At 58.0% G+C, this 57,671-nt stretch carries 45 protein-coding genes and 2 pseudogenes (1 of these 47 running past the window's edge); 16 read left to right on the plus strand and 31 right to left on the minus strand.

Annotated features, from left to right (window positions below; genetic code table 11):
* A protein-coding gene (locus tag AC4LF3_RS05660) for a TIGR03862 family flavoprotein (RefSeq protein ID WP_491834916.1) crosses the window boundary here: on the minus strand, positions 1–576 show its 5' portion. 660 nt of this gene lie to the left of the window's left edge; 576 of the gene's 1,236 nt are visible here — the first part of the coding sequence; its start codon is at positions 574–576; its stop codon lies off the left edge, out of view.
* Between the two features lie 93 nt (positions 577–669).
* Between AC4LF3_RS05660 and AC4LF3_RS05665 the strand changes: the two genes are divergently transcribed.
* Positions 670–2,031, plus strand: coding sequence for an NAD(P)/FAD-dependent oxidoreductase (locus AC4LF3_RS05665; protein WP_491834917.1), 1,362 nt, complete (start codon positions 670–672; stop codon positions 2,029–2,031).
* On the opposite strand, the gene AC4LF3_RS05670 is transcribed toward AC4LF3_RS05665, so the two are convergent.
* Genes AC4LF3_RS05670 through AC4LF3_RS05680 form a run of 3 tightly spaced genes read right to left on the minus strand, consistent with a single transcriptional unit; the run spans position 2,028 to position 5,223 of the window.
* Complete coding sequence (locus AC4LF3_RS05670) at positions 2,028–2,954, minus strand: histone deacetylase family protein (protein WP_491834918.1); 927 nt, start codon at positions 2,952–2,954, stop codon at positions 2,028–2,030. The genes AC4LF3_RS05665 and AC4LF3_RS05670 overlap by 4 nt on opposite strands.
* Before the next feature lie 14 nt (positions 2,955–2,968).
* Positions 2,969–3,607: an exopolysaccharide biosynthesis protein gene (locus AC4LF3_RS05675; protein WP_233432208.1), complete on the minus strand. Its 639-nt coding sequence runs from the start codon at positions 3,605–3,607 to the stop codon at positions 2,969–2,971.
* A complete protein-coding gene (locus AC4LF3_RS05680; RefSeq protein WP_074827851.1) occupies positions 3,604–5,223 on the minus strand; it encodes a histidine kinase famiy protein in 1,620 nt (539 codons plus the stop codon). The genes AC4LF3_RS05675 and AC4LF3_RS05680 overlap by 4 nt, the downstream gene beginning before the upstream one ends.
* A gap of 287 nt (positions 5,224–5,510) precedes the next feature.
* Between AC4LF3_RS05680 and AC4LF3_RS05685 the strand changes: the two genes are divergently transcribed.
* From AC4LF3_RS05685 to AC4LF3_RS05705, 5 genes are all read left to right on the plus strand, one after another.
* On the plus strand, positions 5,511–6,107 hold the full coding sequence (locus AC4LF3_RS05685) for a GNAT family N-acetyltransferase (protein WP_010797479.1): 597 nt from the start codon (positions 5,511–5,513) through the stop codon (positions 6,105–6,107).
* A 16-nt stretch (positions 6,108–6,123) separates the two neighbouring features.
* The gene (locus tag AC4LF3_RS05690; protein ID WP_150347840.1) at positions 6,124–7,731 is read left to right on the plus strand and encodes a nitroreductase family protein; all 1,608 of its coding nucleotides are present in this window, start codon (positions 6,124–6,126) and stop codon (positions 7,729–7,731) included.
* A 118-nt stretch (positions 7,732–7,849) separates the two neighbouring features.
* On the plus strand, positions 7,850–8,710 hold the full coding sequence (gene tesB / locus AC4LF3_RS05695) for an acyl-CoA thioesterase II (protein ID WP_010797481.1): 861 nt from the start codon (positions 7,850–7,852) through the stop codon (positions 8,708–8,710).
* A 161-nt stretch (positions 8,711–8,871) separates the two neighbouring features.
* Entirely contained in the window at positions 8,872–9,066 is a 195-nt protein-coding gene (locus tag AC4LF3_RS05700; RefSeq protein ID WP_010797482.1) for a hypothetical protein, read from the plus strand.
* Entirely contained in the window at positions 9,063–9,515 is a 453-nt protein-coding gene (locus AC4LF3_RS05705; protein ID WP_074827761.1) for an NUDIX hydrolase, read from the plus strand. The genes AC4LF3_RS05700 and AC4LF3_RS05705 overlap by 4 nt, the downstream gene beginning before the upstream one ends.
* A 45-nt stretch (positions 9,516–9,560) precedes the next feature.
* On the opposite strand, the gene AC4LF3_RS05710 is transcribed toward AC4LF3_RS05705, so the two are convergent.
* Both AC4LF3_RS05710 and AC4LF3_RS05715 read right to left on the minus strand, forming a co-directional pair.
* Positions 9,561–10,265 (minus strand): methyl-accepting chemotaxis protein, encoded by a 705-nt coding sequence (locus tag AC4LF3_RS05710; protein WP_371106382.1) that lies wholly within the window; start codon positions 10,263–10,265, stop codon positions 9,561–9,563.
* A gap of 150 nt (positions 10,266–10,415) precedes the next feature.
* Positions 10,416–11,444, minus strand: a pseudogene (locus AC4LF3_RS05715) (HAMP domain-containing protein); the annotation flags it as partial.
* Positions 11,445–11,800: 356 nt separating this feature from the next.
* On the opposite strand from AC4LF3_RS05715, the gene AC4LF3_RS05720 reads away from it, so the two are divergent.
* Positions 11,801–12,190, plus strand: coding sequence for a hypothetical protein (locus tag AC4LF3_RS05720; protein WP_074827758.1), 390 nt, complete (start codon positions 11,801–11,803; stop codon positions 12,188–12,190).
* 622 nt (positions 12,191–12,812) lie between these two features.
* On the opposite strand, the gene AC4LF3_RS05725 is transcribed toward AC4LF3_RS05720, so the two are convergent.
* From AC4LF3_RS05725 to AC4LF3_RS05780, 12 genes and pseudogenes are all read right to left on the minus strand, one after another.
* Entirely contained in the window at positions 12,813–13,685 is an 873-nt protein-coding gene (locus AC4LF3_RS05725) for a DMT family transporter (protein WP_491834919.1), read from the minus strand.
* A gap of 107 nt (positions 13,686–13,792) precedes the next feature.
* Entirely contained in the window at positions 13,793–13,921 is a 129-nt protein-coding gene (locus AC4LF3_RS05730) for a hypothetical protein (protein WP_258019876.1), read from the minus strand.
* 72 nt (positions 13,922–13,993) lie between these two features.
* Positions 13,994–15,931: an ATP-binding protein gene (locus tag AC4LF3_RS05735; RefSeq protein ID WP_239382924.1), complete on the minus strand. Its 1,938-nt coding sequence runs from the start codon at positions 15,929–15,931 to the stop codon at positions 13,994–13,996.
* A 274-nt stretch (positions 15,932–16,205) separates the two neighbouring features.
* A complete protein-coding gene (locus AC4LF3_RS05740; protein ID WP_491834920.1) occupies positions 16,206–19,058 on the minus strand; it encodes a PAS domain-containing hybrid sensor histidine kinase/response regulator in 2,853 nt (950 codons plus the stop codon).
* On the minus strand, positions 19,010–19,489 hold the full coding sequence (locus AC4LF3_RS05745; protein ID WP_491834921.1) for a PAS domain S-box protein: 480 nt from the start codon (positions 19,487–19,489) through the stop codon (positions 19,010–19,012). Before AC4LF3_RS05745 ends, AC4LF3_RS05740 begins: the two co-directional genes overlap by 49 nt.
* A 209-nt stretch (positions 19,490–19,698) precedes the next feature.
* Complete coding sequence (locus AC4LF3_RS05750; RefSeq protein ID WP_219652842.1) at positions 19,699–20,358, minus strand: ion channel; 660 nt, start codon at positions 20,356–20,358, stop codon at positions 19,699–19,701.
* 90 nt (positions 20,359–20,448) lie between these two features.
* On the minus strand, positions 20,449–21,372 hold the full coding sequence (locus AC4LF3_RS05755; protein ID WP_258019875.1) for an SdiA-regulated domain-containing protein: 924 nt from the start codon (positions 21,370–21,372) through the stop codon (positions 20,449–20,451).
* A 117-nt stretch (positions 21,373–21,489) separates the two neighbouring features.
* Positions 21,490–22,368 (minus strand): lipid kinase, encoded by an 879-nt coding sequence (locus AC4LF3_RS05760; RefSeq protein ID WP_219652841.1) that lies wholly within the window; start codon positions 22,366–22,368, stop codon positions 21,490–21,492.
* 201 nt (positions 22,369–22,569) lie between these two features.
* Positions 22,570–22,986: a hypothetical protein gene (locus AC4LF3_RS05765; RefSeq protein ID WP_491834922.1), complete on the minus strand. Its 417-nt coding sequence runs from the start codon at positions 22,984–22,986 to the stop codon at positions 22,570–22,572.
* Between the two features lie 76 nt (positions 22,987–23,062).
* Positions 23,063–24,067: an alpha/beta fold hydrolase gene (locus AC4LF3_RS05770; RefSeq protein ID WP_074827744.1), complete on the minus strand. Its 1,005-nt coding sequence runs from the start codon at positions 24,065–24,067 to the stop codon at positions 23,063–23,065.
* A 130-nt stretch (positions 24,068–24,197) separates the two neighbouring features.
* Positions 24,198–24,968 (minus strand): methyl-accepting chemotaxis protein, encoded by a 771-nt coding sequence (locus tag AC4LF3_RS05775; protein ID WP_404627792.1) that lies wholly within the window; start codon positions 24,966–24,968, stop codon positions 24,198–24,200.
* Between the two features lie 117 nt (positions 24,969–25,085).
* Positions 25,086–25,823, minus strand: a pseudogene (locus AC4LF3_RS05780) (HAMP domain-containing protein); the annotation flags it as partial.
* A gap of 190 nt (positions 25,824–26,013) precedes the next feature.
* Between AC4LF3_RS05780 and AC4LF3_RS05785 the strand changes: the two are divergent.
* Positions 26,014–26,196 carry a hypothetical protein gene (locus AC4LF3_RS05785; protein ID WP_010797496.1) on the plus strand — a complete coding sequence of 61 codons (183 nt, stop codon included), beginning with the start codon at positions 26,014–26,016 and terminating at the stop codon, positions 26,194–26,196.
* A 54-nt stretch (positions 26,197–26,250) separates the two neighbouring features.
* Here AC4LF3_RS05785 and AC4LF3_RS05790 read toward each other — a convergent pair whose 3' ends face one another.
* The 10 genes from AC4LF3_RS05790 to AC4LF3_RS05835 form a co-directional block, all read right to left on the minus strand.
* Positions 26,251–26,958 (minus strand): DUF3053 family protein, encoded by a 708-nt coding sequence (locus AC4LF3_RS05790; protein WP_491834923.1) that lies wholly within the window; start codon positions 26,956–26,958, stop codon positions 26,251–26,253.
* A 156-nt stretch (positions 26,959–27,114) separates the two neighbouring features.
* Positions 27,115–27,849, minus strand: coding sequence for a hypothetical protein (locus AC4LF3_RS05795; protein WP_491834924.1), 735 nt, complete (start codon positions 27,847–27,849; stop codon positions 27,115–27,117).
* Positions 27,850–28,047: 198 nt separating this feature from the next.
* Positions 28,048–29,289: an L-fucose:H+ symporter permease gene (fucP, locus tag AC4LF3_RS05800; protein ID WP_491834925.1), complete on the minus strand. Its 1,242-nt coding sequence runs from the start codon at positions 29,287–29,289 to the stop codon at positions 28,048–28,050.
* A gap of 18 nt (positions 29,290–29,307) precedes the next feature.
* The gene (locus tag AC4LF3_RS05805) at positions 29,308–30,642 is read right to left on the minus strand and encodes an MFS transporter (RefSeq protein WP_286787001.1); all 1,335 of its coding nucleotides are present in this window, start codon (positions 30,640–30,642) and stop codon (positions 29,308–29,310) included.
* A gap of 56 nt (positions 30,643–30,698) precedes the next feature.
* On the minus strand, positions 30,699–31,052 hold the full coding sequence (locus tag AC4LF3_RS05810) for an L-rhamnose mutarotase (protein WP_286787002.1): 354 nt from the start codon (positions 31,050–31,052) through the stop codon (positions 30,699–30,701).
* The gene (locus AC4LF3_RS05815) at positions 31,049–31,825 is read right to left on the minus strand and encodes an L-fucose dehydrogenase (protein WP_286787003.1); all 777 of its coding nucleotides are present in this window, start codon (positions 31,823–31,825) and stop codon (positions 31,049–31,051) included. The genes AC4LF3_RS05810 and AC4LF3_RS05815 overlap by 4 nt, the downstream gene beginning before the upstream one ends.
* Positions 31,822–32,697 (minus strand): amidohydrolase family protein, encoded by an 876-nt coding sequence (locus AC4LF3_RS05820; RefSeq protein ID WP_491834926.1) that lies wholly within the window; start codon positions 32,695–32,697, stop codon positions 31,822–31,824. Before AC4LF3_RS05820 ends, AC4LF3_RS05815 begins: the two co-directional genes overlap by 4 nt.
* Positions 32,698–32,797: 100 nt before the next feature.
* Positions 32,798–34,084 (minus strand): L-fuconate dehydratase, encoded by a 1,287-nt coding sequence (locus tag AC4LF3_RS05825; RefSeq protein WP_491834927.1) that lies wholly within the window; start codon positions 34,082–34,084, stop codon positions 32,798–32,800.
* Positions 34,085–34,234: 150 nt separating this feature from the next.
* On the minus strand, positions 34,235–35,083 hold the full coding sequence (locus tag AC4LF3_RS05830) for an ureidoglycolate lyase (RefSeq protein ID WP_289923534.1): 849 nt from the start codon (positions 35,081–35,083) through the stop codon (positions 34,235–34,237).
* A 39-nt stretch (positions 35,084–35,122) separates the two neighbouring features.
* Positions 35,123–35,863 (minus strand): SDR family oxidoreductase, encoded by a 741-nt coding sequence (locus tag AC4LF3_RS05835; RefSeq protein ID WP_491834928.1) that lies wholly within the window; start codon positions 35,861–35,863, stop codon positions 35,123–35,125.
* Positions 35,864–36,042: 179 nt separating this feature from the next.
* Here AC4LF3_RS05835 and AC4LF3_RS05840 point away from each other — a divergent pair, with 179 nt between their 5' ends.
* A complete protein-coding gene (locus AC4LF3_RS05840) occupies positions 36,043–36,810 on the plus strand; it encodes a FadR/GntR family transcriptional regulator (protein ID WP_122043185.1) in 768 nt (255 codons plus the stop codon).
* Between the two features lie 6 nt (positions 36,811–36,816).
* Here AC4LF3_RS05840 and AC4LF3_RS05845 read toward each other — a convergent pair whose 3' ends face one another.
* Positions 36,817–37,554, minus strand: coding sequence for an SDR family oxidoreductase (locus AC4LF3_RS05845; protein WP_491834929.1), 738 nt, complete (start codon positions 37,552–37,554; stop codon positions 36,817–36,819).
* 200 nt (positions 37,555–37,754) lie between these two features.
* Between AC4LF3_RS05845 and AC4LF3_RS05850 the strand changes: the two genes are divergently transcribed.
* The 6 genes from AC4LF3_RS05850 (at position 37,755) to AC4LF3_RS05875 (ending at position 52,319) form a co-directional block, all read left to right on the plus strand.
* Positions 37,755–38,819 carry a glycosyltransferase family 4 protein gene (locus AC4LF3_RS05850; RefSeq protein WP_010797509.1) on the plus strand — a complete coding sequence of 355 codons (1,065 nt, stop codon included), beginning with the start codon at positions 37,755–37,757 and terminating at the stop codon, positions 38,817–38,819.
* Between the two features lie 20 nt (positions 38,820–38,839).
* Positions 38,840–40,984, plus strand: coding sequence for an amylo-alpha-1,6-glucosidase (locus tag AC4LF3_RS05855; protein WP_491834930.1), 2,145 nt, complete (start codon positions 38,840–38,842; stop codon positions 40,982–40,984).
* Between the two features lie 205 nt (positions 40,985–41,189).
* Positions 41,190–44,681 carry an exodeoxyribonuclease V subunit gamma gene (recC, locus tag AC4LF3_RS05860; protein ID WP_491834931.1) on the plus strand — a complete coding sequence of 1,164 codons (3,492 nt, stop codon included), beginning with the start codon at positions 41,190–41,192 and terminating at the stop codon, positions 44,679–44,681.
* Positions 44,678–48,379, plus strand: coding sequence for an exodeoxyribonuclease V subunit beta (gene recB / locus AC4LF3_RS05865; RefSeq protein ID WP_491834932.1), 3,702 nt, complete (start codon positions 44,678–44,680; stop codon positions 48,377–48,379). Before recC ends, recB begins: the two co-directional genes overlap by 4 nt.
* Positions 48,380–48,498: 119 nt before the next feature.
* Positions 48,499–50,493 carry an exodeoxyribonuclease V subunit alpha gene (gene recD, locus AC4LF3_RS05870; protein ID WP_491836252.1) on the plus strand — a complete coding sequence of 665 codons (1,995 nt, stop codon included), beginning with the start codon at positions 48,499–48,501 and terminating at the stop codon, positions 50,491–50,493.
* Positions 50,494–50,732: 239 nt separating this feature from the next.
* Positions 50,733–52,319 carry a DNA recombination protein RmuC gene (locus AC4LF3_RS05875; RefSeq protein ID WP_491834933.1) on the plus strand — a complete coding sequence of 529 codons (1,587 nt, stop codon included), beginning with the start codon at positions 50,733–50,735 and terminating at the stop codon, positions 52,317–52,319.
* Positions 52,320–52,360: 41 nt separating this feature from the next.
* Here AC4LF3_RS05875 and AC4LF3_RS05880 read toward each other — a convergent pair whose 3' ends face one another.
* Together AC4LF3_RS05880 and AC4LF3_RS05885 are read right to left on the minus strand one after the other, a co-directional pair.
* Positions 52,361–53,674, minus strand: a complete 1,314-nt coding sequence (locus AC4LF3_RS05880) for an MFS transporter (RefSeq protein ID WP_258019872.1) — start codon at positions 53,672–53,674, stop codon at positions 52,361–52,363.
* Positions 53,675–54,294: 620 nt separating this feature from the next.
* Positions 54,295–56,217: an AAA family ATPase gene (locus AC4LF3_RS05885; protein WP_491834934.1), complete on the minus strand. Its 1,923-nt coding sequence runs from the start codon at positions 56,215–56,217 to the stop codon at positions 54,295–54,297.
* A gap of 432 nt (positions 56,218–56,649) precedes the next feature.
* On the opposite strand from AC4LF3_RS05885, the gene AC4LF3_RS05890 reads away from it, so the two are divergent.
* Complete coding sequence (locus tag AC4LF3_RS05890) at positions 56,650–57,435, plus strand: SIR2 family NAD-dependent protein deacylase (protein ID WP_491834935.1); 786 nt, start codon at positions 56,650–56,652, stop codon at positions 57,433–57,435.
* The last annotated feature ends 236 nt before the right edge of the window (positions 57,436–57,671 follow it).

Consider the following 57,671-nt stretch of genomic DNA (forward strand, 5'->3'; position numbering starts at 1 on the left):
AATACCCTCTTTCTCAAGATATCCTGTCCACACCCCATCGGAGCCCAGTCGCGGCCAGCTGGCTCCACCCAGGGCCAAGACTGTCGCGTCGGCGCGCAGGCAGGTTTCCCCCGCCGGAGTGGAAAAACGCAGGGCGCCGTGCTCGTCCCAGCCCAACCAGCGGTGCCGCGTATGAATGCGAACGCCTGCTTCCCGCAGGCGATGCAGCCAGGCTCGGAGCAGAGGAGCGGCCTTCATGTCTGTGGGAAAGACGCGGCCTGAGCTGCCGACAAACGTCTCGATGCCCAGCCCATGAATCCAATCTCGCAAGCTATGACTGTCGAATCCGTCGAGGCAGCGGGAAAGGGCGGTTTCACGCTCGCGGTAACGGGAGCGAAAGGCGGGTTGGTCTTCGGCGTGGGTAATGTTCATGCCGCCTACCCCGGCCAGAAGAAACTTGCGTCCGACTGAGGGCATACCGTCATATACGTCTACTGTTACACCAGTACCGGCCAGAACTTCGGCAGCCATAAGGCCGGCAGGCCCACCGCCGATAATGGCGGCGGTACGGGAATGAGTAGGCACGTGTGGGGACATGACAGCCATCGCAGGTAGAGAAAGCCCGCCAGTTTACCGCGAAGTACCAGCAGAATCCCGCTGGTGTACGATTGAACAGGGCATGGCTCTTGCGTGACTAACCGATTATCGATGAACGGAGCGTGGTGGATGGGACCCGAGGTTGATCTAGTCAAGGCGGATAAGGCGCTACCAGCCAAGGTTCAGGTCGTTGTGATCGGCGGAGGCATTGCCGGGACCAGCGCGGCATTGGCGCTGGCGCGGGAAGGCATTTCCGTGGTGCTTTGCGAGAAGGGTTATATCGCTGGAGAACAGTCCAGCCGCAACTGGGGGTGGGTGCGCAAGCTGTACCGTGACCCCCGCGAGATTCCGCTGGCAGTTGAAAGCCTGAGGCTCTGGGAGGGTCTCAATGAGGTTGTACAGGGTGAAACCGGTTTTCGCCGCTCCGGCATTCTGTTTTCGTCCGAATCCGAACAGGAGGAGGTCGACTATGAAAAATGGATCAGTGTGGCGCGTCAGCATGATATAGACGTGCGCATGGTGTCTGGCAGCGAGCTCAAGCAGTTGCTGCCAGCCGGCGAAGTCAGCTGGAAAAGCGGTATCTATTGCCCCACCGATGGGCGCGCCGAGCCCCAGAAAGCAGCACCTGCGATCGCAACGGCGGCCCAGCGGTTCGGAGCTGTCATTCTGACCGACTGCGCCGTGCGGGGGCTGGAGCTGTCGGCGGGGCGGGTCAGTGCAGCCATTACCGAGCGAGGCCGAATTGCCTGCGAGTCCGTAATTCTGGCAGGTGGGGCCTGGTCGAGCCGTTTTCTGAAGGACCTTGGCGTACGACTGCCACAGCTCAAGGTACGCAATAGCGTACTGCGGACGGCGCCACTGGAGGAGGGGCCTGACTGTACGCTCTGGACACGCGACGTGGCATTTCGCAAACGCCTGGATGGTGGCTATACCATTGCCAATGGCAGCGTGAATATCGCTTCGCTGGTACCCGACAGCTTCCGCTTCTTTCTAGACTTCTTACCAACCTTGAAATCGGAATGGTCGAGCCTGCGGATCCGGTTTGACGAGCGCTTCCGCCAGGAATGGCATGAAGGCAAACCTGTCCCGCTGGATCGCCCGTCTCCCTACGAATACATGCGCGTGCTGGATCCTTACCCGGACCCTCAGCAGAACCTGAACGCCATGAATCAACTGGTTCGTCAGTTTCCAGTGTTTGCCAAGGCACAGATCGCCCAGCAGTGGGCGGGGCTGATCGACGTAACCCCGGATGCCGTTCCTGTTATCTCCGAGATTGATGCAGTGCCTGGATTGGTTGTGGCGACAGGGCTTTCCGGTCATGGGTTTGGCGTGGGGCCTGCGGTTGGGCAGCTGGCAGCAGACCTGGTAACAGGCGCCAGGCCGATCGTTGACCCTTATGAGTTCCGGTTTACCCGCTTTTCCGATGGCTCCAAGCCCAGACCCATGAAGCTCTAGCCCGGCGCAAGCCCACTGGCCCAGACCCTGGCGGCGCTGTGATGCAGGATGCCGTGCCGTCTGGCTAGCAGAGCTCGGTCCCGGTCGTAGCCGCCGCCAATCACGCCGACGACCGGGATGTCCCGGCTCAGGCAATGGCGGATGACGTATTCGTCCCGTGCAGCGATGCCTTCGTCCGTCAGCATGAGATAGCCCAGGGCATCGCTGGCATGCACGTCGACACCGGCGTCATAGAGCACAATGTCAGGCTGGTAGAGAGGTAACAGGTAATTCAGTGCTTCCTCAACGGTATGCAAATACCCTGCATCACCCATGCCCTTGGGTAATGGAATGTCCCAATCGCTCTGTGCCTTACGCGCCGGGTAGTTGGTCTGGCAATGCAGCGACACCGTGACGGCATCAGGAACATGTTCAAGAATTCGGGCAGTGCCGTCCCCCTGGTGAACATCGCAGTCAAAGATCAGAACGCGTCCCGCCTTGCCGCTTTCCAAGAGATACAGCGCCATGATGGCCAAGTCGTTGAAGATACAAAACCCGGCCGGATAATCACGGTGTGCATGGTGTGTGCCTCCGGCCATATGACAGGCCAGCCCGTGTTGTAATGCCAGCTCCAGCGTCAATAGCGAGCCGCCCACGGCGCGAATGGTTCGTCGTGCCAGCGCCTCGCTCCAGGGTAGACCCAGCTGGCGCTGCTCGGCATGGGACAGCTCGCCGCCCATGTAGCGCTCGACATAGACCGGATCGTGAGCCAGGGCCAGCACTTCTGGCGCAGGTAATTCCGGGCGGTACAGGTTGTCAGCCGTCACCAGTCCGCTTTCGCTCAAGTACTCATAGAGCAGGCGAAACTTCTCCATCGGAAACCGATGCTCGGGTGGAAAGGGTGGGCTGTAATCGTCGTGGTAAACCAGAGGAAGTGCTGTCATGAAAAGGCTGATGGCTAGAGCAGGAGACTGATGAGCAGCCAGACGATACCGCAACAGAATCCGCTGGCCAGCAGGAATATAAGTCCATCACGGGCGATGAGCGAGATGGCGAACGCCGTCATGGCGGCTCCGGCCGTGGTATTGGCGAAGGGCACCAGATCCAGAACCGGCATGCATACCGCGACCCCAATGCAGAGCAGCGCCGTGATGTGCTGGAAGATACCCTTGGTCAGGAAGGTCAGACGTGGTTTCAAAAAGCGATCCACGAAACGTGCGGTAGGGTGCAGCATGCGCAGTGATTTTCGTAGCTTGCCACGCGGAACCTGACGCTTCAGTGCCCAGCGCGGCAGCCAGAAATGCTTGCGGCCAATGAGCAGTTGTACACTAACCAGAACGACATAGATCGAGATGACGGTGGCAACGCCAGGAATGCCCGTCAGGGGAGACAGGGCAATGATGCCTGCAAGCAGAAGAAGTGGACCGTAGGAGCGACTCCCGATGGCATCGATCAAGTGGCCCACGGAAACCTTTTCCGGGCTGCGCCCGACCTCTTCGAGGCAACTGAGAAAGGCTTCCAGACTGGCTGGTGAGTCACTTTCGGCGCTGCACTCGTAGTGGTCGTCTTCCTCCATCACACCCTCATTGTCATTCATCCTGCTCCGTCCAGTATCTTCCTGACTCGACGCGCGAGTTCCAGGCGACCGTAGGGCTTGCTCAGCACTTCGAACTCAGAGGTATCCGTCTGCCCACGCTCCAGCGTGGTATCGGCATAGCCGGTCGTGAGCAGGACGCGGATATGAGGCCAGCGTCGGCGGGCTTCCTGGGCGAGCATTACGCCATTCATGCCGCCGGGCATGATCAGGTCGCTAAAGAGCATCTGGATATCGCCATGCTGCTCCAGGGTAGCCAGCGCTTCCTTGCCATTGTAGGCGACCCGAACCGAATAGCCGAACTCCTCAAGAATGGCCTGCGCCAGCGCTGCCACTTCTTCTCGATCATCCACAACCAGGATAGTCTCGTTACCGGGCTCCTCGCTGGTGCCATTGGATTCGGCAGGCTGCTGGATGATTTCACTTTGTGTCGTCGGGAAATACAGGCGGACCGTCGTACCCATACCGGCCTCGGAGTACACACGAACCGCGCCGCCGGACTGCTTCATGAAGCCATACACCATGGATAGACCAAGACCGGTCCCTTTGCCTTCTTCCTTGGTTGTGAAGAACGGATCGAGGACCCGTCCAAGCACTTCTGTTGGAATGCCCTCTCCGGTATCGGTAATGGCGATGCAGGCATAGCGGCCAGGAGTCAGGCCTCCGTAGGCCATATCCTCTGGCGTCACTTCAATGTTGCGGGTTTCGATCGTGACACGACCTTCGCCCCGCGATTCCATGGCGTCACGTGCGTTCGCCAGGATATTGATGAGCGCCATTTCGGCCTGGGTCGGGTCTATCTTGCAATTCCAGAGGTCAGGCGCCAGCCGAGTCGTTAGCTGATAGGGCTCTCCCAGCGTTCGATACAGCAGGTCGAGTCGCTCTTCAATCAGCTCGTTGATGTTCAATGTTCGACCGGTCAGGCGCTGCTTGCGGGCAAACGCCAAAAGTTGTTGCGTCAGTGTGGCCGCGCGATTGACGGCTTCCCGGGTGTTGTCGACATGGCGCTTGGCCTTTTCCCTGTCCATTTCCGGACGATCCAGGTTGATCCGAAGAATGTCCAGATAACCCACCATGACTTGCAACAGATTGTTGAAATCATGGGCAATGCCGCCGGTGAGCTGACCCAACGCCTCCATTTTCTGGGATTGCCGCAAGGCCTCTTCGGCGTCATGGCGACGGCTGACATCCAGTTGCGAGGCAAAGAAATACACCAGCTCGCCTGCTTGGTTGTAGACCGGAGAAATATACAAGGCATTCCAGAAGGTCGAGCCATCTTTGCGGTAATTCAATAACTCGGTATTGCATTCATGACGGGACTCGACGCTTTCGCGGATCTGCCGGATGGTCTCCCGGTCCGTTTCCGGGCCTTGAAGAAAACGGCAGTTGCGTCCCAGTACTTCATGCTCTTCATAGCCCGTCGTTTTCAGGAAGGCGTCGTTGGCAAAAATAATGGGATTATCGTCCTGCCGTGGGTCGGTCACGATCATGGGCATGCGGGTCATTCTAACCGCAGCGAAAAAGATATCGCCTTGCTGGCTACGGACTTCTTCTGGCATACCCTTTACCACTTTATTGCGGTCGGCAGAATTGAGATTGTCCGAATTCTTGGAAGTCATGTGTGTGCAGCAGCCTGAAAAGAACGCATTAATGATGTAGGACCATTCGCCGGCCATATTGCTCAGTGAAGGTCAATACATTGGTCGAATTTAGAGATGTAGTTGTTAGGATTCGGCTAAATGCCAAGTTTCGGCAGATACAGGCGATGCTGCCGACGGGCGCTCATGATGACGATTCCTGCCGATCTCGCCAAGCGGTAGCCATTATCAAAAAACCGAACCGGCTTTACGGAATACTCTGGCTTCACAACAGTCCCAACATCAAAGGACCTTAAAAGAGGGTGGAGATGAGCCAGGCCTATCCCAAGGTGTTACGTACCGAACGTTTGATTTTGCGCCCCTGGCGCAATGAAGACTATACGCCTTTCGCTGCACAAAGCGCTGATCCTCGAGTAATGGAATTTTTCCCCAAATGCCTGAGTGAGGCTGAAACGCAGGCGCTGACCGAGCGTATCCAGGCACACTTCCATGATCATGGCTATGGCTGGTGGGCCGTAGAGGTCAGAAATGGCCCGCCTTTCATTGGGTATGTAGGGCTTGAGCATTCCAATTTCGACGCACCTTTTACGCCGGCGGTCGAGATCGGCTGGCGGCTGGGTGCCGAATATTGGGACGAAGGCTATGCCCATGAAGCTGCCGAAGCCGCGCTTGCCTTTGGCTTCGAGCAGGTAGGCCTGGAAGAGATCGTGGCGTTTACCGTGCCTGAAAACGAACGCTCCCGCGGCCTGATGGCACGATTGGGTATGCAGTACGATCCGGCCGACGACTTTGAACATCCAAACCTGCCGGAAGGCCACCCCTTGCGCCACCATGTTCTGTATCGACTCAGCCGCCATCAATGGATTAGTAGACTGGAAACTGGCGACAGCATGAATGCCTGTTAATGACAAAGAGGACTGCATGACCCCAGAAGACATCGTCAGAGCCTATCATTCGCTCAGCATGCACCGTCGTGAGGGCTATGCCCGCGGACCCGATGCGCTCGATTGGGCTAACCAGCCTGCGCCATTCCGCCGTTATCGGGGATGCGAAGTCATTCCGTTACTGCGCCGCATGCTGGAGGATTCGCCTCTGTACGATGAGGTTTTTGCAGGTCCTGTAGGCGAGCCGGCCCCGTTGGATCCTGCCAATATCTCTCGGCTGTTTTATGACAGTTTGGCCATTTCTGCCTGGAAAGAGTCGGGCAGCAGCCGCTGGGCGCTGCGAGTGAATCCCTCCTCCGGCAATCTGCATCCCACCGAAGCCTATGCCTTGCTGCCACCGGGTGTACTGAACGATCGTGCCTTGATGACACATTACACGGCCGATCTGCATGCCCTGGAAGTACGCGCCGAGCTCCCCGAAGTGCTGGATGAAGACATCATTGGCGCCTTGCCGCCGGGGAGCTTTTTGGTCGCACTGTCCAGTATCTATTGGCGTGAGGCCTGGAAATATGGCGAGCGAGCCTGGCGCTACTGTCAGCATGATATAGGCCACGCCTTGGCCGCCATTGCCATTGCTGCCGCCGCGCAAGGTTGGGAAACACGACTGATTCACGACGTGGCGGATGAAACGCTCGATGCGGCGTTTGGAGTTGATCGAGACGGCTTTGGTGAGCAGGAGCAAATGGAGGCGCTGCTCTGGATCGGTCCGCCGCAATCGGCCGAGCCTTCCTTGCCCGATAGTCTGTTCAAGCTGCTGAGTCAGTTGCAGCTCGCCGGCACGCCTAATCGACTTTCGCGAGAGTACGTAGAATGGCCCGAGGTTGGGCGGATCGCTGCCGCATGCCGTGCGCCCAAGCGCTTGCCCTACGACATGCCTATTTCCCGGGGCGTAGTTACCCAGGAAAACGACCAGCTACTGCTGCGGCCATTGCTGCATCAACGGCGTAGCGCGCAGTCCATGGATGGTCGGACGGGCATTCTGTCTGATCTTTTCTTTGCCTGGCTAAGGCGTACATTGCCGGAGCAGGCACCGGTGCCTTTCCTGACGTTGGGCAAGCCTGCTCAGGTCGATCTTCTGATCTTTGTAAATCGCGTAGTGGGGCTGGAACCGGGGTTGTACTGGCTGGCGCGCAGTGAGGGAGAGCTCAATATCACCGCCCGAGCGGACTTACTCTGGGAGCGGGTAGAGGAGGCGGAGGGGCTCAGGTTGTTCCGGTTGCTCAAAGGGGATGCTAGTGAGCTGGCTGGCTTGCTTTCCTGCGGCCAGGACATTGCGTCTGACGGTTGTATCAGTATCGCAATGATGGCTCGTTTCGATGATGCCCTTGCCCAGGGGGCTTGGTGCTATCCGCAGCTATTCTGGGAGACCGGACAGATTGGGCAGGTGCTTTACCTGGAGGCAGAAGCGGCAGGGCTTTCAGGCACCGGTATCGGTTGCTATTTCGACCCGCTGGTACATGACTTGATAGGGCTTGCGGATACAACCTGGCAAAGCCTTTATCACTTCACCATGGGACGCGCGACCGTAGACATGCGCCTGACCTCGCTGCCAGCTTATCCCGCGCCTGAGAACGACTTTGCCTGATGGGTGGCGGAGTCTTGGAGGGACGTCCTGCCGCTGCCGTTTCCTCATCATGGGGCTACGGCTTCACGACTGACTTGCGTATGATTTGGCCATTATCAAAACGACCACGGAAAACGTGATGAGCACAGTGCTGGATGATCTTGTTGCCTTGTTAAGCCTTGAGTCCATCGAGGAAAACCTCTACCGCGGTCGTAGTCAGGACCTGGGCTTTCCGCAATTATTCGGTGGGCATGTGCTCGGTCAGGCCCTGTCAGCGGCGAGCCAGACGGTGGATGCGTCGCGTCAGGTGCACTCGCTGCATGGCTACTTCTTGCGGCCTGGCGACGTGACGATTCCGGTGGTGTATGAGGTGGATCGCGTCCGGGATGGCGGCAGCTTTACGACCCGTCGCGTCACGGCCATCCAGAAAGGCAAACCGATTTTCTTCTGCAGTGCCTCGTTCCAGGGTCTGGAACCCGGTTTTGAACACCAGAGCGAAATGCCGGACGTGCCCGATCCAGACTCGCTGGCGTCCGAGCTGGACTATATCCAACAGTTTGCCCAGTTCATCCCGGAGCCTACGCGGGAAAAGCTGCTGGCGCCAAAGCCCATCGAGATTCGTCCGGTCAAGGTGACCCATCCATTTGATCCAGAGCCAACAGCGCCTGCACGCCATGTCTGGTTCAGGGCCAACGGGCAGCTGCCGGACAACCCTGCGCTGCATCGATACCTGCTGGCCTATGCCTCGGACTTCAACCTGCTCCCGACGTCCTTGTTGCCCCATGGCATCAGCTACTGGAACAAGGAGATGCAGGTTGCCAGCCTTGATCACGCGATCTGGTTCCATCAGCCGCTACGGGTGGACGAGTGGCTGCTGTATTCCATGGATAGCCCATGGGCCGGGGGGGCGCGTGGATTGTGCCGTGGCAGCATATACAACCGAGCGGGTCAGCTTGTCGCCTCGGTTGCCCAGGAAGGGTTGATCCGCAAGCGCGGCTGAGACTGTTGATATCTTGAAAAGGGCGGACGGGTTCCGCCCTTTTTTATGACACATCAATGAAATTTTCTATACGACCATTCTTTTGGCGTCAGAAAAGGTTGTCATTTTGCGCTCCGCTGACTACTGTATAAATAAACAGTAAACAAGAGGAGGGCGTACCGATGTCTCCAGCAGACGATCTTTCCCAATCCCTGGCTATGGCAGACTCAGGCACACTGATGCAGCGCTACCGAGCGCTGGAGCTTGAGCACCGCTATCACCTGAGTGTCATCAAGGATTTGCGCTACCACATCACAGCGTTACAGAGGGAAAACGATCGGCTGAGGCGTCAGCTGAACCAGGTCGACGTGCGATGACAAGGCTGCCCTTGGCAAATAACGATGCTTCAGCAAGTCCGGTTAAGGCATGTCCGGTCGTACTGCGTCATAAAAGCGAACTGCAGATACTGGCGTTCGAGCACCCCTTGGCAGGGCTTCAGTTGATCAAAGGGTCTATCGAGCCGGGTGAACTACCTGCTGAGGCTGCGTTGCGGGAGCTATGGGAAGAGTCAGGTATCCAAGTGTCCGAATGGCCTGTGGATCTAGGAACATGGGTCTCTGGCTATCAGGAACAGGTATGGTCGATGCACCTGTGCGAAAGCGCGTACGAGTTACCTGAGGGCTGGGTCCATCGCACCATCGACGGAGGCGGATTGGAGTTTCGCTTTTTTTGGTACCCGCTTGGTCGAGCCGCATCGTCCCAGTGGCACTGGGTATTTCGGGAAGCCCTGAAGGTCATTCACGACCGTGTTAGACGGATGGGTTGAGAAGAGGGTCCACTCCCTGGCAAGGGAGTGGACAGCAAGGCAGGGTTACAGAATGAAGCGGGACACGCGTTCGTTCAAATCACCGGCGTGGCTTTGCAGTGAGCGGGATTGATGCTCCGCCTGCACTGAGCTTTCAGCCAGGGTATCACCCAAAGATTTAATGGTTACCACGTTACGGGTAATTTCTTCCGTCACGGAGGTCTGTTCCTCAGCCGCCGCTGCAATCTGCATCGACATGTCCGAGATCAGCGAGGCCGACTGGGTGATCTGCTCCAGCGCCACGTACGCCTGATCGGCATCCGCTACGCTGCGTTCAGCGAGATGACGGCTGTTGTCCATCCGGCTGACTGCATCCTGTGTTACACGCAACAGATTGCTGATAGTCGTCTGGATTTCCTGGGTAGACGCCTGGGTGCGTTGCGACAGAGTCCGCACCTCGTCAGCCACCACCGCAAAGCCGCGACCCTGCTCGCCTGCCCGCGCCGCCTCAATCGCTGCGTTCAAGGCCAGAAGGTTGGTCTGCTCAGCGATACTCTGGATGCTGGTCAAGACGCTGGAAATGGACTGGGAGTGCTGGCTGAGCTCAGTGATGACCTGGGTTGTTTCCGCCACTTCCTGGGCAAGATCGGTAATGGAGGTCTGGGTCTTGCGAACCAGCTCCAGACCTTGCTGACTGCTTTCGGTAGACTGCTGCGCCGATTGCGCCGTACGTTCGGCATTGCCCGCAATTTCCTGGGTAGCCGAAGCCATTTCGGTGACTGCTGTTGCGACCAGTGTCAGCTCCTGCTGGAGACGCCCCAGATCAGCGACCGACAATGTGCTGTTGTTTAGCACCGTCGTGGACTCCTGGCCGATTTCCACCGCCTGATGGCGAATATGCGTAACCAGTTCATGCAGACTGGCCACGAACTGGTTGAAGTGCAGGGCCAGATGGCCCACCTCGTCCTGGCTCTGTTGAGGGATGCGCTTGGTCAGGTCGCCATTGCCATGGGCGATTACCTGAAGTCCCTGGGAGACCACGCCCAGCGGGCGTAGCAGCCAGGCGCACAGCATGTTGATGGCGATCAGCGACAGAACCAGGATAGCGCCGAATGCGCCCAGGCTCACCCACAGTTGCTGATAGAGCGGGGCGGTCAGAACAGCGTCGTCCAGCGTCATGATGAGAATCTCTCCATCATGATCGATCGGGACAGCGTACAAACGCTCACCGTTATGGTCCAGCAAGTGCTGCGTACCCTTGCTGGCAGCCAATGACGCCAGGGTGGCAGGGGTGAGCTCCGTCATCAGGTCGCTGACCTTCTTGTCGAGCAGGGCCGTGTCCGTGTGGCCCAGAATGGTGCCGTCCTTGTCTACAAAGAAGGCCGAGCCATTGCCAGGAAGCTTGATCTGTTTCAGCTGCTCAAGGATCTCGGTCATGCTGACGTCAGCGCCTACCACCCCAAGCGCGTTTCCGCTCTGCTGCAGGGAGCGGCCTAAGGACAGCACGTGGCTGCCAGTAGCCGCCGCAATAGTCGGCGTCGAGATGTAGACCTTGTTTGGCGCGACCAGCGCCTGCTGGTACCACTTCCATTTGCGAGGGTCATTATTGTCTGGCGGCAGGGTTACACCGTTGGCGTTCACCTGGCTGCCATCGGCCCGAGCAAAAAAGACGTTGTCGAAACCGCCGGAAATCTTGGCCTGATTAAGAATCGACAGCATGGCAGACGGGTCGTCAGTGGCCTTCACAGCCTGGAGCACCACCTCCTTGCTTTGTAGCCAGTAACGCACGTTGGCGCTGAACGTCCTGCTGGCATTGCTGACCTGTTCTGCAATGTGGATTTCCAGGCTTTTCTGACTGTTCCAGAAGTTCATACCGGTCAGGCTGGCGCCCACCAGCAGTACCGCAGTGCTGGAGGATAGAGCAATCTTTTTACGCAAAGACCATTTCATAAAGACATCAAACCGACAGAGACAAATACGACACGGCAATCAATTGCCGCGGACTGATAGGAGGCTATCGGCCCGGCTTGATAAATCTGGAGCGCTATGCTCGTCTAGGTATCAATGGCCGATGATCGGTTGTACAGAGAGGCGCGGACATGGCAGGGCACTGCCAGCAGTGCGGGCTGGATATGGCGACTCGCTCGTCTTTTTGGCTCACGAGAATGCTGGATCTGCTTGAGGATTCGACGTTGCCAAATGTCTGTGTCGCAGGCGGAGCCGACAGCTTATCTGCCAAGTTCAGCCTGTTTGAAGCAGCCAGCTATGCTTTAAGTAGTACAGCATTGCCCTGATGGAGTAACAGTATGGCTTTAGAAACCGACAGCGATCCGTTTGATCAACGCCAGCAATTGACTCTGGCGGCCGAAGCCCTAGGTTGGAAGGTAATCGATTGGGCGCAGGACATACCCATCGTCAGGGATGAAAACGGCGAGAGCTTCCAGTGGCTTCCCCATATCGACGACGGTGAGTCACGTCGACTTCAGATACGCCTGGGGATTCACCTGTCCTACAACCCCCACGAGAAAACCATGTGCGTCAGTTGTCCCCTGTGGGACGTAGAGGACCTTACCTTGGATTGCGAGGAGGCGGACGCTTTGGAAATGGCGCGCTACATGGTAGTGCTCTTCGCGGCGCTGTCCACCGGCGTGGAGATAAGCAGTCTGGATGCTGCGCAGGGGCTGTTGGGCTATTGACCTGAACACGTCTGGAAATAGATGTCTCAGTGAGAGAAGGGGGAAACAAAGGAGCATGCGCCGCTTGTATACCCTCCTGTTTCGGTCCTGCCTGCCAGGACCGGCTCTTTCAAACCCTCGCTTCATGCAAAAACTTGCAAACATCTCTTGCTCTCTCTGCTCTGAAAAGTTTGATATATCTATGCGCCGTGCAAGGAGACAGGCGTCCTGAACCGTGGCGCTTGCTTGTAGAGCCATCCTTGCATGAACACTATGGCTCGCCGTTTGGCTTCATCTACCCGTGAAGTCGTTGACGGGCAACTCTATTATTCAGTTTGAGAGACATGAACTCAGAATCTGCATATCCAGCTGTTTCAAAAACAAACCGCGGATATCCTCGTAAAAGACCCAGCTCTACGGCTTGGTTTGCCACACTTTCCACCTTGTTCGGTATCTTGTTGGTTGTCACGATCGCAATGCCCAACTAATGCCAGGCCGTCCTGTCGTTATTGAGTCTGATGCGTTGCATCCATAGCCTATAAAGAGGGATGGAAAACACGTATCAGACCTGTTTATTACGAAACCTCAATAAATAAGCCCGTGCCAGAAGAGCGGTAGAAACCGTCCTTCTGGCACGGCTGCGTCAATTATTGGTAGGTTTATTTTGACGGAATACTAATACCAGCCCTATAAGGATGGCCACCATTCCCATACCACCTTGTGCGTCGACCCGGTGACCAAGAATCAGGTAATCCAACAGCGTTGTCACAAGTGGCACCAGATAAAACAGACTGGTTACGTTTACCAGATTGCCGGCTTGTACGAGTCGATAAAACAGGAGCTGTGCAAGAACGGAGATGACGACGGCCATCCAGAGAACGGATGTCACAAGCTCCGAGGACAACTCAAATCTGATGGGCTGGAAGGGGACGAAAAGCAGGCAGAGCACTAGGCTGATACCGACCTGCAACGGCAGGACGTCTGCCGGGGGCTGACTCAGACCTTTCTGCAGAATGGCACCAATCGACATGCACAAGAGCGCTGCCAGCGCATACAGAATTCCACTCAAGGATAGATGCGCCATCGCCAGGCTGCGGTAGACGAGCAGAGACAGTCCACCCAGGGCCAACAGCAGGCCCGCCAGCCGACGGGGTGATAATCGTCTTTCAACCAACACCAGGGTAAGAATGGGTTGTACACCCAGAAGGGTAGCCAGGACTCCCGGCGTAACGCCTTTATCCAGAGCCAACAGATAACAAATGCTGTAGCCGCCGATAAGCAGCGCTCCGGTGAGAGCTACCCGGCTGCGAGAGCCCGGCGATGGCAACCAGCGTCGCCGCCAGAGCCCCATTAGCAAGAGCACTGTAAACGCAATGATGAAGCGTAACAGCAGGAACGCGAATGCGGGGGCGTGGGTAACGCCTACGTGAGCGAATAACGCGCCGCTGCTCCAGAGCAGCACGAACAACCCTGTGGCGCTATTGGCCACAAGCAGGGTTCTTAATGAACCTAGCATTGTCATTTCACCTGTCAGTACGAAAAGCAGGCTCCAGCCAACGGCCTGTGGTAGGCAGTTCCGATCAAGACTGGAGAAAGAAAACGGCTGTAATCAGCCGAGCGTCATCAGGCAGCGACTACTGCCACGACAACCGGAGGGGATACGACAGGTGGTGCGAGGGAGAAACGCGCATGCAGGCACGCCACGTCCGGTGCGGACAAGGAGGAGAACTGGCCTGTATGCAGATGATTCATGGTAGCGTCAGCCAACAGCTGGCAAATGATTAAGAAACATTAGCGCCTCCGCTGGCAGTGCGCAAGCCACAATCAGTCCTCCAGAATAATTTCCTTGATCCGGCTGGCCAGCAATTCCATTGGGAATGGTTTGGTCATAACGTGCATGCCTGCCTCAAGGTTGCCATTTCCCACGGCTGCATTTTCCGCATAGCCGGTGATGAACAGTATCTTGAGATCAGGGCGTGCCTGGCGGGCCGCATCGGCCATCTGTCGCCCGTTCATGCCGCCGGGCAGGCCCACGTCCGAAATCAGCAGGTCCAGGTGCGTATCGGAGAGCAGTATCTTCAGCCCCGAAGCACCATCGGCCGCTTCGATGGCGGCATAGCCCAACTCTTCGAGCACTTCGGTGATAAGCAAGCGCACCATCGGCTCATCGTCAACAACCAGAACGGTCTCGCCGGTGCTGGCACGTGGGGCGCGCATCAGTTCAGTCTGCTGAGGCTCTGGTTTGCTCTCTTCCAGATGGCGCGGCAGATAGATCCAGACCGTGGTGCCTTTGCCAGCTTCGGAATAGATGCGTGCTTGCCCGCCTGACTGCTTGGCAAATCCGTAAATCATGGACAGGCCCAAGCCGGTCCCCATGCCGATGGGCTTGGTCGTAAAGAACGGGTCGAATGCCCGCGCTACGATTTCTGGGGTCATGCCAATGCCAGTGTCCATGACTGCTATGGCAACGTATTGCCCAGAGAGCATGTCCTGTTCATGAGCATCACGCTCATCGACCCAGATATTGGCGGTACGGATCGTCAGCTGGCCGCCGTCGGGCATGGCATCTCGTGCATTGATGCATAGATTGAGCAGGGCACTTTCCAATTGGTTCGGATCGCACAGCGTTGACCAGAGATCAGAGGAAAGGCTAGTGGTTACCGTAATCTCCGGGCCTACCGTCCTGTCGATCAGGTCCTGCATGCTTTCGATCAGTGTGTTGGCTTGGGTCGGTTTGGGATCGAGCGTTTGGCGACGGGAGAAGGCCAGCAGCCGGTGGGTCAGGGAAGCCGCGCGGCTGGCAGCCGTCTGGGCGGCGGTAATATACCGATCGATATCCGTAGCGCGACCCTGGGCTACACGCATCTGGATCATCTCGAGGCTACCGGAGATGCCTGTCAGCAGATTATTGAAGTCATGAGCGATACCGCCAGTAAGCTGACCTACGGCTTCCATTTTCTGGCTGTGTCGCAACAATTCTTCGGCACGGTTAAGTGCTTCGCTTTGCTCTTTTTCAGGCGAAATATCGCGCACCGTGGCATAAATTTGATCCCCTCGAGCCACGGCGTTCCAGGACAACCAGTGATACGTGCCATTCTTGTGCCGGTAGCGGTTCTCAAAGCGAAAGACCGTGTCGCCCCGTTGCAGCATGTGCAGTGCCTGGGCGGTGCGCTCTACATCGTCCGGGTGGACAAATTCACTGAAGGGTTTGGAATGCATCTCCTGGTCGGACCAGCCAAGGGTTTTAGTCCACGCCGGGTTAAGGCTTACAAAATAGCCAGCAGCGTTAGTCGTACACACCAGGTCAGGGGTTGTTTGCCAGATCTGGTCGCGCTCACGGGTACGTTCCTCTACGCGACGCTCTAGCGTGTCCATCAGATCGTTCAGGCGAATCAGGTTCTTTCTGAGTGCAGCGCACACTGCCACGATGCCGAAGTTGACGAGGATGAACAGGGCGTTGGCTGCCCACTGGAGCAGATCGAGATCGAACGTGAAGGGGGTAGAGACAAACAGGTAGGCCGCTGCAAGGGCGGCAACGACGGTGGCGAAAAGACCGGGCCCCAGGCCCAGCGTGAAGCCGATAATCATCAGAAGCGGAATGAACAGCAGGTACGGCAGGCCCAGAACAGGCAGGGCCAGACGAACGCCTGCACTGACAATGACAGCTGCCCCGGCGACAGCATAGCGCAGGGGGGTAGGCCATTCATGGCGTAATACCCACTGTTGCAAGCGATCAAAGAGCGTTTCTTTCTTTTGCTGCAAGATTCCGGTACCTGTTCAAACTCAAGTCTATGACTTGGGCTTGCCACGCTAAGGATATAGAACGGAGGTTACGACGTGTAAGGGCACGTGCGTAAATGATCCGTAGTCACTCGTGTTGGACACACCGATTGCGATAAGGTCCCGACTCGTTCAGGTTGAGGCCGTAGCGTAATCCTGACAAGTGACAGAACGCCCTACCCAAACTGCAAAATGGTCAAGCATTAGGTATATAGCGGTTGGCGCTCCATTTTCTTGAGGCCGCATTCAGCATTGTTCAACAACTCTTGAGGATAGTTTCCAGGCGGGTTGCCAGCAACTCCATGGAAAAAGGTTTGGTCATGAGATGCATGCCATTCTCCAGATTACCATTGCCTACTACCGCATTTTCTGCATAGCCGGTAATAAATAGTACCTTCAGGTCCGGACGTTGATGGCGAGCGGCATCGGCCATCTGGCGGCCGTTCATGCCCCCTGGCAATCCTACGTCCGAAATCAGCAGATCGATATGGGTGGAAGAGGAGAGTATGTCAAGCCCTGACGCGCCGTCAGCCGCTTCGATTGCCCTATAGCCCAGCTCCTCGAGTACCTCTTTGATCAGCATGCGTACGGTGGGCTCATCATCAACGATAAGTACGGTTTCACCCTTTTCCGTGCGGGGCGCCTCCCGTGATCCGGTCTGCTGCGCGCCGGCTTCGACCGCACCTGCATAGCGAGGCAAATAAATTTTCATGGTGGTGCCCTTACCGGGTTCGGACAGGACACGCACTTGACCGCCGGACTGCTTGGCAAATCCATAGATCATGGAAAGACCCAGTCCAGTGCCCATGCCGATGGGCTTGGTTGTAAAAAATGGATCGAATATACGCTCCATGATTTCCGGCGACATGCCCGTGCCCGTGTCGGATACTTCCGTCACGATGTACTGCCCGGGGTTCATGTCGCGCTCATGGGCGCTGGCCTCATCCTGGTAGCGATTTTCGGTTCGAATGAGTAATCGACCACCATCCGGCATGGCATCTCGTGCATTGATGCACAGGTTCAGTAGGGCGTTTTCGAGCTGATGGGGATCACAGAGCGTGGGCCAGAGTGCTTCGCTGAGATCGGTCGTGATACACACGGCTGGCCCTACGGTACGTGTGATCAGTTCACGCATGCCTTCGATCAGCTGGTTGGCCTGGGTGGGTTTGGGGTCGAGCGTTTGGCGACGGGAAAAGGCCAGCAATCGGTGGGTCAGGGCCGCGGCTCGATTGGCAGAGTCCTGAGCAGCGGTGATGTATTTATTCAGATCGTTCAAGCGTCCTTGGGTCAGGCGCGTCTTGAGCAGGTCCAGGCTACCGGAAATCCCGGTGAGCAGGTTGTTGAAGTCATGAGCCAGACCGCCGGTGAGCTGTCCTACGGCCTCCATTTTCTGGCTATGGCGCAACCGTTCCTCCGTCTGATGCAGGGCTTCGGCCTGCGCCTTTATCGTGGTGATATCACGTGCAATGCTGTGGAACAGCCCGTCACGACGTTGGGAGTTCCAGGATAACCAGCGATAGCTGCCATCCTTGTGCCGGTAGCGGTTCTCGAAGTTTGACAAGGCCTGGCCGTTGGCAAGTAGCCGCTTGGTTTGCACGGTATGTTCCAAGTCGTCTGGGTGGAGAAAATCCTTGTAGGGGCGTGCCTTCAGCTCCTGCTCCGACCAGCCCAGGGTTTCGCTCCAGGCAGGGTTGAGGTTGAGAAAGTAGCCTTCCGGGCTGGCGGTGCAAACCAGGTCTGGCGTGCTGCGCCAGATCTGGTCGCGCTCGCGGGTACGCTCCTCGACACGTTGCTCAAGCGTCTCGTTCAGCTCCCTCAACTGACTCTCGCTGGCCTTGAGCCGGTCTTCGGCTGCCTTGCGAGCCGAGAGATCAATGGTCACGGCAATGATCGAGTGTGGGTTGCCTTCATCATCGTTCAGACAGGTCAGATTGCTATTGGCCCAGACGATAGTGCCATCGGGTCGGAGGTAGCGCTTGTCGAGGCGAGTCGGCTGTCGGGTGGCCAGGACATGTTGAAGCGCCTCGAGCGTCCTGGGCTGGTCTTCAGCCAGGGTAACGGTCTTTGCGGTTGTGCTTAACATCTCTGTGCGAGAGCGACCCAACAGGCGGCAGAGCTCATCATTGACCCGTAGAAAGCGGCCGTCGAGGCTGATCTCGGACAGGCCTACCGAGGCTTCGTCGAAAATGGAAGCCAGGCGGGTTTCGCTTTCCTTCAGCGCCAGCTCAGCGCGGGTGCGTTCGGTGATGTCGCGGCCAATGGAGAGCAGTTTTTCAGGCGTGCCGTCTGCGCCTGGTATGCAGGAAATAGCAATATCCCACCATTTGGGTTTTCCTGTGTGGGTAGGGCAGTAGCCCTGGAAGCGTCCTGTCCCTCCCGCGCGAGCATTTGCGATGGCGTTGCGTGCCGCCTCCAGATCTGCGTCTTTCCATACCCGGAGCCACGGCTTACCCAATACGCAAGAGAGGTCCGTAATCTCCATGGACTCAATACCGCCGGGGCTCACGAACTGGGTATGCCCTTCGAGATCCATGATCACGATGCAATCCTGACTCGAATTGAGAATAAGGCTGTTCATCTGGCGAGAGATGCGTAGCGCATTCTCGATAGAGTGATTCGCAGTAATGTCCCGCGAAATGGAGAGCAGCTTTTCAGGCCTCCCATGAGAGCCGAGGATAGGCGTGACCTGTACATCCCACCACTTAGGGGTTCCTGCCAGGGTATTGGCCTGCCCGATGAACCGGCCAACCTGACCCGCGCGGGCCAGCGTCATGGCCTCTTTCGCTTCCTGGCTCCCCTTGTCTTGCCAGAAAGTCGGCCAGGGGCAACCCGCAATGGCATTGAAGTCGCTGACTTCCATAGCCTCCTGGCCGTTTGGACTCATGTAAAGCAGGCTGCCATCAAGGTCGAGCACCTTGATGCAGTCGTCAGAGGAGGCCAACACGCTGCGCAGGAACTCGGCGTCGGCCTGCTGAGCTTCAATCACTTTTTGCTGGCGGGTCTGATCGCGCAGGATTTTCAGAAAACCCAGATGAGCGCCATCAGCTGTCCGGAGCGGCATCATTTCGCCATTGGCCCAGAACAGGGCGCCGTCCTTTTCTGGTGCCAACGCTCATCACTGGCGCGACCTTTTTCCAGGGCGCGTTGCATCTCGCATTCGGCGCGCTGCTGGAGTTGGTCCTCTACGGTGAATAGGCGATTGATAGAGGTTCCTAGTATACTTTCGGCTGTCCAGCCAAAGACCTGCTCTGCGCCAGAGTTCCAGTGAGTAATGCGACCGCACTGGTCGGTTGTGATGATCGCAAAATCGACAGCACTGTTCAGAATATCCTGATGGCGCTGGTTCTGTTGGTGAGTCGTTTCGGCAACGGCCTTGAGCGCCATATTCTCGGCTTCGAGTTTGGCGATACGCAGACGCAGATGTTCGTTTTCGATGGTAGTCATGCCGGTATAAAAAGAAGGGTGCGGTACGCCAGGTACCTGGCGGTAGGGGCCAATGCCTTGCCATGAGTAGCAGCACACAGGCACAGCTTCGCTCACGATCAGGTCACGAATGAATGACGTTGGAAAGGGAGGGGATTAGTGAACGGCCCAGTCTATCCAGCACTTGAGAGACTGTCTATCACGCCGGCTGCCCAACCGTCGGCCTGTCTGGGTAACAGGTATGTAGGCGGGATGATATCGATGGGCTATCGGTGTGTCAGGTGCTAAAAGCCAGACTGTCATTTGTAAGGGTCGACCGGTTGGTTCTAGCGTTTGATGACCGTCAGGCTGATCAGGCGAGCCACTACTAATGTGATATACATGACGCCTGCAAACTCTTCGAGCATTACCAGCCCGCGGGCAAGCGGTGAAATAGGCAGAACATCACCCAGCCCTACGCCGGAAAGCGTGGTAAAGCTCAGGAACAGCAGTTCCATCCAGGTCCGTGGTGCCTCAGGGTTCTGCATGGCGGTAAAGCTGCCCGGCAGGAGCAGCTGGCAGACGGTAAAGGTATAGGCAAACGCCCACGCCAGCAGAGTAAAGGTTGCGCCTACCGCAAACAGTTCATCGGTCGATGCGCGTTGATCCTCCATCATGTAGGCAATCAGGCTGGCGGCGGCATAAAAGTAAAAGGCGCCTTCCAGCAGGGCGGAGGCGACCGTAACGGCCTGGTTGGGCCAGATCTCGCTGACGATAGCCAAGCACAGAATGAGCGCGGCCAGAATGAAAGCGATCGAGTGGAGCATTGGGCTGCGGCGAACCATACGCAGGGCAGCAACCAGCACGATGACACCAAACGCACCAAAGACGGCTCGCCCACCCGGCATGTTCTCCATGAAGGGAAAGAGCACGATGCCCAATAGCTGGATAAGTAACAGGCTTGCAGACGGGTAGCGAACCAGATACGTAACGAGGGTGACTTTCATTCAGGACACAGGCAGGATGGAAACGCCGTACAGCGTAACCCGGCAGCGCAAGGCTCACCAGAGCCTTGCGGATAAAGAGCTCGACAAGGCCTATGACTTCTTCTTGAAGGCGTAGAACAGGTTAGGCTCACTGATCACATACAGGTTGCCCTGATCATCCATTGTCATGCCCTCAGCCTGGGGAACATCCTTGGCAAGCCCTTGATTACCACCCCTCAAGCTGAAGGAGCTGACCGGCTTACCGTTGGCGTCCATTTCCACGATCATCTTGGATTCATCAGACAAGGCCAGCAGATGGCCTGTACTCGTATCATAGTGAAGGCTGGACAGGTCGGTCACAAACAAATCCCGGTCGCGCTGTGCGTTGACATGCACGTCGATGTCGATCGGCTGGTCGGGCGAGGCGGTCAAAAAGCCGTTGATCTCGAAGATGCGGACCGGGTCCTTTTCCTTGGCAACAAAAAGGCGCTGCTCCTTGGGGTCGTAGGCCAAGCCCTCGAAACCTTTGTTGCTGTTATCCGCTGCGCTGAGCGAAAACTGTTTGGCATTGGCTGGGTCGGCAATATCGATGACCTGGGTCTGATCATTGACATGCACTTCGATCAGACGATGGTTACGTTCCTCTGTAATCAGGAGGACGCCGGGACGAACGTATTCGATCGCTTCCGGATCACCGAAACCCCGGAGCGGAATACGACGCAGTACATCACCGGAGAGCGAAAGCTCGATAAGGTGCGAGTCCTTGTTGGTCACTGTAAAAAGCGTCTGGCGGCTGGCGTCGAAGGTCAGCGCTGACATGTTTTCGTCATTACCCAGTGGCTTGGCATCGATTGTGACATGGTAATCAGGCAACCACAGGGCCTGCCCTTGGGCCTCCTCGGAGCTGAAGCGCTGTTCCAGACGGAACCAGACCTGCTCAAACAGGCGCTGCTGGGCACCTGCGGTTATCGCGGCTGCCACTAGCAAGCAGGCCAAGGCCGTTGCCATCGTTTTGGAGGAGAGAGCGTTCTGCATGTTAGGTCAGGTTCAGAATTCTGGGCGTATAGCCTACGGGGGGTGGGCTTAACTGAAGCTGAATAAGGCAGGTGCGAGTGTTTCCGATTCTTTCACCCATGGTTCGATAGGTGCGCTCTATGGACGATAGATCCTGAGCGCTTTGGGTTTGATAGAAAAGAGAGCGGGCGTGTAGGTGGTCAGCTCACCATCAGTATTGATAGGCATGGGTTTGCGGGTGTTCAGCCGGATAGCGGTTGTCTGAAACGCCCTGACCTTATCTGCCTTGCCATGGGTGCCCTTGCGCAGGCTGGGCAGCAATGCGATCAGTTCCCACCAATGCCTGACCTCAAGGCTATAGAAATCCAGGCGTCCATCGTCGGCGGTTGCGGATTCTTCCACCGTCATGCCACCGCCATAGTGACGGCCATTGCCCACGGATGCCTGGACCGTTCGGACCTTTTCCACCTGTCCGTCATGTTCGATATACAGAGTGAAACGGCGAAAGCGGCGCAGTAGCCGAAAGGCGGTCAGGCCATAGCCGAGACTGCCCCATTTCTTCTTGATATCCGCGGTCAGCTGATCAGCCAGATCGGCACTGAAGCCAATGCTGGCGACGTTGAGAAAGACATGATCGTTGACGACACCTACATCGATGGCTCGCAGCTGCCCCCGCACAATGATGTCGATGGCCTCGAGCGGGTCCTGAGGAATATTCAGTGTCTTGGCCAGGTCGTTGGCAGTGCCGAGCGGCAGGAGGCCGACGGGCAGGCCAGCCTCAATCAGGGCGGGAGCTGCGGCGTTCAACGTGCCGTCGCCGCCGCCGACGATGATCAGGTCGCATCCCTTGGCCTGTCTGATCTTCTCGCTGATGGAAAGGTTTTCCCCTCCGGTAGGTTCGACTACGGTTATTCCGCCTTGCCTGAGCTTTTCAACGATAGGCGTGTAGGATTCACTCCCACGGCGGGCGCGTTTATTGATCAGCAGAAGGGCGCGGCGGGTTTCGGTAGCGGTCATTGCGTCTGAGATCCCCTATGACTTGTTTATCTCTGACACTTCACGTGTAGGTCTGTCCGAGGGATGGAACGCGAGAGTGCCCCGTTCCGACAACTGCCTGCGAGGCGGAGTTGTTTCAAAAGATCAGTGAAGCCTTACGTTGCGTGATCATCCGCTCAGACTGACGTTAAAAGCATAACTAGCAGGTAGGACCCGACGGTTTCAGGCGCGAGGGCTGACACGGGCGCTTTTGAGCAGCCGGTAGTCCTGCCACAGGATCACGGCCGCTGCGGCGGCGTACGCAAGGCAGGGTGCCCAATAGGCAGGATTAGCCAGCGCTTCGTTCAGGCACATGACCGCACTGATAGAAGTGAATAGCCACGACGGCACTCGCAGGACACACGCCATTGCGCTGGCCCAGAAGCGATCCCTCAGAAAGCCCAGGGGAACGCAGGCGGCAATCTGCATGACTACCAATACGAAGGTCGCAACAGCAACGGTCAGCACCACCTGCTTGTCGGGCGTTTGTGCGTCACGAATAGGGATGAGCAGCGTGCCCAGGCGGGTATGGCTCAAGGCGGTATAAGCCAGGAGCAGCAGGGCGCTGGAGAAGATGATGCGGGCTGGTATCGAGTTCATTGAGCGTCGCGTTACAGGAAAAGGCGCCTATATTACCTGAGCCCGGCGCCTGTTCATGAATACTCTCCAGACAGGTTCAACCCGACGGTGTCTGTTCGGCCAAGGTATGAATAGCGTCGAGTACTGCCTGCGGTGCCAAGTGATGCAGCATATGCCCGGCGCCCTCGATGACACGGAAATCCATCTCCGGCAACTCGGTATGCAGCCTGCCCGAGTGCACATGGGTATGAACCAGCCGATCCTCGCGTCCCGCCATGATGATGGAGGGTACTGTCAGCGTTTTGTAACGCTCCTTGAGTTGTAGCGTTGCGGGAATGATCAGGGCTATTTCGGCTGCGCTGGCATGAAGCTGCACAGGACGAAAGGCCATCCAGGCCGGAAATCGCTTGAAGCGGGCGGGCACTTTGGCGGGTGCAAACATTCGCTTCATCATGAGTGGCCATATGCTGCGATACAGCAGCGGTGAAACGGAGTGGCACATGAGGTCACCCACGCCGGGGATGGCCGGCAAAGCCGCCATGGGAATATCAGGGCGAACGGTCGGGTAATAATAGCCGGACAGCAGCACAAGGCCTCGGACAGACTGCGGGAAGTCGAGCCCCAGCGCCATGGCCACCAATGCGCCCCAGGAATGGCCGAGAACGATAGGGCGGTCGATACCCATTGCGGCAAAGGCCCGATTGAGCAAATGGGCCTGTTCGAGCGGACCCCAGACAATAGACGACGGGCGCTCACTGTAGCCATACCCTGGGCGGTCAAAGATGATGACCCGATAGGTACGGGCTGCGTGTTCGACCAGTTCGCTCAACTCGAAGTCAGTACCCATGGTCGTGTTGCCATGCAGAAGCACAAGGGGCTGTCCCTCACCGTATTCGACGTAATGGATCCGGATACCATCCACCTCGATAAAGGTGCCTGCCGGTGGGTGCTGCTTTTCCGCCTGACGGCTGTAATGGCGGACCAGCATGGCTGATGCCGCGACGGCCAGGGAGCCCCACACAAGCGGGCCGGAGCGGGAGGGTAAAGGCGTGGTTTTGCTAGGCGTAACGTGTGCGCTGTCGGTATGCCGGAGATTTTTCATGCCAGGGCTCCCGCTAAAGACAATTTAGAGTAGTCCACGGGAAAGCCGTTCGCGGTAGGGACGAATGGCACGTTTGGCTTTTACCTGAAACCAGCCATCAGCCTATAGGGGGCGGATGGCTGTAGGTCAATCAGGCTGCGCCCAAGCGCTTGGTCAGCTCGGCCAGTCCCTGGGACAGGTTTTGCAAGTGCACCGCAGCGTCTTGCGTCTTTTCAACCTGGGCCTGGTTGGCGCTGGCAATGGCCGTAATTTCAGTCAGGTTACGAGCAATGTCTTCACTGACGGATGTCTGTTCCTCCGCTGCTGCCGCAATCTGGATGTTCTTGGCGCGCATCGAGTCGACCGAGACCGAGATGGTGTCCAGAATCGCGCCAGCTTCCTTCACCTGCGTGACGCTGCGCTCACTGATGCTCTGACCGTTCTGAATGGCCTTGGCCGCGTTGGCAGTGCCGGTCTGAACGTTGGCAATGATCTGGTTGATCTCGTTGGTCGAGTCGGCTGTGCGACGCGCCAGGTTACGGACCTCATCGGCCACAACCGCAAATCCGCGACCGGCCTCACCGGCGCGGGCGGCTTCGATGGCCGCGTTAAGCGCGAGAAGGTTGGTCTGTTCAGCAATGCCGTGGATGACTTCCATTACCTTGCCGATACGCACGCTGTCTTCTTCGAGCTGATTGATGACAGAGGCCGTACCGGCAATCTCGTCGCTCATGTCGACAATGGTCTTGATGGTGCCCTGCATGACGACGCTACCGCGCTGAACAGCCTGATCGGTTTCGGTAGCAGCAAGGGAGGCTTCGCTTGCGTGACGTGCGACTTCTTGGGCAGTAGCCGACATTTCATGCATGGCGGTTGCCACCTGATCGGTACGGGAGAACTGCTCGTTGCTGCCCTGAGCCATCTGGTTGGCAATGGCGTTCAGGTCGCGGTTGGCAGAGTCCAGGTCCTGGGTGCTCTGCTTGAGACGTGTGAATGTATCGGACAGGAAGTTACGTAGAATGCTGGCGGCTCCCGCCAGTCGACCAAGTTCATCCTGGCGGCTGGATTGGATATTTACGCTGAAGTTGCCATGACTGAGCTGATTGATATGGCCGATGAGCTCACTGATCGGTACGACCAGGCGGCGATTGACCAGCCACAGGCTGATAACGAGGATGGCGATACCGCCCCCAATCAAGGCGATCAGGCCTGTCAGGAAGGTGGTGTCAGCCTGCGCGCTAATTTGGGCGGACAGTTCGTCACTGTGCTTGTGCAATTTGGTGACAAGATCGGCCATCTGGGCGGTGGCGCTACGGTCGATACCTGCAACGGCCTTGTCACCCGCCCCCGGGTCGAAGCCGGCAGCCCTGAAGCGCTCGAAACCTGTGCGATAGGCTGTACCCAGCGTCTTGTGCTCGGCCTGCAGACCTTGAATGGCTTGTGCGATAGCGCTGTCTGACCACGGCTGCTTGCTCAGGTCAGACAGGAATGCTTGAACCTTTTGCTCTTCTGCCTGGAAGGCATTCCAGTGTTTTTCGCGCTTGGCGTCATCCTTGCCACGCAAGAGGGCGTTTTTCCATTCCTGAACTTGGGTTTTAAAGTTCAGGTTGGCTTCGTCGATCAGCAAAACACTACGAATCTCATTGGACAGAAGGCCTTGATAGCGTTGAACGCTCCCGGAAAGAAATTTGAAGGAAACGATTGAAATAGCCATGAGCAGCAAGAGACTGCCGCAGAGCAAGGCAAGAACTTGAGCACGCAGGGAACGGTTAAGCATCACAGTGTCTCGAGAGAGGGAGGTACTCGTCACTGTGTCGTTGAAATAGCAAAAAACTTAATGCGATAAATATTCTATCGGCTTGATAAATTAATGAATTTTTTGTGACAGGCGTCTGGCTCGAACATTTGCCGTGAACGGCTATCCAACAGAGTAACATTCATTAACAGATAAGAATGCGAGGTGCATTATGAGTGATGAACTGCTGGCGTCCATTCACGCGATGGATCCAAGCCCGATCAACCCAGGCGGTGGCCAGGAGTCGCCCTGGCCCGATGAGCCAGTAGGGCCTGATGGGATCATTGATCACCCGGATGACGTGACCGATAACCCTGACGTGATTGACCCGGATACTCCGCTTGTCCCCAGTTGACCCATGAAAAGGCTGGGCAGAGAGCCGCTGTCCAGCCTTTCTTCACCGACTTTCCTACCCGCGACCGTAAACGACCGCTACCATCTTGCGTTGAGCCTGCATGGTCGCCTGGGCCTTGGTGTTCAGGGCCTGGAGACGGGTGTTCAGTTCTTTCTGGATAGCGGGGTCGGATACTTCGATCATGGCACCGTTGACCTTGATCACGTCCTGATGGGCATTGATGTAATCAAGCGCTTCGAGCGTTGCCGTCAGGGTCTCGCTGGCAACCGGCATCATGTTTTTCATGGCTTCGGCCGGCTGGGTGACGACTCGATCATAGGCCTTGTCATAGACAGCCTTCAGATCTTCCGGCTGCTTGAAGGATTTACGCGCTTCATCCGCCTTCGCCTGTTCTTCGCTGATCAGCGCCGGCAGCTCGTTTAACGTTTTTTGGGCAGATTGAATATCCTCGCGGCGCTGAATAGCCTGTCCCATCGAGCTGATGTTCATCTGCTTCATCGCCGTGGTCAGCGAGTCTTCGGTTCGCTTGTTGAGGGACTCGTGAAAGTGCTGCATCGCCGCATACTGGGCGCTGTATTCGCCAAAGAGGTTCTTGTCTTCGTCCCGAAGAACCGGAACGTGTACGCCGGGCTTATCGATGATGCGGGTTTGCAGGAATTCAATGAATGCCTTGCGCTGCGCCTCTTCGTTGGAGCAGGCGGACAGCAGGCAGGCGTATATCAGGGTGAAAAACAGGGCAACCGCGGGGTTACGCTTGAGCATGAGATCTCCCTATGAGCTCAAATGGAGTAGAGCCGACCTGCAACCAGAGGTCAGCCGGCGCACCGTATATAGGGGATTGGAAAGCGTGGCGAGCGGGATCAGCCGAATTGGTGAACGGGTTCTGCTTATAAGACGGACTTGACGTGTTAGGCGGTGTTAGCCCATCGGATCGAAATGGCTTTTGGCCGAGCAGTACCGTTCTTCCATCCACTTGCTTTTGTTCTGCTCATCCTTATCGTGGCGGACGCGCCAGTCCTGGCACTTTTGTCTGAAGTACTCCTTGGCGCCCTTGCGGCATTCGCTATAGCCGACCGAATCCTTGCGGTAGTTGCCGCATACGCTAGTGTCGTCGATGCGGTTGTTAACAATTTCCCAGGCCGCCAGATAGCTTTCACTGCTGCCCCATGCCTCAACCCAGTGCTGCTCGCTTTCCCGTACCGGGTCGGCCGGATAGACGAGCGCCCGTGGCAGGTGATCATGGTGGGCGCGGTAGGCTCTGGGGACCGCCCCTTGATGAGGGTACGGTGGCTTTCCCAGATGACAGCGAATGATCGAGTCATCGGTCTCGCCGTCGCTTCGCATACAGGTCAGGTCAGCAGAAGAAGCAATTTCGGTCTGATCCAGCGAAAGATCGACAAGACCCTGGGCCGAAGGGGGAGTATCGATACCGTCAGCGGGCTCAAGCAGCGTGACAGGGGCTTGCAGCTGTTCAATGTCTTCCAGCGCATTCCAGGCCAGCAGGCTGGCAAACAGCAGCAACGCCAGCCACAGAAGTTGAGCCAAGGTTAATGTACGGCGGCGCTTGAGTGGTCGGGTGACAGGATTTGGTTCATGCACAAGCATGGGCTTGTGCCCATCGTCTTGCTGTTGACCGCGGTCGTGTGTGCCCATGATGCTTCCTTGCAGGACTCGAAACGACGGTACTGACGTTGAAGATGCGTGATGAATTTCACGTTACATAAGGGTATCCAGACCAGGCGGATAAATCCAGCAGGCGGACCGTGCTTGAGCCGTTCAACCGATTGAGCAGAGATAAAAGGCAGTAAGGAGGCGATGAAGCGGACCAGGCGTACCTGGCCCGCTCGGTGGTCAGGCGCTGCGCTGCTGCGAGGCGCCGTACCAGATCACCAGGGCAAAGCAAAGCATGGGCAGCGAGTACGCATACGCAGTGCTGCTCATATCGGCAATGAGGCCCATGAAGTAGGGCATGATCGCGCCACCCACGATAGCCATGATCATGAAGGAGCTGGCGCGCTTGGTGTGTGGGCCGAGGTTCTTCACACCCAGCGCAAAGATGGTGGGAAACATGATCGACATGAAGAAGAACACGGCGATTAAACCCACCACGGCAATGCCATCGAATCCGGCCACCACCAGACCGCAGAGGAAAAAGTTGATCACGCCATAGATCATCATCAGACGAGCCGGCGCGATGAATCCCATCAGCCAGGTGCTGAAGAAACGGCCCAGCATGAAGCACAGCATGGCAATAGACAGCATGAACGACGCGGACTGGCTGGAAGTGTCGGACCAGTGCTCGGTTACGTAGTTGATAAAGAAGGCACCCACACCTACCTGCGCCGCCACGTAGAAAAACTGGGTGATGACGCCGCCAACGAAATGCTTGTGCTGCCAGAGTGTGCGGCTGTCCTGACGGGCAACGGCTTCCTCCTGATTGCGAAGGTCAGGGAGAGTGGTTTTGGCAAAGAGCACGGCGATCATCAGGACCAGAGCGGCGATACCTACGTAGATCATGCTGACCGAACCCAGGCTGTCGGAGGAGGCGGTACCTGCACTATTGGTGGCCGAAAAGAACAGGGTGCCGCCCAGGATTGGGCCGGTGAACTGACCGAGGCCGTTGAAAGACTGGGCGAAATTGAGGCGGCGCTCGGCTCCGTTCGGATCGCCTAGAACCGTGGCATAGGGATTGGCTGCCGTTTCCAGGCAGCCCAGACCGCAGGCGATCATGAACAGGGCAAAAAGAAACATGGCAAAGCTGGCTGAAGACGCTGCCGGAACGAATAGCAAGGCACCCAGGGCATACAGGCACAACCCGACCAGGATGCCGGCCTTGTAGCCGCGCTTGCCCATGAAGATCCCGGCGGGCAGGGCAACGATAAAATAGGCGCCGAAGTACGCCGCCTGAAGCAGGCCGGACTGCGCCTTGGTGACGTGCAGCGTTTCCTGGAAGTGTTTGTTGAGTACGTCCAGCAGGCCATACGACAGGCCCCACATGAAGAACAGGCTGGTGACAAGGATGAATGCCCATTGATAGCCCGAGCGTTCCTGGCTGGCAACGGGTGTGGCCGTTCTGGTTTGGTTGACTAACATGACAGCTCTCCGTGGTTCTTATCGTTGTGCAGCGTTGAGGTCATTTGGTGGTACAGCAAAACCGGCGTCCTGGCGTTGAACGGTGGTTCCCCCGAGGGCCAGCAGGCCTGCGCCAAGCAGGGCGACAGTTGCCAGGGTGTACATGCCGGCGTGGGGATTGGCGAACGTCTGTTCCATATAGGTTTTAAGGGTGGGCGCAAGAAAGCCGCCCAGGTTGCCCAGCGCACCGATCAGGGCAATTGCGCTGGCTGCTGCGACACCGCCCAGGTAGCGGGTGGGAAGCGTCCAGAAGAGCGGCTGAACCGTGATAAAGCCGGCAGCCGCGAGGCAGAAGGCAAACAGAACGGGCACGATGCTCTCGATAACCGTCGATCCTGCTATGCCCACTGCGGCGAGCAGCAGCATGGCCACTGCCAGTTGGCGATGCTTGCCGGTGCGGTCTGCATAGCGAGTCACCATGAACAGTGCACCCAGGGTGAATAGCCAGGGAATGGCCGTCAGCATGCCAACCTCAAAGCCGATCTTGGTGCCGAGCAGCTGAGCGATGCGCGCCGGAAGATAAAACAGGACGCCGTAAACGCTTACCTGGATAGTGAAATAGATCAGTACGAAGTACATGACCTTTGGGTTGACGAGGGCTGCCTTCCAGGAGGAAGGGCTATGTTCCTTCTTGTCTGTCTCCTCCTGTTCGATAGCCTTGTGCAGTGCCGTTTTCTCGTCCCGGGTCAGCCATCGTGCATCCCGCGGGCGGTTCGGCAGGTAGAAAAACGCAATCACGCCAATGACCGAGGCAAGCAGTCCTTCCACCACGAACATCCATTGCCAGTTGCGCAGGCCGAATACGCCGTGCATTTCCAGCAGCCAGCCGGAGACAGGGCCCCCCAGCAGCAGCGAGGCCGGTACGCCAAAGTAATAGAGCCCATACGCCGCACCGCGGTGGCGATGAGGGAACCAGTAAGTGAGATACAGGACGACACCTGGCGACAGGCCTGCCTCGGCCACGCCCAGCAGAAAGCGGAGGATATAGAAGGACATTTCGCTTTGAGCAAACATCATGGCAGCCGAGACAAGGCCCCAAGTCACCATAATTCGGCTCAACCAGATCCGTGCACCGATACGATGAAGGATCAGGTTGCTGGGAACTTCGAAAAGCGCGTAGCCGATAAAGAAGATTCCCGCGCCGAGAGCAAAGGCCGCATCGCCGATCCCTGTGTCGGCCTGCAATGCGAGCTTGGCATACCCAACGTTAGAACGGTCGATAATGGCCATGGCAAACATCAGGGCCACGAATGGAATAATTCGGCGACGGCTCTTGGTCAGGGCACTGTCGAGCGGGGCGGTAAGCGTAGACATGAATGACTCCAGTTATTGTTGTTTTCTAGAGCGCTCACACATCAAGCAGGACGTTGCTAATCCGGGGCCGGTTGCTCAGCCAGCGCGAAGATTCTTTGCATCGGAATCCATTTGCTGCCCTGCGGCGTCCAGGGTGTCGGTGTCTGGTATCGCCACATCAGCGCTTCCCATTCCTGCACCTTGGGATTGGCCGCGGCGGCGGCTTCGAAGGCATTTACACTGAAGTCAGCACTGACATGCATGATCATGAACAGGCGTGTGCCGAGGCGGTAGATCTGCATGTCCTGCACACCGGCGTTACGCAGATGGGTGGTGATCTCGGGCCAGATACGCGCGTGCAGCTGCTCGTATTCGGCAATGAGCGCAGGGTCATCCTTGAGGTCCAGCGCCATGCAGTAGCGAGTGCTCATGTGAGTGCCCTGTCCAGATGCATATAGCCGCCATCGACCGTGAGCCATTGCCCGGTGGTATGGGCAGCGCGAGGTGATAGAAGGAAGACGACCGTGTCGGCAATCTCCTCGGGAGTGGTCATGCGCTTGCCCAGCGGAATCTTGCTGACGATTTTGTCCAGTTTGTCTTTAGGATCATCAAAGGTGTTCAGCCAGTTCTCGTACAAAGGCGTCATGACCTCGGCCGGGATGACTGCATTCACGCGGATGCCATCAGCCAGCAGCGAGGCGGCCCATTCTCGAGTAAGGGACAGTTGTGCGCCTTTGGCGGCGGTGTAACCACTGGTGTTGCCCTGGCCGGTGAGTGCGGTCTTGGAGCTGATATTGACGATGCTGCCCTTGCTATCCCGAAGAGCGTCGAGGCAGAGATGGGTCATGACGTAATAATGAATGAGGTTCTTTTCCAACGATTGGATAAACGCCTCGCGTCCAGCCTCAAGACTGACCCCGTCGTTGACCCCGGCGTTGTTGACCAGTCCGTCCAGGCGGCCGAATCGGGTCAAGGTTTGCTCGACGGCTGCGCGGCAAGAGATTTCATCGCACAGTTCAGCCTGGATAAAGAGTGTCTGTGGCTGAAGCGCGTCCAGCTTGGCTGCGAAGTCATCTTCCAACGGTGTGCGGCTGACAATCACTGGGATAGCGCCTTCGTCAGCCAGACCGAGGGAAATGGCGCCGCCGATCCCTGAGCCGCCGCCGGTTACGATAAAAACTTTTCCATCCAGATGCAGGTTCATGCGGCGTGCTCCTGTGCATTGACCGTAAGGCCATACAGGCGAATTGCATTGCCGCCCATGATGGCGGACTGCTCGGCGGATGAGAGGGGCGCGATGGCCAGCTGAGCCAGGGCATGGACATGGTCGTACTCGCCCGCCAGCCGGCACACCGGCCAGTCCGATCCGAACAGCACGCGCTCCGGGCCGAACAGCTCCAGCGCCTGGCTCATATAGGCGACCAGATAGTCCGGTCGCCAGGTTGTCCAGCCAGCCTCCGTAATCAGTCCGGACAACTTGCAGTGCACATGGGGGAGGGCAGCCAACGGCGCCAGCTGCTCAGCCCAGGTCTGCAGATTGCCATGTGTGATATCAGGTTTGCCCAAGTGATCAAGCACCAGGGGCTGCCGGTCATGCCTTCGGGCAAAGGCGTACGCGGCCTTGAGCGAGGGGGACTTGATAAGGATTTCATAGAGGTAGCCGCGGGCCTGAATAATGGCCACACCCTTGTTGAATGCGGTGTCGGCGAGAAAGGCATCCGGGTCCGCTTCGTCCTGGATCTGGTGGCGAAAGCCACGCAGGCGCGGCTGGCCTTGCCAGCGATCGAGCGACTCAAGCAGGTTGGGCGCTTGTAGATCTACCCAACCAATAACGCCGGCAATCCACGGATGTTTCGCAGCCAGCGCCAGCAGTGCGTCAGTCTCCTCCTCGCATTGCCGGGCCTGAACGGCAATGCATCCCGCCATCTGGTGTTCTTTAAGAAGCGGCTCGAGATCCGAGGGCAGATAGTCGCGCTTTAACACCGACATGCTGTTGTCGATCCAGCGGTACTGATCCGGCTCGTAATGCCAGAAGTGTTGATGTGCGTCGATTCTGGGTATTTCAGGGCGTGTCATTGTTATTGTCTCCTGAAAGCAGTGGGCGGCGGGATCGGTGAGGCTGGTCCCTCCGATATGCTCGTTGAGTAAAAGGGTAGGCCCTCTACTCAACCTGCCGCTAAGTGTTACGGGGAAACCGATACTGCTGGCGCGAGGCCGGTTTCATGGTGATCGAAAATCCTGGTGCCTGGGGCGGCAGGTAGGCGGGGCCCTTCATGACGCAGGGGGCTTCGAAATGCTCATGAAGATGATCGACATACTCCACAACGCGCCCTTCATGCGTGCCCGCCACGCACAGGTAATCGATCATCGAGATATGTTGCACGTATTCGCACAGTCCAACGCCGCCGGCATGGGGGCAGACAGGTAGCTCGTACTTGGCGGCCATGAGCAGCACAGCAAGCACTTCGTTCAAACCACCCAGGCGGCAGGCATCGAGCTGTACCACGTCGATGGCGCCACGCATGATGAATTGCTTGAACAGAATACGGTTCTGGCACATCTCGCCGGTAGCCACCTTGACCGGGGTAATACCCTCTTTGATCGCGCGATGACCTTCTACGTCGTCCGGGCTGGTGGGTTCCTCGATGAACCAGGGCTTGGCAAACGACAGCTTGTTTACCCAATCGATGGCCTCGTTGACTTCCCAAACCTGGTTGGCATCGATCATCAAGTGTCGGTTAGGGCCTATCACTTCACGGGCAATGGTGACGCGGCGGATATCGTCCTCAAGGTCACGGCCGACCTTGAGCTTTACATGAGAGAAGCCTGCATCAATGGCCTCCTGACAGAGGCGGCGGAGTTTGTCATCCGGATAGCCAAGCCAGCCGGCAGAGGTGGTGTAGCAGGGGTAGCCATGGGCCTTGAGCAGGCCGATGCGTTCTTCCTTGCCTTTGGCGCGCTCCGTGAGCAGTTGTATCGCTTCTTGCGGTGTGATGCAGTCGGTGATGTAGCGAAAGTCGACGCACCGTACGAATTCTTCCGGCGACATGTCGGCGACCAGCTGCCAGACCGGCTTGCCAACCTGCTTGGCCCACAGGTCCCAGGCCGCATTCACGACGGCACCGGTCGCCAAGTGGATGGCGCCCTTGTCCGGACCGATCCAGCGCAGTTGGCTGTCGCTGGTCATGTGGCGCCAGAAGCGGCCCATGTCTGCCGTGATCCATTCCAGATCAAGCCCTTTGATCTGACCTTCCAGTGCCTGAATGGCCGCACAGCAGATCTCGTTGCCCCGGCCAATGGTAAAGGTCATGCCGTGGCCTTCGAGCCCAGGCTGGTCGGTTTCAAGAATCACATAGGCGGCAGAGTAATCGGGATCGGGGTTCATGGCGTCCGACCCGTCCAATGCCTGGGACGTAGGAAAACGAATGTCCTCTACGCGAAGACCGGTGATTGTTATTGTCATATCGGTTCTCCGGAAGCCCTTGATGCCGGGCTTGTCAACGCTGTGTTGGAGGCCCGCTCAAAAGCTCTTCATATGAGAGCGCATGTTGAGCGGGCGCTTCTCCGGGCGTGCGACGCGGTTAAACGTCCCAATCACCCGAAGGGTATGGTTTCAGTCAGCCTGAACCGTGCGCTGCTTCTGCTCGCCCAGGCCCGCGATGCCCAGGCGCATTTCCTGGCCGGGCTTCAAGTAGACTGGTTCGGGCTTGATGCCCAGACCTACTCCAGGCGGGGTACCCGTGGAAATGACATCCCCCGGTTGCAGGCTCATGCAGCGGCTCAGGTAGGCGATCAGCTCCGGCACCTTGAACACCATGGTGCGGGTATTACCGTTCTGGTAACGCTTGCCATCCACTTCCAGCCAGAGGTCGAGCGCGTGCGGATCGGCTATTTCATCTTTGGTGACCAGCCAGGGGCCGAGCGGGCCGAAGGTATCGAACCCCTTGCCCTTATCCCAGGTGCCGCCACGCTCGATCTGCCACTCACGCTCGGATACATCATTGATTACGCAATAGCCCGCTACATAATCCATGGCATTGGCTTCGTCGATGTAGCGCCCGGCCTTGCCAATCACCACGCCCAGCTCAACTTCCCAATCGGTCTTGGTGGAGCCACGCGGGATCTCTACGTCGTCGTTCGGGCCGCAGATGGCACTGGTCCACTTGTTGAACACGACAGGTTCTTTCGGCACTTCCAATCCGGACTCGGCTGCATGGTCGGCATAGTTAAGACCGATACAGATGAACTTGCCGACACGGCCCACGCAGGGGCCAAGGCGAGGGGAACCGTTCACAACGGGCAGACTGCTCTGATCAATATTCCTGAGCGTGTCGAGTCCTTCAGCAGTGATGGCCTGGCCCGCGATGTCATCAATATGGCCAGAGAGGTCACGAATCTGACCTTGAGCATCCAGCAAGCCCGGTTTTTCCTGACCCTTTTCCCCGTAACGCAGCAATTTCATGAGCGGTTTCCTTGTGCGATAAAGTGGTGTGCGGTGGCCTTAAGCGACCCAGCCGCCATCGATTACGTTGATGGTGCCCGTTGTGAAGCCTGAGGCATCGGAACCCAGATAGAGCGCCAGTGCAGCGATTTCCTCGGGCTTGCCGATCCTGCCCATGGGTTGGCGGGACACAAACGCAGCATAGACCTCGTCTTCGGCTCGGCCTTCCTGCTGGGCTTGCGCCGCAATACGCTGGCGCAGGGAAGGCGAGTCGACCGTGCCGGGGCAGATCGCATTGCAGCGGATGCCTTTGGCGACGAAATCAGCCGCTACGGATTTAGTCAGGCCGAGAACAGCGGCCTTGCTGGCGCAATAGGCGAAGCGATTCGGTACGCCTTTCACGCTGGAGGCCACTGACGACATATTGATAATCGAGCCGCCGCCGTTTTCGATCATGGCCGGTAGAAAGGCACGAATCATCCGGTACATGGCAGTGACGTTAAGATCAAAGGAGAATTTCCAGGCATCCTCATCACAATCGAGAATGGTGCCGCTGTGCACGTAACCGGCGCAGTTGAAGAGCACATCAACAGCGCCTAACTCACTGGCAAGTGTCTGGATAGCATCGGGCTGAGTGACATCAAGAACATGGGTACGAACATTGGGAAGCTCGGCGAGGGCGGTAGCGTTGATATCGACCGCAATGACGTCAGCGCCCGCTTCGGCAAAGGCCAGAACGCTGGCCCGGCCAATTCCTTGAGCAGCGGCGGTGACGAGGACACGTTTTCCAGCAACGGACATGAGAGCCTCCTGTTTTTATTATTCGTAGGATGACCCGCTTGCGTTAACCGCTGCTATGCTGGGGGCATATCGAGCGGCTAATGGTCAGGCCATTGGTCCTCTGGTTTAGCAGTGAGTCAGCGGCTGCGCAAGTTTTTTCTGTAGCGCAAGCGACGCGATGTATACCAGTGGGATACGTGATGCCAATACAAACAATTGAAAATCCAAGGCTTTATCGTCAGATCGCCGATCAGCTGCGCAGCCTGATCGACAGTGGCGAATTTCCTCCTGGGAGTCGCCTGCCGGCCGAGCGGGAGCTGGCCAAGCAAATGGGTGTCAGTCGGGCTTCGGTACGTGAGGCACTTATCGCGCTGGAGGTCATCGGCCTGGTGGATGTGCGGGTCGGTAATGGCGTTCTGGTCTGCGCCAATGACCAGCGCCCGGCGGACGATGCGCCGGTGATGGAGCTGGCGGCGCGCGGCCAGTGGGTAGGGCCTGATCCTGAGCTGGATGTGCAGGTGGATTTCAATGCCGAAATCCCGCCGTTCTCGCTGCTTCAGGCGCGGCAGCTGATCGAGCCGGAAGCGGCGGCCTTGGCTGCAATCAATGCCAGCGAGGAAGAGTTGGCCGGTATTCACGCGGCCTATGAGCGCAATGTGCAGGACAACCGCGAGGGCTCGACGACCCATCCCGGCGATCGCCTGTTTCATATCCGCATCGCCCAGGCCAGCGGTAATCCGGCCTATGCCCTGATGATCCAGCATCTGCTGGGGCACCGCTATGGCTCGATGTTTCAGCGCTTGCAGGCACACTATACCCCTGAGGACATGCCCCATCGCTCTGAGGACGAGCATCTGCGTGTACTGAAGGCTCTGCAGGCCCGCAATGCGCAAGAGGCGCGCTCCGCCATGCGGGCGCACCTGGATGAGGTGATTCGGATCTTTTCCCGCGGACAGGAGGCGGAGTAATCGCCTTTATTCCATGGCTGTCGGCCTGAGCAGGATTTCACTGATATCGACTGCTGCCGGTTGACCGATGGCAAAGGCAATGGACTGGGCGACCGACAGGGCAGGGATAGCCATCTCATGAATGTGCCGCACGCTTTTGGCAACGTCTTCGTCCGTCACGCTATTGGGCAGCTCCGTATCGACCGGGCCGGGTGAAATAATCGTGCTGCGGATGTTGTAGGGCGTCATCTCCATGCGCAGCCCTTCGGCAATCGCGCGTACGCCGAATTTGGTTGCCGAATACACGGCACTGGTCGGGCGCACCCGATGGCCGGACAGGGACGAGACATTGATGATGTGTCCGCTCTTCTGCTGCTGCATGATCGGCAGGACCGCCGCAATCCCGTAAAGCGTGCCCTTGAGGTTGATATCGATCATGCGCTCCCAATCTTCGACCTTACGCTGATCGAGTCGCGAGTTGGGCATGATGCCCGCATTATTGATCATCACATCGACCCGCCCAAAGGCCGTAATGGCTGCCTGGATAAGCGCCTCGACGTCATCCCGCCTGGCCACATCCATCTGCACCACCTCAACGCGACCGCCAACGGTTCGCAGCCCCTCGGCAATGGCGTTCAGTTTATCCAGCCGACGGGCACCCAGGACGACCGTCGCGCCCTCTGAACTCAATAGCCGTGCGGTGGCTTCGCCAATGCCACTGCTGGCACCGGTAATGACAATGACCTTGCCTTTTATGTTGCTCATGGCTGTTACCTGAATCGACTGGTTTACGAGGGAGTGCCTGAACGCAGGGAGGTTCCAGACATTGGTCAGCAGAGCGGCTTTTGCCACTCGGCAGCGCTTGAAATTTATCGGCTGATCCTTACATTTTTCCGCGGCATTTTTGCCAGCGAACATTCGCACCTTTCTGGCCTTGTTCATCCTTTTTTCAAGGAGATTAATTGATGAAGATCGCGCAGATTGCCCCCTTGTACGAGGCCGTTCCGCCAAGTCTCTACGGCGGAACGGAAAGAGTGGTGGCTCACCTGACCGATGCGCTGGTCGAGTTGGGTCATGAAGTCACTCTGTTTGCATCCGCTGACTCCCGCACATCAGCCCAACTTGTGCCCGGTTGCGAACGGGCGCTACGACTGGACCCTGCACCGCTCAAGTCTGATATTGCCAGTCACTTGAGTATGCTGCACACGTTGCAGGAGCGGGCCGATGAGTTTGATGTCCTGCATTTTCATGTGGATCTACTGCATTTCCCCTTGTTCGAGCCCTTGGCCGAGCGGACTCTGACTACTCTCCACGGGCGGCTCGACCTCAAGGGATTGCCGGAAGCCTACCGGCGTTGGCACCGGTTTCCGCTGGTGTCCATTTCTCACCACCAACGCACGCCGCTGGCTTTTGCCAACTGGCATGGCACCGTGCACCACGGTCTGAATGCGTCCACGTACCGGTTCCATGAGCAGATGGGCGAAGGGTACTTGGCATTTCTGGGCCGTATGTCTCCAGAGAAACGGCCTGATCGGGCGATTGCCATTGCACGGCAGGCAGGTGTTCCCATCAAGTTGGCGGCCAAGGTGGACAACGCCGATCGCAAGTACTTCGAACAGGAGATCAAGCCGCTTCTGGATGATCCGCTGGTGGAGTTCATTGGCGAAATTGGTGACAGTGAAAAATCCGAATTTCTGGGTAACGCGCGGGCGCTGCTCTTTCCCATCGACTGGCCTGAGCCGTTCGGGCTGGTGATGATCGAGGCCATGGCCTGCGGGACGCCGGTGATTGCCTGGCACTGTGGCTCGGTGCCGGAAGTCGTGGAACCGGGCGTGACCGGGTATATCGTAACGAGTGAAGAGCAGGCCGTGGAGGCGGCGCGGCAGGTCCTGACCCTGGATCGACGTCGGGTTCGCGAGGTATTCGAGCAGCGCTTCTCCGCCACGGCCATGGCCAGACACTATCTGGAACTGTATCGGCAGCTGCCGGGCAATCGGAACACTGAAGTCAACTTCAAGCAAACGGCGTAACGACCATGGGTGAAATCCTTATGTCTGATCAGTCAGCACAGCAAGGAAGCGAGATCGAACAGGCGCGTCATCCCGAACGCCTGTTCGTGCTCATGGAGGGTGATACCTTTGTGGTGGCAGATGCCTATGGCGACATGGGTGGGCGGGACGATGGCTTGTTCCATAACGATACCCGCATCGTGTCCCGTTACCGATTGACCGTGGCGGGGAGGCGACCCTCGCTGCTGTCAGCGTCGGTCAGTCAGGATAATGTTTACTTTACCTCCCATCAGACCAACCAGCCGTTGCCGCGGCTGGGTGAAAGCACGACGCCCGAAGGCGTGATTCACATCGAACGCAAGCGCTTTGTCTGGAAGGGGTATGTGCATGAGCGCATCCTGCTGGCCAACTACAGTGATTTGTCTACTGAGGTGCCGCTGGAGCTTGAGTTTGGCGCGGACTTCCGAGACATGTTTGAAGTGCGTGGACAACAGCGTAGCCATCGGGGCGAGCAGGAGCATACCCAGATGGCCGAGCGCAGTGTCACGCTACGGTATCTTGGGCTTGATGAACAGCCGCGCCGTGCTGCCATCAGTTTTTCCGAACAGCCTGTTGAGTTAAGCGAGCAAGGCGCGCAGTTCAGGGTGACTCTGGAAGAACGTGGAAGCTGGGAGCTGTATATCGACATTGGACCAGAACCGGCTCAGCCTTCGCGGGCACGTTATCGGCAGGCCGCTGCACAAGCGCGGCGCAGTATGCGCAGGCGACAGCGGCGGGGTGCTCAGGTCAAGGCATCTGGCCGTCTGTTCCAGGCGTGGCTGGAGAAGTCCCGTGCGGATCTGGCGCTGCTCACAGCGGAGCTGCCTAGCGGGCCGTATCCCTACGCCGGTGTACCCTGGTACTCAACACCGTTCGGCCGTGATGCCATCATCACGGCGCATCAGGTGCTCTGGTTGAATCCTGAGCTGGCCCGTGGGGTGCTGTCTTATCTTGCGCAACATCAGGCTCATGAAACGTCGAGCTTCCGGGATGCCGAGCCTGGCAAGATCATGCATGAGACGCGCAAGGGCGAAATGTCGGCGCTAAACGAGCTGCCGTTCGGTCGCTATTACGGCGGGGTGGATACCACACCGCTGTTCGTCATGCTGGCTGGAGCCTATGCTCGGCGTACGGGCGACCGGGCATTCATTCAGGAAATCTGGCCCGCACTGCAAGAGGCTATTCGCTGGGTTGAGGGTAATGCCGAGCGTAACGCACAGGGGTTCATCAGTTATGCCCGTGCAGAAGAAAGTGGTCTGGCCAACCAGGGATGGAAGGACAGCCATGACTCGATTTTCCATGCCGATGGCCGTACACCGGATGGTCCGATCTCACTGATTGAAGTGCAAGGGTATGCTTATAAGGCGTATCTGAGCATGGCTGAACTGTCGGAATGGCTCGGTGAGCAGGATAAGGCCACGCACTGGCGCACACGGGCCGAGCATCTGCGGGCAGCGGTGGAAAAGCACTTCTGGCTGGAAGGTCGGCAGTTCTATGCCCTGGCTCTGGATGGTCATGGTGAGTCGTGCGCGGTGCGTGCCTCCAATGCAGGCCACCTCTTGTTTACGGGGCTGCCTCAATTGGCGCGTGGTCAGGCCGTGTCGCAACAGCTCTTGTCCCGCGCCTTCAATTCCGGATGGGGCGTACGGACCCTGGTGCCAGACGCTGTACGGTTCAACCCCATGTCCTATCACAATGGCTCGGTCTGGCCACATGATGTGGCCCTGTGCGCCGCCGGTATGGCGCGCTACGGTGAGCGGGAAGGGGTGGTACGTCTGCTCGGAAACATGTTTGAAGCCGCGGCCCATTTCGGGATGCGTTTGCCAGAGCTCTTCTGCGGTTTCGAACGTGCGCCGGGCGAAGCGCCGATTGCCTATCCGGTGGCCTGTCTACCCCAGGCGTGGGCCGCCGGCTCGGTATTTATGCTGCTACAGGCTTGCCTGGGCGTGGAGATCGATGGGCACACCGCAAGCGTCACGATCACTCAACCCCGCTTGCCGTTTGGCATCGACCGTATTCAGCTGAAACGGCTACGCCTGGGCCAGCAGGAGATAGACCTGACCTTCCAGCGGCTCGGCGAGCGTGTGGTCGCGTTTGTAGACGCTCAGCACGGGCCTCAGCCGGTCCGGGTTGATATACGTCTTTGAGTCGATGGCAGGGCTGGCCCGGCTGGCCCTGCCTGCTCAACAGACGAGCGGTAAGACGCCCGTCTGCCGTGGTATTGCTGAGGTCAAGAAAGCGCTATTCAGCACGAAAACCTTACCGGTGGCTTTGAACAGGTCTGGCTCTTGAGCCGTGATCTCCGTACGCTTCGCCTTTTTTGCAGTTCCAGATCTACCCAGAGGCTTATTCATGCAGGACGCGGCTCATCTGACGCCCGGTTTTATGGTCGTTCACGGCAATCGTCTGGAGGACCTGCGCAATCTGACTGTTGCCTGGATGCGCCATCATCCCCTCGCGCCTTTGGAAAACGAGCAGGTGCTCGTGCAGAGCAACGGCATCGCCCAATGGCTCAAGCTGGCCCTGGCCGAAGACCCGACGGAGGATGGCGAAGGCGGCTGCGGTATTGCGGCGGCTATTGATGTACAGCTGCCGTCGGCTTTCTTATGGCGGGTATACCGACAGGTCTTGGGTCGCGATACCGTTCCGGCGTCTTCCCCGCTGGATCGTACGCCGCTGACGTGGCGTCTGGTGCGGCTGCTGCCCAGCCTGCTTGAACGTCCAAGCTTTGCCTCACTGCGCCGCTTCCTTGATGAAGACAGCGACATGCGCAAGCGCTACCAATTGGCAGAGCGTCTAGCCGATCTCTATGATCAGTATCAGGTGTACCGCGCCGACTGGCTGGAAGACTGGGCCAATGGCAAGAACCAACTGAACAAGCTGCGTGATGGCGCCGTACCGCTGCCGCCGATATGCCAATGGCAGGCAGAGCTGTGGCGTGCCTTGCTGGCGGATGTGGGCGATGACGGCATGGCGGAAAGCCGGGCGGGGGTGCATCAACGCTTCATCAGCACCATGAAGGCGCTGGAACAAGCCCCTTCGCACCTGCCGCGGCGGGTCGTTGTATTTGGTATTTCCTCGGTGCCCGCCCAGCTTTTGGAGGCATTGGCTGCCCTGGCGCGGTTTAGCCAGGTATTGCTCTGTGTTCACAACCCGTGCCGCCACCACTGGGGTGACATCGTGGCGGACAAAGATTTGCTGCGCCACGAATACAAGCGGCAGCTGCGCAAGCCCGGCATGCCCACTGCGCTTGATCCGGACGAGCTGCATCAACATGGCCACCCACTACTGGCCAGCTGGGGCAAGCAGGGGCGTGACTACATTAACCTGCTGGATAGTTTTGATGAGCCGGACGGCTACCGTCGCCTGTTCCATGATGTAAACGGCGGACGGATCGACCTGTTTGAAGAGGTCGAGCCCCAGCACATGCTGGCGCAATTGCAGGACGATATTCTCGATCTGCGCCCCTTAAGTGAAACCCGCGAGCGTTGGCCGGCCGTCAATCCCACTAAAGATCAGTCCATTCGTTTCCACATTGCTCACAGCCCGCAGCGCGAGGTGGAAATACTCCACGATCAGCTTCTGGCACGCTTCTCGGAAGACCCTACGTTGCGTCCGCGGGACGTCATCGTCATGGTGCCGGACATCGACAGCTATGCGCCCCACATTCGCGCCGTGTTCGGGCAGCTGGACAGCCATGATCCGCGCTTCATTCCGTTTACGTTAGCGGATCAGGGGCAGCGTGGTCGTGATCCGCTCCTGATTGCACTGGAACATCTCCTGCGTTTGCCGGAAAGCCGCTTTTCGGTGAGCGAGATCCTTGACCTGCTGGACGTCCCGGCCCTGCGCAAGCGCTTCGGCTTGAATGACACCGACCTGACGACCCTGCATCGCTGGATCGAGGGTGCCGGTATCCGCTGGGGTTTGGATGCCCGGCAGCGGGCACGGCTGGATCTTCCGGATGATCTCACCCAAAACACATGGCGTTTCGGTCTGCGGCGCATGTTGCTGGGGTATGCCGTGGGGCAGGGCGTGGCACGGGATGAAATCGAGCCGTTCGACGAGATTGGTGGCTTGGATGCTGCCCTGGTCGGCCCGCTGGTTACCTTGATGGATGCGCTGGACAAGGCCCATGACGAGCTGGCCGAGCCTGCCACTCCTGCAGTATGGGGCAAGCGTCTGCAAATGGTGCTGCGCACGTTCTTCGTGTCTTCCAGCGAACGTGACGAGTACCTGCTTGGCCAGCTGGAGCAGCTGCGTGAAGACTGGCTGGACACCTGCGAGGCGGTCCAGTTGGACGAAACGTTGCCGCTTACGGTGGTGCGTGAGGCATGGCTCGCCGGGTTGGATGAGGGCAAGCTGTCCCAGCGTTTTCTGGCAGGCGCAGTGAATTTCTGTACCCTTATGCCCATGCGTGCCATTCCATTCCGGGTGGTGTGCCTCCTGGGTATGAACGATGGCGATTATCCACGCGCCCAGCCGCCGTTTGACTTTGACCTGATGGGCAAGGACTATCGCCCCGGCGATCGCTCCCGCCGTGAAGACGACCGCTACCTGCTATTGGAAGCACTGCTGTCTGCCCGTGATCAGCTCTATATCAGCTGGATTGGCCGTAGCATTCGCGACAACAGTGAGCGACCGGCCTCCGTTCTGCTAGGCCAGTTGCGTGATCATTTGGCTGCAGGTTGGAAGTTGATAGATGAGGGTCCTGATAAGGAAAAGGGCAAGGAGGGCGAGCGCTTGCTTGAGGCGTTGACTCAGGAGCATCCGCTACAGCCCTTTAGCATCCGCTATTTTCAGGGCGAGCCGGGCTTTTTCAGCTATGCCCGCGAGTGGCTTGCCGTGCACGACAAGCAGCCGCCGCGAGGCCAGGAACCCATACTTCCGCCCCATGAGCAGGACGAGCCGCTGAGCCTGAATCAGCTACAGGATTTTCTGCGCCATCCGGTGCGACATTTCTTCTCCCAGCGGCTCAAGGTGCATTTCGAAGAAATTGCCATTCCGACCCAGGACAAGGAACCCTTTGTACTCGACGGCCTGACCCGGTATGCCTTGAGCGAAAGCCTGCTTGATGCCGCTTTGAAGGCACCGGAACGCGCCGAAGAGGCGCTACGTGCCCAGGGGCAGCGGTTGCAGCGCAGCGGTCTCTTGCCACTGGCAGGCTTTGGTGAGCTGATGCAGCAGGAGCTGATCCAGCCACTGCCTGACTTGCTTGAACGCCATACCGGCCTGCTGGTGGCTTGGCCAGAAGAGGTTACAGGTGCACAGCCGCTCAGCTTCGAGCATGACGGCCTGCGCCTGGAGGGTTGGCTTGAACGTCTACGTCGCCGCTCGGACGGCAGTCTGATCGCGATCACACCTGTTCCGAATGAAATCGGTTCGGCCAAGACACGTAAATGGTATCGGCTGATCCGACCGTGGATCGTGCACCTGACGGCCTCCGCCTGTGGCGTACCGCTTACGACAGCCTTGGTGGCTACCGATGAAACCCTGATGCTTGCTCCGCTGGAAACTGCTCAGGCAGCCGCTGCGTTGCGCGATCTTTTGTTGGCATGGCAGAACGGCATGCGCTATCCGCTGCCGGTTGCTGTGAAAACCGCCTTCGCCTGGCTCAATGCAGAGCAGGACCCAGCCAAGGCGCAAGCGGCAGCTCGTAAAGCCTATGAAGGCGACGGCGTGAACAGTTTGGGCGAGCGGGCCGAAAGCCCAGCCCTGATGCGCCAATATCCAGACTTTACCGCCTTGACTGCCCGCGAGGAGTTCGAGGGTTGGTGTAATGCCTTATATCGTCCGATGTTCGAGGCAAGTTGGTGTGAGCAGCCAGCACAAGGAGCCGCCGCATGACTGCACAACAGAACCGGCCGCTCGCGTTGCGCTTCCCCTTGCGCGGTAGCCAGCTGATCGAGGCGAGCGCAGGCACCGGCAAGACCTTTACCATTTCCGCGCTGTATGTGCGCCTGGTTCTAGGACACGGCGACGAAGACACCCGCTTTGGCCGCGAGCTGCTGCCACCACAAATTCTGGTCGTGACCTTTACCGACGCCGCCACGCGTGAGCTGCGTGACCGAATCCGTGCGCGCCTGTTCGAGGCCGCCCGCTATTTTCGTAGCGAGATCGATGCGCCCGACGCGTTGATCGAAGCGCTACGGGATGATTTTTCTGAGGCTCAGTGGCCTGGCTGTGCACGCAAGCTGGAAATGGCCGCGCAATGGATGGACGAATCCGCCGTTTCCACCATTCACAGCTGGTGCCAGCGCATGCTGCGCGAGCATGCGTTCGACAGTGGCAGTCTGTTCAACCAGACCCTGGAAACGGACCACAGCGAACTCCTGGCTGAAGTGGTGCGGGATTACTGGCGACGGTTCTGTTATACCCTGAGCGGTGAATCGCTGGCCTGGGTGCGCGAGCATTGGGTCAGCCCAGACCAATTGGCGGAATCCGTACGCGAGCTGATCGTGGGCGAGACGCAAGGCATTGCGGACAAGGAGCCCGGCACGCTGATCGATGAGTGCCTGACGCGCAAGCGAGGACTGCTCCGAGAGCTAAAAGCACCGTGGGCGGTCTGGGCTGAAGAGCTGCGCCTGTTGTGTGACGACGCCTGTGCCCGCAAGGTGGTGGATGGCCGCAAGCTCAAGGCGCAGTGGTATGTACCCTGGTGCGAAAAGATCACGGCTTGGGCGCAGGATGAATCCGCTGAGCTGCTTGATATCGGCAAGGGATTCGAGCGCTTTACGCCAGAGGGATTTGCTGAGGTCTGGACCAAGGCGACTGCCCCGGACCATCCCGCGCTGGCAGAAATGAGCCGGCTCAAGGCCGCATTGGACAGCCTACCCAAACCGGACGTTGAACTCCTGCAACACGCCGCGCACTGGATCAAGCAGCGCTTCATTCTGGAAAAGCGCCGCCGTGCGGAAATGGGCTTCGATGACCTCCTGGCCCGTCTGGACGTTGCCCTGCAAAGTGACGGGGCCGGCGAGCGTCTGGCTGAACTGATCCGCGAACAGTTTCCGGTGGCCCTGATCGACGAATTCCAGGACACCGATCCGGTGCAGTACCGTATCTTCGAGACGATCTACCGGATACAGGATAACCGGCAGGATATCGGTCTGTTCCTGATTGGCGATCCAAAACAGGCCATTTATGCGTTCCGTGGTGCGGACATCTACACCTACCTGAAGGCACGCTATTCCACCGAAGGACGCCTGCATACGTTGGATACCAACTATCGCTCCAGCGAGGCCATGGTGGCTGCCGTCAACCAGGTATTCGAGCAGGCCGAGCAGCATGAGGAAGGGCGCGGTGCCTTCCTGTTCCGCAAGGACGATGAAAATCCATTGCCGTTCCTTCCCGTCAGGGCGCAAGGTCGCAAGGAGCGCTTGGTGGCTGAGGGGCAGGGCATCCCGGCGCTCACCCTCTGGCACCCCAGCGAGACCGAGCCGGTTTCCAAAACCGCCTACCTTGCACAACTGGCGCAGGTGGCGGCCAGTGAGATCGTGCGCCTGCTCAATCTGGGGCAGCAGGACAAGGCCGGTTTCGAGCATCCGGAAAAAGGCTTGCGTGGATTACGCCCGGCGGATATCGCCGTGCTGGTGCGGGACGGCATCGAGGCCCAGGCTATTCGCAGTCAGCTGGCGGCCCGTGGGGTACGTAGCGTTTATTTGTCGGACAAAGACTCGGTCTTCAACTCTCAGGAAGCACACTGCCTACTCTCCTGGCTGCGTGCGTGCGCCGAGCCGGATGTCGATCGTGTGCTCCGTGCCGGGCTGGCCAGTATCACGCTGGACCTGCCGCTGGCCGAGCTGGACAGGCTTAACCACGACGAGCGCGCCTGGGAGTCACGGGTCATGCAGTTCCGCCACTACCGGACCCTCTGGCGTACCCAGGGCGTGCTACCCATGTTGCGCCGTTTTCTGCATGACTTTCAGTTGCCGCAAACACTGATGGCACGGGTTGACGGTGAGCGTGTACTGACCAACCTCCTGCATCTGGCGGAGCTTCTGCAACAAGTGGCGACCGAGCTGGATGGCGAACAGGCCCTGATTCGTTATCTGGCGGAGCACCTTACCGAAGGCCATACCGCCGAGGAGCAGATCCTGCGCCTTGAAAGTGATGAGGCACTGGTCAAGGTTGTTACCATTCACAAGTCCAAAGGCTTGGAGTATCCACTGGTCTTCCTGCCCTTTATCTGCTCGTTCCGTCCAGTGGACGGCAGCCGTATTCCGGTGCGTTATCACGACCTCGACGGCACACCTAAGATGACCCTGACGCCGGATGCCGAGGTTATCATGGCGGCAGACGAGGAGCGCTTGGCCGAGGATCTGCGCCTGCTGTATGTCGCCCTGACACGCGCGCAGCATGCCTGCTGGATGGGCGTGGCTGACCTTAAGCGCGGGCAGAGCAAGGAGTCGGCTTTCCACCGCTGCGCCCTGGGATATCTCACGACCGGAGGAGAGGTGCTGTCGTCCTCGGGTGTGTTGGCAGGCATGTTGGAAGAGATGACAGGTAAACTGCCGGCCATCTCGGTGGGGCCGCTGCCGGAAATCACCACTGCACGCTTCGCGCCTCGCGAAGAGGTGCGGCCTGAACTCAAGGCCTGCCAGCCACGGCGCGTAGTCGCGGAGCACTGGTGGATTGCCTCTTATAGTGCGTTGCGCATCGGCGAGCTGACTGACGAGGCAGAGACCGCCGTTCTGCATACCGATCTGTCACCCGAAAGCCCGGAAGCACAAAAACTGTTCGACGATGACCGCCTGGACGATGACGCCCAGCCCGCCACAGCTAGCAGCGGAGTCGACCTGCATCGGTTCCCCCGCGGCCCGGGTCCGGGAACGTTTTTGCACGGTCTGCTGGAGTGGGCGGGTAATGAGGGTTTTGCGAACATAGCCGAACAGTCTGAGCTTATCGAAGACACTGTGGCACGCCGTTGCAACCGGCGCGGCTGGGAAGGCTGGATTGCTACCCTGAGCGATTGGTTAAAAGAGCTGCTGACAAGGCGTCTACCGCTCGGCTCAACGGGCTCGTCTGTGACGCTGGCCCAGCTCACGCACTACCAGATCGAAATGGAGTTCTGGTTCTCTACCCATCGGCTGGAGGCGGAGGCCCTCGATCAGCGGGTTCGTCGCTATGTCATGCCAGGCAAGCCACGGCCCTCGGTTGAGCGAAGCCTGCTTAACGGCATGTTTAAAGGGTTCGTTGACCTGACGTTCGAGCATGAGGGGCGCTATTACGTAGCGGACTACAAGTCCAACTGGCTAGGCGCCGATGATGCCGCTTATACCCAGGAGGCCATGGCGGGCGCTGTGCTAGAGCATCGCTATGACCTTCAGTACGTCATTTATCTGCTGGCGCTGCATCGCCAGCTCAAGGCGCGTCTTCCAGACTACGATTACGACCGTCACATGGGCGGTGCTCTTTATCTTTTCCTGCGGGGCAGTCGTGCTGCCAGCAAGGGCGTGTTCTTTACTCGGCCACCACGTGAGCTGATCGAAGAGCTCGACCTGTGCTTTCAGGGAAGTTCTCAACTGACCGGGGAATACGCATGACTCAAGAACAGCTCTCTTTATTCGATATGCCTTTTGCCGACGAGCCTGCGTCAGCCGATGCTGGTCCAAACAGGACTGCCGCGACACCTCAGGTGTCAGATTTTCGGCCGCTTGAACGCATGGCGGATCTGTTTTTGCTGCTGGATCGTTGGATGGAGCGCGGCTGGCTGAGGCCGCTGGACCGCGCCTTTGTATCCTTTCTTTATGAACTCGACGGGCAGAGCCACCCGAGCGTGATGCTGGCAGCGGCATTGACCAGCCATCAGCTGGGCCATGGGCATGTGTGTCTGGATCTAGCCGAAACCTTGGGCAACCCGGACATGGCTCTGTCGCTGCCTCCCGAAGGTGATGAGGATCGTCAGCCCGTTCTGCTTCCTTCTGAAGTGCTGACTGCTCTCAACGTAAAGCACTGGTTGAATGCACTGGAGAGCAGCCCTATCGTGGCCATCGGTCAGGTGGATGATTGCCCGCTGGTGCTTGATGGTCAGCGGTTGTACCTGCGTCGCTACTGGAGTTATGAGCGCCGTGTCAGCGAATGCCTGCGGCTGCGTCTCTCCGGCCTGGGGTCTGTGCCGGATGACCTTTGCACACGCTTGGCTGCGCTGTTTCCGGAGCGTCCATTGATCGATGGCAAAAACGTGACCGACTGGCAGAAGCTGGCCTGTGCCCTGGCGGCGCGAGGCGCGTTCAGCATCATCACCGGCGGTCCGGGTACCGGTAAGACCACTACAGTTGTCCGGCTTCTTGCGCTGCTTCAGGCTCCGGCTGTCGAGAAGGGAACGCCCATGCGTATCCGCCTGGCCGCACCCACAGGTAAGGCCGCCGCACGGCTGACCGAATCCATCGGGCGGCAGGTGCAGTCGCTGGGTGTAAGCGAGACCGTTCGGCCGCATATTCCCGTGGACGTTACTACGGTGCATCGGCTGCTTGGCAGTCGCCCGGATACCCGTCACTTCCGCCATCATGTCAGTAACCCGCTGCCATTGGATGTGCTGGTGGTGGATGAGGCCTCCATGATCGACCTGGAGATGATGGCCTGTCTGCTCGATGCGCTGCCACAACATGCGCGGCTGATCTTGCTAGGCGATAAGGACCAGTTGGCCTCGGTCGAGGCGGGCGCTGTGCTGGGCGATCTGTGCCGTGATGCCGAGCTGGGCTACTACACACCGGAAACTCGCGCGTGGCTAGAGGAAATCTGCGGGGAGTGCCTGAGCGACGAATCGCTGGAAGACGGTCACGAGGAGCATCATGCCCTGGCACAGCAGGTCGTCATGCTACGTCATTCTCGCCGGTTCAATTCCAGCAGCGGTATCGGCCAGCTGGCGCGCCGGGTAAATCTTCAGGAGGCCAGCGGCGCACGTGAGCTGTTGGTCAAAAAGACCTACGATGACCTGTTCTGCCTGCGGCTGCGCGATGCCGAAGACAGGGCACTGGAAAAGCTAGTGCTGGATGGTCACTCACCCAAGGGGCCCCACGGCTACCGGCATTATCTACGTGTGATGCAGGCGCTTCGGCCCAGTTACGACCTGCCTATGGATGATCCTGTCTGGGAAGCCTGGGCCAAAGCCGTGCTGGACGCATTTGATGAGTTCCAGTTGCTTTGTGCGGTACGTAAAGGACCGTGGGGTGTGGAGGGCCTTAACCAGCGGATTGCCAAGGCGTTGCTCAGTGCCGGGCTTATCAGCCAGGACCAGGGCTGGTACGAGGGCCGTCCGGTACTCGTGACCAAGAATGACTACAGCCTGAACCTCATGAATGGCGATATCGGCATTGCCTTATGTATGCCCGAGCCTGCCAATCGATCAGGCAAGGCAATCCGGGTCGCATTCCCGCGCAACGACGGTAGCGGCGGTCTGCGCTTCATTTTGCCGAGCCGGTTATCTGCCGTGGAAACCGTGTTTGCCATGACGGTGCACAAATCCCAGGGCTCCGAGTTCGCGCATACGGCGCTGATCCTGCCGGATACGATCAGCCCAGTGCTGACCAAGGAGCTGATCTATACCGGTATCACCCGGGCCCGGGACTGGTTCAGCTTGATCGAGTCCAAATCCAGTGTTTTTGAAGAAGCCGTGTCCCGGCGCGTCAGACGCCTGAGCGGGTTAATGCTGATGTAAGTCTGTTCGCCTATAAAACGTCTTAGCCTCGGCGTAGAGCGCCTTATCCAGCCTGCATGCCTTGCAGGTTGGGTGGAGCAGGCTGATGAGTCATCGCTGACGTGGCGGCTGGCGGTACAAATGCTACCAGGCTGTTCTACAAATAATCCTTTCGCGCTAAAACCGGGCCGTAGGCACTGGACGGGCTCATCCGGCCCACATAAGGTGCGAGCTTTGATGTATCCGTTGTGAGGCTGGCTATGAATTCGCTGAACCTGATCTCCCTAGTGTTGCCGCTGGCGGCTCTGCTGGGGTGGGGCGTCACGGCAGCGTTGCTGGTCAGACAGCAGCAAGGTTTGCAGGCGCGCCTTCAGGAAACCCAGGAACTGATCGAGGCAGAGCGCAATGAGGCCCAGCGGTTGGAAGTGGCCAACAGTCGGCAGGCGGTTGAGCTGAATGCCGAGCGTGACCGCATAAAGCAGCTGAAAGAGCAGATCGAAATGCTCCGGCAAAGCGAGACGGAGCTGCGTGGTCAGGCGCGTCAGGCGCAGTTGGATATGTCAGATTACCGTGCCGCGTCTGAGGCGGCGCGCGCGCAGCTGGACGGCCTGCAGCAGCAGCTTGCCGAGCAGCGCACCCAGCAGGCCCGCGAGCAGCAGATACTCCAGGATATACAGACACGGCACGCCCAGCTGGTGGAAGAGCATGCCACCTTGCGGACCACGCTTGAGCAAAAAGAACAGCATTTCCTTGAGCAGACTCAGCTCCTGAAGGAAAGCCGCGAGCAACTCAAGGCCGAATTCGAGCAACTGGCCAGCCAGATCTTCGAGGCGAAGGGGCAGACCTTTTCCCAGCACAGTCAGCAGTCGCTGGATGCATTGCTCAAGCCATTTCGCGAGCAGATCGAAGCGTTCCGCCACAAGGTTGAAGATATCCACCACAAGGACACCCAGCAGCAGGCCGCTCTGGCACAGCAGCTGTTCGATCTAAAAGAGCTTAATCGGCAGATCACGCAGGAGGCCCATGAGCTGGCGACCGCCCTGAAAGGCCAGAAGAAAGCTCAGGGCAACTGGGGTGAGCTGATTCTTGAAAACGTGCTGGAGCGCTCCGGTTTGCGTCAGGGCACCGATTTCATGCGTGAAGTCAGCTTTACCACCGAGACAGGTCGTCGTCGGCCGGACGTCCTGGTGTATCTGCCCCAGAACAAGCACCTCATCATTGATGCCAAGGTCTCGCTCAACGCCTATACCCGCTACATCAATTGTGAAGATGAGGCCGAGCGCCGGATCGCTCTGGCAGAACACGTGCGCGCGGTAGGAGAGCGCATCCGCGAGCTATCGGATCGTGAGTATTTCAAGCTGCCGGGACTCAATGCACCCGAGATGGTTTTCATGTTCGTACCCATCGAGTCGGCATTTGTCGAGGCCCTCAAGGCAGACGAGACCTTATTCCAGCGGGCCATCGAACAGAATGTGCTGGTCGCAACCCCGACCACTCTGCTAACCAGCCTCAATATTGTCCGGCAGCTCTGGCGCTTCGAAGACCAGAGCCGGCACACCGCCGAACTGGCTGACCGTGCCAGCAGGGTATACGACAAGCTACGGACCTTTCTGGGAAGCATGGACGGTATTGGCAAGAGCCTGGAAAAAGCCCAGGAGGCTTATCACAAAGCCTGCGGGCAGCTGGTCAGCGGGCAGGGCAATCTGGTCAAGCAGGTCAATGATTTCCGCGCGTTGGGCGTGTCTGTCAAAGCCGAGATCGATGAGCAGTGGGCAGAGCGTGCGGATCTTGAGCTGAACCTGATCTCCCTTGAGGGAGAGTCGGTGTTTCAGGAGCGAGAGGTATAAAAAAGCGCGCATAGGCCGCGCTTTTTTATTCAGTAGCAGGCTCAGCTCTTGGCTGGTTCGGCGCCAGTGAGTGCCTCGTTCGCATTAACCGGCTGCGTGTCGGTCAGGTGAGAGCGGTCGGTCGCCACGTTCCAGACGATCAACGCCGCCACGATGTCGAAAATGGCCAGCACGATAAACAGTGGGCTGTAGCCTACCTTGGTCACCAGCACGCCGAAGACAAACGTGAACGCCGCGGCGCCCAGGTAACCGAACATGCCACCCATGCCGGTAGCTGTCGCCACTTCATTCTTGCCGAATGCGTCAGCAGTCACCGAGTACAGCGCTCCTGAAAGCGTCTGATGGGCAAAGCCACCGATGCAGAGCAGGGCAATCGCGGTGTACGGGCTCGCCACCAGGCCGGTACAGGCTGGTGCGATCATGCAGAAGGCACCCAGCATCAGTACGATCTTGCGCGAGGTGAACAGCGAGACCTTGAGGTGCTTGTGGAAGAAGGGGCTCATGTAACCGCCCAGCACGCAACCGATGTCTGCCGCCAGGAAGGGAAGCCAGGCAAACAGAGCCACTTCCTTAATGTTCATGTGACGTTCGGTCATCATGTACAGCGGAATCCAGGCGTTGAAGGTCTGCCAGGCCGGCTCGGACAGAACGCGCGCCGCTCCAATGGCGAAGAAGTTACGGCTGGTCAGAATCTTTTTCCAATTGGCTTTGGCAGGCGTCTCATCCTTGTGCTGGGCTTCCTGGCCCGAAAGAATGTAGTCCCGCTCGGTGTCGGACAGCAGTTGCTGCTGACGCGGATGTTTGTAGAACACCAGCCAGAGGGCGCTCCATACAATGCCGAGCACGCCCACGATCAGGAACGCCAGCTCCCAGCCGCTCTGCAGGATGGCCCAGACCACCAGCGGCGGTGCCAGCAGAGCGCCTACCGATGAGCCGATGTTGAACCAGCCAATGGCGACCGAACGTTCCTTGGCAGGGAACCACTCGGAGGTAGCCTTCACACCTGCAGGGATACCGGCCGCTTCTGTCAGCCCCAGTAGGCCCCGGAAAAACGCAAGCCCTTGCCAGCCGTTGGCCATGGCTGCTGCTGCGCACGCCACCGACCAGGCAATGGCGAAAATCGCAAAGCCCAACTTGGTACCGATGGCATCCAGCAAGTAGCCTGCAATGGGCTGCATGAAGGCATAGCAGAGCTGCCAGGCGATTACGATGTGAGAATATTCCTCGGCGCCAAAATCGAGCTCTTTCATCATGGTGGGCGCTGCCACCGACAGGGTATTACGGGCCAGGTAGTTGACGATCAGACCGCCCGTGACAAGGGCGACCATCCACCAGCGGATTCCTTTTATTTTCATGACACACCTTTAATTGTTCTTAATGGTTGAGCTGTACTGCAGGGCAGGGCTAAAGCGTTGAAACGCCGCAATGCGTAATCAAATGCTGCGTTCGAAACAGGACACACAAGGCGAGCAACGGGCTCGAAGCGTTCGGCGTGATATCGCCATAAAGGGGCTTAAACCCGGCCAACGAATAACGAAATGATGCGGATCGGAGGAAGCGTGCATGCGGCACGATGGATTCAAGAGGCGGATGTATGACGTCTTTGATTTGACGCCGGACCTGCAGGTGATGCCAAGCAAGCGTGACAGATGTAGACCTGTCAACAGGCTTACAACCGCGCTAGCAGGCGGGTTTACCTCTGCGCGATAAGTAGTCGGTGCCACACGGTTTCGAATAGGTGTAATCGCTGCGAGGGCCATAGCGCTACATATCCATTTGTTATGATTGTTGTGTCATACGTCGTCATACAACTGGAAATATTATGTAACGTTCCTTTGTTACTTTGTCAATTCAGACTATCGGCGAAAGGCAGACGGTTTTGCTTTCTACGGTAAGAAATTGCAGATTTTTCCCAATAAAAAAGCCCGCGGTGTTCACCACGGGCTTTTGGGATCAGCGAGAGCTGCGGCGGAAATTAGTCCAGCGTCCAACCGCTCATGGCTGCGTTCTGGGCACGCTCGGGATCGGCCTTGATGGCGCGATTGAGTGCCTTGACTGCCTCGCTACCGCCATGGGCAGCCAGAGCCTGCATGACATCCTCGCCCGGGATCGTCTCGTGCTCGAGCAGGCCTTGGGTAATGCTGTCCAGGGCCGGACGCAGGCGCTGCAACAGGGCCATGCATTGATCATTCAGGCGATGCAGGAGCTCATCTGCGGCCTCGATGGACGTATTTGCATCGTATTCAATGCCGGCATCACGCAGTGCCTGAATGCTGATCAGCGAGCCTTTCGGTCCCATGCCCAATGAACCCACCATCGACAGGGCCAGCTTGGAGGCTTCCTGCAGGTCCTGGGCCGCGCCCGAAGATACTTCATGGAAGTAGATCTGTTCGGCACAGCGGCCGGCGAGCAGCATCTGAATACGAGCCTTGAGTTCAGACTCCAGATGCAGACGCTTGTCTTCCACCGGTGTTACCAGTGTCACACCCAGGGCCTGACCACGGGGCAGGATGGTCACCTTCTCGACACGCCCAGTGTTGAGCGCCGCTGCTACCAGGGCATGGCCGGCTTCGTGTACGGCAATACGGGTCCGCTCGGTATCGCTCAGCGGCGTGACAGCAGTAGGCTGCTCACCGATACGGCAGGTCTCGATCGCATCCACAAAGTGGCTCATGCTGACCTGAGTGCAGTTCTCACGTGCTGCCAGCAGCGCCGCATGGTTGGCAATGTAGGCAATGGCTGCAGGTGTCAGGCCAACGGTGTTACGGGAGAGGGCCTCGAAATCCAGATCGCCCTGCACCTGAATTTTCTTGGCGTACAGGCGGAACAGCTCGATACGGTCTTCCAGGGTTGGCAGACCGACCGCAATGGTCCGGTCGAAGCGGCCTTCACGCACCAGTGCCGGATCCAGCGAGTTGGCAAAGTTGGTCGCACCCAGGACAAGCACGCCGCTGGAACCATCGAAGCCATCCATCTCGGTCAGGAACTGGTTGATGATGCGGTTGGCTTCCGCGTCGCTTGAGCGGGACTGCTCGGCACGCTTGCCAATACCGTCGATCTCGTCGATGAAGATGATGCACGGTGCCTTCTTGCGTGCCGTACGGAACAGGGACTTCACTTTCTGAATGCCCACTCCAAAGAACATCGAGGAGAAATCACTGCCCGTCACCTGGATGAAGTGCGCGTTGCATTCCGTAGCCAGTGCTTTGGCCAGCTGGGTTTTTCCTGTGCCCGGCTCACCAGTCAGCAAGACACCCTTTGGCGGACGTGCGCCCAGTGCCGAGAAGGCGGCAGGGTTACGCAGGCAGGTAGTGATGTCCTCCAGTGCACGCTTGGCTTCATGGGCCCCAACGACATCCTCGAAGGAAACATTCGTGCCCTTGCGCTGGATCTTGAACGGGCTCATAGCGCGGAACGCCAGCGGTACGGCCAGCAGAAGCAGCAGCAGATAGGTGGGCAGGTTGGCCAACAGGCTTTCCATGACCGGACTGCGCTCAGCCGATTCGGCAAAGGTCGCAACCGGGAACAGGGTCTCGCCACGGTTCGAGTAGTCACGCAAAACCAGATCGCCGACCCGGCCAGACGGATCGGCTACCGTGTAGTGAGCATTGGCCGTGGTAGTGATATACACCGCTTTTTCGCCAATCACAGCACCTGCAATGGCGTTGCTGCGCATGTCGTTGACCAGAACGGACAAGTCCTGCGGATCGTCTGTCCACGGTTGTGGTGCCGTGCGGACCGTATCAAGCATCGCTTGAACCGAGCCGGGGGCTGCTGTGCTGACAGTTGCCTGACCAGACGTCAGGCTCCAATAACCGATACTGCCAGCAATTACTGCAGCCAAGGCCAGCGCGGGAATAACAGTGAAACGATGCTTGCTAAAAAAGGATTTCTTCATGGCGATTCCGGTGAGGCGAAACGTCAGCAAGAGAAAAATACTCTCGCTCGAAGGGAACTTCCGGATTATCGGCATGTAGCGCAGCGAGTGAACCCGCTCTTGTCGAAATACGATGAGTGGCGGCACCGTCGGTCGAGTTTGAAAACGATAAGGTATCTGTTGGTAAAAGAAAAATGAGAACTTTGAGCACTTGTGTAGCGTATTTACACAAGTGCTCTGGCATGCACTTCCCATTAAAAAGGTAGCGCCTGCTGCAAAAACTGGTTACGTTTCGACTGGCAAATTCATATTAATTGGCTACAACTGGATAAGCATTTCATATTCAGGAAAGAACGTTTTATTCACCAATAGGACTCCTGGTGAAAAAAGACCGGAAAGGCCTCTTTATAAAAGCAGGATCGGCCCACTCATGGAAAGATTGGAACTGATGTTATGAGCCAAACCCCATCCTCTACGTCCCTGGCGATAGATGAAGCGCTGAAACACTGTATTCGCGATGCACAGCATGTGGTGTTCTTTACCGGTGCAGGCGTATCGGCCGAAAGCGGCATTCCCACCTTTCGAGATGCGCAGACTGGACTCTGGGCAACGTTCGATGCCACCGAACTGGCAACCCCCGAAGCCTTTGAGGCGGATCCGGCCCTCGTCTGGGGATGGTACGAATGGCGTCGTATGAAGGTGCTGAAGGCTCAGCCCAATCCGGCCCATCTTGCCATTGCCCGTCTTGCCCAGCACTTTCCACGCGCTACCGTCGTTACCCAGAATGTCGATGATCTGCACGAGCGTGCCGGGAGTGCCGATGTACTGCACCTGCATGGCAGCCTGCATCAGCCGCGCTGTTTTGCCTGCGGCACCGGCTATTCGTTCGAACGTGAAATACCGGTTGAACCAGATCAAGGTCGTCGTGTCGAACCGCCACGCTGTTCCAGGTGTAATGGTTTTATAAGGCCGGGCGTCGTCTGGTTTGGCGAGTCGTTACCGGTACAGGCCTTGCAGCAGGCATTTGATGCGGCAGCCCAGTGTGATGTCCTGTTTTCCGTCGGTACATCCGGTGTGGTCTACCCGGCCGCTCAGATGCCTCATATTGCGCGTGATGCCAATGCCGCGGTCGTTCATATCAATCCACAGCCGGTTTCAGGGGCACATTCCGATGACTGGACGTTGATTGGTGCAGCAGGTGATCTATTACCTAAGTTGGAAAGAGAAGTCTTTTCCTGATGTATCTCGTTACGTGAATACAGTCCTGTTTCATAAAGTGTTCACGTTGGTTCTTGAGAATTCTGTTGTTTCAATCCAGCCTGCTGAATATTCAACCGTCATCAGGGAGTGATGCCAAAAGAATTTCAATATATCGCTGTGTTTAATTTCTCATTTGTTTGAGGCGAAATGGTTTCAGGGGCTTTTTTGTTTGTGATCGCAAGATCGTTGGATAGCCTACCGACATTAAGAATAAC

This window comes from Pseudomonas sp. C2.3V (assembly GCF_058536325.1).

What these genes read in the sequence shown, in the direction of transcription:
- AC4LF3_RS05670 (WP_491834918.1), bottom strand. Translation starts at nt 2,954, where the DNA reads ATGACAGCACTTCCTCTGGTTTACCACGACGATTACAGCCCACCCTTT.
- AC4LF3_RS05675 (WP_233432208.1), bottom strand. Translation starts at nt 3,607, where the DNA reads ATGAATGACAATGAGGGTGTGATGGAGGAAGACGACCACTACGAGTGC.
- AC4LF3_RS05680 (WP_074827851.1), bottom strand. Translation starts at nt 5,223, where the DNA reads ATGACTTCCAAGAATTCGGACAATCTCAATTCTGCCGACCGCAATAAA.
- AC4LF3_RS05685 (WP_010797479.1), top strand. Translation starts at nt 5,511, where the DNA reads ATGAGCCAGGCCTATCCCAAGGTGTTACGTACCGAACGTTTGATTTTG.
- AC4LF3_RS05690 (WP_150347840.1), top strand. Translation starts at nt 6,124, where the DNA reads ATGACCCCAGAAGACATCGTCAGAGCCTATCATTCGCTCAGCATGCAC.
- tesB (WP_010797481.1), top strand. Translation starts at nt 7,850, where the DNA reads ATGAGCACAGTGCTGGATGATCTTGTTGCCTTGTTAAGCCTTGAGTCC.
- AC4LF3_RS05700 (WP_010797482.1), top strand. Translation starts at nt 8,872, where the DNA reads ATGTCTCCAGCAGACGATCTTTCCCAATCCCTGGCTATGGCAGACTCA.
- AC4LF3_RS05705 (WP_074827761.1), top strand. Translation starts at nt 9,063, where the DNA reads ATGACAAGGCTGCCCTTGGCAAATAACGATGCTTCAGCAAGTCCGGTT.
- AC4LF3_RS05710 (WP_371106382.1), bottom strand. Translation starts at nt 10,265, where the DNA reads ATGGCTTCGGCTACCCAGGAAATTGCGGGCAATGCCGAACGTACGGCG.
- AC4LF3_RS05720 (WP_074827758.1), top strand. Translation starts at nt 11,801, where the DNA reads ATGGCTTTAGAAACCGACAGCGATCCGTTTGATCAACGCCAGCAATTG.
- AC4LF3_RS05725 (WP_491834919.1), bottom strand. Translation starts at nt 13,685, where the DNA reads ATGCTAGGTTCATTAAGAACCCTGCTTGTGGCCAATAGCGCCACAGGG.
- AC4LF3_RS05730 (WP_258019876.1), bottom strand. Translation starts at nt 13,921, where the DNA reads ATGAATCATCTGCATACAGGCCAGTTCTCCTCCTTGTCCGCACCGGAC.
- AC4LF3_RS05750 (WP_219652842.1), bottom strand. Translation starts at nt 20,358, where the DNA reads ATGAAAGTCACCCTCGTTACGTATCTGGTTCGCTACCCGTCTGCAAGC.
- AC4LF3_RS05755 (WP_258019875.1), bottom strand. Translation starts at nt 21,372, where the DNA reads ATGCAGAACGCTCTCTCCTCCAAAACGATGGCAACGGCCTTGGCCTGC.
- AC4LF3_RS05760 (WP_219652841.1), bottom strand. Translation starts at nt 22,368, where the DNA reads ATGACCGCTACCGAAACCCGCCGCGCCCTTCTGCTGATCAATAAACGC.
- AC4LF3_RS05765 (WP_491834922.1), bottom strand. Translation starts at nt 22,986, where the DNA reads ATGAACTCGATACCAGCCCGCATCATCTTCTCCAGCGCCCTGCTGCTC.
- AC4LF3_RS05770 (WP_074827744.1), bottom strand. Translation starts at nt 24,067, where the DNA reads ATGAAAAATCTCCGGCATACCGACAGCGCACACGTTACGCCTAGCAAA.
- AC4LF3_RS05775 (WP_404627792.1), bottom strand. Translation starts at nt 24,968, where the DNA reads ATGGCTCAGGGCAGCAACGAGCAGTTCTCCCGTACCGATCAGGTGGCA.
- AC4LF3_RS05785 (WP_010797496.1), top strand. Translation starts at nt 26,014, where the DNA reads ATGAGTGATGAACTGCTGGCGTCCATTCACGCGATGGATCCAAGCCCG.
- AC4LF3_RS05790 (WP_491834923.1), bottom strand. Translation starts at nt 26,958, where the DNA reads ATGCTCAAGCGTAACCCCGCGGTTGCCCTGTTTTTCACCCTGATATAC.
- AC4LF3_RS05795 (WP_491834924.1), bottom strand. Translation starts at nt 27,849, where the DNA reads ATGGGCACACACGACCGCGGTCAACAGCAAGACGATGGGCACAAGCCC.
- fucP (WP_491834925.1), bottom strand. Translation starts at nt 29,289, where the DNA reads ATGTTAGTCAACCAAACCAGAACGGCCACACCCGTTGCCAGCCAGGAA.
- AC4LF3_RS05805 (WP_286787001.1), bottom strand. Translation starts at nt 30,642, where the DNA reads ATGTCTACGCTTACCGCCCCGCTCGACAGTGCCCTGACCAAGAGCCGT.
- AC4LF3_RS05810 (WP_286787002.1), bottom strand. Translation starts at nt 31,052, where the DNA reads ATGAGCACTCGCTACTGCATGGCGCTGGACCTCAAGGATGACCCTGCG.
- AC4LF3_RS05815 (WP_286787003.1), bottom strand. Translation starts at nt 31,825, where the DNA reads ATGAACCTGCATCTGGATGGAAAAGTTTTTATCGTAACCGGCGGCGGC.
- AC4LF3_RS05820 (WP_491834926.1), bottom strand. Translation starts at nt 32,697, where the DNA reads ATGACACGCCCTGAAATACCCAGAATCGACGCACATCAACACTTCTGG.
- AC4LF3_RS05825 (WP_491834927.1), bottom strand. Translation starts at nt 34,084, where the DNA reads ATGACAATAACAATCACCGGTCTTCGCGTAGAGGACATTCGTTTTCCT.
- AC4LF3_RS05830 (WP_289923534.1), bottom strand. Translation starts at nt 35,083, where the DNA reads ATGAAATTGCTGCGTTACGGGGAAAAGGGTCAGGAAAAACCGGGCTTG.
- AC4LF3_RS05835 (WP_491834928.1), bottom strand. Translation starts at nt 35,863, where the DNA reads ATGTCCGTTGCTGGAAAACGTGTCCTCGTCACCGCCGCTGCTCAAGGA.
- AC4LF3_RS05840 (WP_122043185.1), top strand. Translation starts at nt 36,043, where the DNA reads ATGCCAATACAAACAATTGAAAATCCAAGGCTTTATCGTCAGATCGCC.
- AC4LF3_RS05845 (WP_491834929.1), bottom strand. Translation starts at nt 37,554, where the DNA reads ATGAGCAACATAAAAGGCAAGGTCATTGTCATTACCGGTGCCAGCAGT.
- AC4LF3_RS05850 (WP_010797509.1), top strand. Translation starts at nt 37,755, where the DNA reads ATGAAGATCGCGCAGATTGCCCCCTTGTACGAGGCCGTTCCGCCAAGT.
- AC4LF3_RS05855 (WP_491834930.1), top strand. Translation starts at nt 38,840, where the DNA reads ATGTCTGATCAGTCAGCACAGCAAGGAAGCGAGATCGAACAGGCGCGT.
- recC (WP_491834931.1), top strand. Translation starts at nt 41,190, where the DNA reads ATGCAGGACGCGGCTCATCTGACGCCCGGTTTTATGGTCGTTCACGGC.
- recB (WP_491834932.1), top strand. Translation starts at nt 44,678, where the DNA reads ATGACTGCACAACAGAACCGGCCGCTCGCGTTGCGCTTCCCCTTGCGC.
- recD (WP_491836252.1), top strand. Translation starts at nt 48,499, where the DNA reads ATGGCGGATCTGTTTTTGCTGCTGGATCGTTGGATGGAGCGCGGCTGG.
- AC4LF3_RS05875 (WP_491834933.1), top strand. Translation starts at nt 50,733, where the DNA reads ATGAATTCGCTGAACCTGATCTCCCTAGTGTTGCCGCTGGCGGCTCTG.
- AC4LF3_RS05880 (WP_258019872.1), bottom strand. Translation starts at nt 53,674, where the DNA reads ATGAAAATAAAAGGAATCCGCTGGTGGATGGTCGCCCTTGTCACGGGC.
- AC4LF3_RS05885 (WP_491834934.1), bottom strand. Translation starts at nt 56,217, where the DNA reads ATGAAGAAATCCTTTTTTAGCAAGCATCGTTTCACTGTTATTCCCGCG.
- AC4LF3_RS05890 (WP_491834935.1), top strand. Translation starts at nt 56,650, where the DNA reads ATGAGCCAAACCCCATCCTCTACGTCCCTGGCGATAGATGAAGCGCTG.